At 50.9% G+C, this 57,671-nt stretch carries 39 protein-coding genes (1 of these 39 running past the window's edge); 19 read left to right on the forward strand and 20 right to left on the reverse strand.

Annotated features, from left to right (window positions below; all coding sequences use genetic code 11):
• Positions 1–230 precede the first annotated feature (230 nt).
• On the reverse strand, positions 231–1,997 hold the full coding sequence (locus AB1757_07000) for a S8 family serine peptidase (protein MEW6126769.1): 1,767 nt from the start codon (positions 1,995–1,997) through the stop codon (positions 231–233).
• 736 nt (positions 1,998–2,733) lie between these two features.
• On the opposite strand from AB1757_07000, the gene AB1757_07005 reads away from it, so the two are divergent.
• The 3 genes from AB1757_07005 (at position 2,734) to AB1757_07015 (ending at position 12,453) form a co-directional block, all read left to right on the forward strand.
• Positions 2,734–4,956: a hypothetical protein gene (locus AB1757_07005; protein MEW6126770.1), complete on the forward strand. Its 2,223-nt coding sequence runs from the start codon at positions 2,734–2,736 to the stop codon at positions 4,954–4,956.
• A gap of 517 nt (positions 4,957–5,473) precedes the next feature.
• A complete protein-coding gene (locus tag AB1757_07010) occupies positions 5,474–8,926 on the forward strand; it encodes a C25 family cysteine peptidase (protein ID MEW6126771.1) in 3,453 nt (1,150 codons plus the stop codon).
• 440 nt (positions 8,927–9,366) lie between these two features.
• Positions 9,367–12,453, forward strand: coding sequence for a C25 family cysteine peptidase (locus tag AB1757_07015; protein MEW6126772.1), 3,087 nt, complete (start codon positions 9,367–9,369; stop codon positions 12,451–12,453).
• Between the two features lie 660 nt (positions 12,454–13,113).
• Here AB1757_07015 and AB1757_07020 read toward each other — a convergent pair.
• Both AB1757_07020 and AB1757_07025 read right to left on the reverse strand, forming a co-directional pair.
• Positions 13,114–16,107: an ATP-binding protein gene (locus AB1757_07020; GenBank protein MEW6126773.1), complete on the reverse strand. Its 2,994-nt coding sequence runs from the start codon at positions 16,105–16,107 to the stop codon at positions 13,114–13,116.
• A 339-nt stretch (positions 16,108–16,446) separates the two neighbouring features.
• Positions 16,447–18,132 (reverse strand): carboxypeptidase-like regulatory domain-containing protein, encoded by a 1,686-nt coding sequence (locus AB1757_07025; GenBank protein MEW6126774.1) that lies wholly within the window; start codon positions 18,130–18,132, stop codon positions 16,447–16,449.
• Positions 18,133–18,222: 90 nt separating this feature from the next.
• On the opposite strand from AB1757_07025, the gene rsmI reads away from it, so the two are divergent.
• On the forward strand, positions 18,223–19,137 hold the full coding sequence (rsmI, locus tag AB1757_07030; protein MEW6126775.1) for a 16S rRNA (cytidine(1402)-2'-O)-methyltransferase: 915 nt from the start codon (positions 18,223–18,225) through the stop codon (positions 19,135–19,137).
• Between the two features lie 138 nt (positions 19,138–19,275).
• On the opposite strand, the gene AB1757_07035 is transcribed toward rsmI, so the two are convergent.
• Positions 19,276–20,097 carry a DUF3108 domain-containing protein gene (locus AB1757_07035; protein MEW6126776.1) on the reverse strand — a complete coding sequence of 274 codons (822 nt, stop codon included), beginning with the start codon at positions 20,095–20,097 and terminating at the stop codon, positions 19,276–19,278.
• A 242-nt stretch (positions 20,098–20,339) separates the two neighbouring features.
• Positions 20,340–21,287 (reverse strand): M23 family metallopeptidase, encoded by a 948-nt coding sequence (locus AB1757_07040; GenBank protein MEW6126777.1) that lies wholly within the window; start codon positions 21,285–21,287, stop codon positions 20,340–20,342.
• A 298-nt stretch (positions 21,288–21,585) separates the two neighbouring features.
• Between AB1757_07040 and AB1757_07045 the strand changes: the two genes are divergently transcribed.
• The gene (locus AB1757_07045; protein MEW6126778.1) at positions 21,586–21,972 is read left to right on the forward strand and encodes a rhodanese-like domain-containing protein; all 387 of its coding nucleotides are present in this window, start codon (positions 21,586–21,588) and stop codon (positions 21,970–21,972) included.
• Positions 21,973–22,079: 107 nt separating this feature from the next.
• Here AB1757_07045 and AB1757_07050 read toward each other — a convergent pair whose 3' ends face one another.
• The 14 genes from AB1757_07050 to AB1757_07115 all read right to left on the reverse strand — a co-directional run bounded on the left by AB1757_07050 (position 22,080) and on the right by AB1757_07115 (position 40,389).
• Positions 22,080–23,729 (reverse strand): amidohydrolase family protein, encoded by a 1,650-nt coding sequence (locus tag AB1757_07050; GenBank protein MEW6126779.1) that lies wholly within the window; start codon positions 23,727–23,729, stop codon positions 22,080–22,082.
• A 254-nt stretch (positions 23,730–23,983) separates the two neighbouring features.
• On the reverse strand, positions 23,984–24,514 hold the full coding sequence (locus tag AB1757_07055; protein ID MEW6126780.1) for a hypothetical protein: 531 nt from the start codon (positions 24,512–24,514) through the stop codon (positions 23,984–23,986).
• Complete coding sequence (locus AB1757_07060) at positions 24,507–24,992, reverse strand: heavy metal-responsive transcriptional regulator (protein ID MEW6126781.1); 486 nt, start codon at positions 24,990–24,992, stop codon at positions 24,507–24,509. Before AB1757_07060 ends, AB1757_07055 begins: the two co-directional genes overlap by 8 nt.
• Positions 24,993–25,105: 113 nt before the next feature.
• Entirely contained in the window at positions 25,106–25,819 is a 714-nt protein-coding gene (locus tag AB1757_07065; protein MEW6126782.1) for a polysaccharide deacetylase family protein, read from the reverse strand.
• 99 nt (positions 25,820–25,918) lie between these two features.
• Positions 25,919–26,362: a type II toxin-antitoxin system VapC family toxin gene (locus tag AB1757_07070; GenBank protein MEW6126783.1), complete on the reverse strand. Its 444-nt coding sequence runs from the start codon at positions 26,360–26,362 to the stop codon at positions 25,919–25,921.
• Positions 26,363–26,614, reverse strand: a complete 252-nt coding sequence (locus AB1757_07075; protein ID MEW6126784.1) for a ribbon-helix-helix protein, CopG family — start codon at positions 26,612–26,614, stop codon at positions 26,363–26,365.
• Between the two features lie 39 nt (positions 26,615–26,653).
• Positions 26,654–28,312 carry an amidohydrolase gene (locus AB1757_07080; protein ID MEW6126785.1) on the reverse strand — a complete coding sequence of 553 codons (1,659 nt, stop codon included), beginning with the start codon at positions 28,310–28,312 and terminating at the stop codon, positions 26,654–26,656.
• A gap of 124 nt (positions 28,313–28,436) precedes the next feature.
• Positions 28,437–28,895, reverse strand: coding sequence for a type II toxin-antitoxin system VapC family toxin (locus AB1757_07085; GenBank protein ID MEW6126786.1), 459 nt, complete (start codon positions 28,893–28,895; stop codon positions 28,437–28,439).
• Positions 28,895–29,215, reverse strand: a complete 321-nt coding sequence (locus AB1757_07090; protein MEW6126787.1) for a hypothetical protein — start codon at positions 29,213–29,215, stop codon at positions 28,895–28,897. Before AB1757_07090 ends, AB1757_07085 begins: the two co-directional genes overlap by 1 nt.
• A gap of 16 nt (positions 29,216–29,231) precedes the next feature.
• Complete coding sequence (locus tag AB1757_07095) at positions 29,232–30,557, reverse strand: hypothetical protein (GenBank protein MEW6126788.1); 1,326 nt, start codon at positions 30,555–30,557, stop codon at positions 29,232–29,234.
• 247 nt (positions 30,558–30,804) lie between these two features.
• Entirely contained in the window at positions 30,805–35,406 is a 4,602-nt protein-coding gene (locus AB1757_07100) for an SBBP repeat-containing protein (GenBank protein ID MEW6126789.1), read from the reverse strand.
• Positions 35,407–35,580: 174 nt separating this feature from the next.
• Complete coding sequence (locus tag AB1757_07105) at positions 35,581–36,546, reverse strand: hypothetical protein (protein MEW6126790.1); 966 nt, start codon at positions 36,544–36,546, stop codon at positions 35,581–35,583.
• 61 nt (positions 36,547–36,607) lie between these two features.
• Entirely contained in the window at positions 36,608–37,117 is a 510-nt protein-coding gene (locus AB1757_07110) for a hypothetical protein (GenBank protein ID MEW6126791.1), read from the reverse strand.
• 41 nt (positions 37,118–37,158) lie between these two features.
• Complete coding sequence (locus AB1757_07115) at positions 37,159–40,389, reverse strand: CHAT domain-containing tetratricopeptide repeat protein (GenBank protein MEW6126792.1); 3,231 nt, start codon at positions 40,387–40,389, stop codon at positions 37,159–37,161.
• Positions 40,390–40,752: 363 nt separating this feature from the next.
• Here AB1757_07115 and miaB point away from each other — a divergent pair, with 363 nt between their 5' ends.
• From miaB to AB1757_07150, 7 genes are all read left to right on the forward strand, one after another.
• Positions 40,753–42,135, forward strand: a complete 1,383-nt coding sequence (gene miaB, locus AB1757_07120) for a tRNA (N6-isopentenyl adenosine(37)-C2)-methylthiotransferase MiaB (protein ID MEW6126793.1) — start codon at positions 40,753–40,755, stop codon at positions 42,133–42,135.
• Positions 42,136–42,642: 507 nt separating this feature from the next.
• Positions 42,643–43,671 carry an ATP-binding protein gene (locus AB1757_07125; GenBank protein MEW6126794.1) on the forward strand — a complete coding sequence of 343 codons (1,029 nt, stop codon included), beginning with the start codon at positions 42,643–42,645 and terminating at the stop codon, positions 43,669–43,671.
• Between the two features lie 66 nt (positions 43,672–43,737).
• Positions 43,738–44,103 (forward strand): roadblock/LC7 domain-containing protein, encoded by a 366-nt coding sequence (locus AB1757_07130; protein ID MEW6126795.1) that lies wholly within the window; start codon positions 43,738–43,740, stop codon positions 44,101–44,103.
• Between the two features lie 25 nt (positions 44,104–44,128).
• Positions 44,129–44,881 carry an MBL fold metallo-hydrolase gene (locus AB1757_07135; protein ID MEW6126796.1) on the forward strand — a complete coding sequence of 251 codons (753 nt, stop codon included), beginning with the start codon at positions 44,129–44,131 and terminating at the stop codon, positions 44,879–44,881.
• 20 nt (positions 44,882–44,901) lie between these two features.
• Complete coding sequence (locus AB1757_07140) at positions 44,902–45,843, forward strand: response regulator (protein ID MEW6126797.1); 942 nt, start codon at positions 44,902–44,904, stop codon at positions 45,841–45,843.
• Between the two features lie 12 nt (positions 45,844–45,855).
• A complete protein-coding gene (locus AB1757_07145) occupies positions 45,856–46,668 on the forward strand; it encodes a ParA family protein (GenBank protein ID MEW6126798.1) in 813 nt (270 codons plus the stop codon).
• Positions 46,637–47,215, forward strand: coding sequence for a hypothetical protein (locus AB1757_07150; protein MEW6126799.1), 579 nt, complete (start codon positions 46,637–46,639; stop codon positions 47,213–47,215). The genes AB1757_07145 and AB1757_07150 overlap by 32 nt, the downstream gene beginning before the upstream one ends.
• 128 nt (positions 47,216–47,343) lie before the next feature.
• On the opposite strand, the gene AB1757_07155 is transcribed toward AB1757_07150, so the two are convergent.
• Complete coding sequence (locus AB1757_07155; GenBank protein MEW6126800.1) at positions 47,344–51,000, reverse strand: TonB-dependent receptor; 3,657 nt, start codon at positions 50,998–51,000, stop codon at positions 47,344–47,346.
• Positions 51,001–51,200: 200 nt separating this feature from the next.
• Between AB1757_07155 and AB1757_07160 the strand changes: the two genes are divergently transcribed.
• The 7 genes from AB1757_07160 to lgt form a co-directional block, all read left to right on the forward strand.
• Positions 51,201–51,668 carry a YtxH domain-containing protein gene (locus AB1757_07160; GenBank protein MEW6126801.1) on the forward strand — a complete coding sequence of 156 codons (468 nt, stop codon included), beginning with the start codon at positions 51,201–51,203 and terminating at the stop codon, positions 51,666–51,668.
• Between the two features lie 160 nt (positions 51,669–51,828).
• Complete coding sequence (locus AB1757_07165) at positions 51,829–52,422, forward strand: hypothetical protein (protein MEW6126802.1); 594 nt, start codon at positions 51,829–51,831, stop codon at positions 52,420–52,422.
• 190 nt (positions 52,423–52,612) lie between these two features.
• Complete coding sequence (gene ileS, locus AB1757_07170) at positions 52,613–55,627, forward strand: isoleucine--tRNA ligase (protein ID MEW6126803.1); 3,015 nt, start codon at positions 52,613–52,615, stop codon at positions 55,625–55,627.
• Positions 55,624–55,914: a hypothetical protein gene (locus AB1757_07175; GenBank protein ID MEW6126804.1), complete on the forward strand. Its 291-nt coding sequence runs from the start codon at positions 55,624–55,626 to the stop codon at positions 55,912–55,914. The genes ileS and AB1757_07175 overlap by 4 nt, the downstream gene beginning before the upstream one ends.
• A complete protein-coding gene (locus AB1757_07180; GenBank protein MEW6126805.1) occupies positions 55,915–56,379 on the forward strand; it encodes a type II toxin-antitoxin system VapC family toxin in 465 nt (154 codons plus the stop codon).
• A 19-nt stretch (positions 56,380–56,398) separates the two neighbouring features.
• A complete protein-coding gene (gene lspA / locus AB1757_07185) occupies positions 56,399–56,965 on the forward strand; it encodes a signal peptidase II (protein MEW6126806.1) in 567 nt (188 codons plus the stop codon).
• Positions 56,966–57,003: 38 nt separating this feature from the next.
• On the forward strand, positions 57,004–57,671 hold the 5' portion of the coding sequence (gene lgt / locus AB1757_07190; GenBank protein MEW6126807.1) for a prolipoprotein diacylglyceryl transferase. 154 nt of this gene lie beyond the right edge of the window; the window shows 668 of its 822 coding nt (coding positions 1–668); its start codon is at positions 57,004–57,006; its stop codon lies beyond the right edge, outside the window.

Consider the following 57,671-nt stretch of genomic DNA (forward strand, 5'->3'; position numbering starts at 1 on the left):
GCAAGCGAATTGGCAAAAGTGTTATGATGCATCGAGACCTTCCTCCGGTTCTGTGTGGTTTTGCAACTAACAGAGTAACCGAGGGAGGTCCTTTTTTTAATTGTCAACCGACTTTGTTACAGCCCTGAGCAGGGGTGCAAAACGTCTGCGTGATTCAACAATCCCCTGAAAAAACAGAAGCAGGAAGCCTTTTGCAAGACTTCCTGCCGGGTTTGGGGCTACTGGTGAAGCTACCGGTAAACGGTAACGACAGACGAAACTCCTACATTACCCGCCGCGTCATAGGCTTTGCATTGCAGCGTGTGCGCGCCTGAGCGGGCACGCTTGGCATTCCATTTCGTGGTAAACGGAGATGAGGTTGATGACGCTACAAAGCTGCCATCCACATACAGCTCAACCTTCTCGACCCGCACATCATCCGAGGCTCTTACCGCCACATAAACCGAGTTATTCACCCGCGAATTATTGGCTGGTGAGGTTATGGTGATGGTTGGGGGTGTCGTATCCGGCGGCACATTATTGACATTAACGGTTACGGTTGCGGTTGAAGAATTGCCAGCCACGTCGCTTGCCGTGGCGCTCAAGGTATGCGCGCCATTGGTCACGGTCGTCGAATCCCAAGTGAATGAATAAGGCGATGCGCTTGCCGTGCCTTGTTGTACACCATCAACGCTGAAACTCACCGAGGCGACGCCGACGTTATCGCTTGCGGCAACCTGAACATTAATGGTGGCGGAAATATTTGCCCCGGTCGCAGGCGAACTGAAGCTGACGCTCGGCGCTTCGGTATCGGGCGGAGCCCCTGCGCCAACGGCTCTTGCAGCGTTGACTCTGCCATAGCCATAATTGCTGTCCCAACCCGCATCGCCCAAATCATCGGCTGATTGTTTGACTTGATCCTGCGCTTGCGTAGCGGTGAGCGTCGGATTGGCAGAAAGTACCAATGCCGCAAGTCCCGCAACGATGGGAGCGGCAAACGAAGTGCCGTTGGCATAGGTATATCCACCGCCGCGCGCGGTCGTATAAACGCTGCCGGGCGCAGCAACGTCGATGTTGTTGCCACGCGAAGACCAGCTATACAAATTATCGAGAAAATCGGTTGCGCTGACGGTTAAAACATAAGGGTTGTCGGCGGTGGCGTCGAACAGTCCATCGTTGCCCGCAGCGATTGCCACAACGCCGCCTTTGGAATTCATGTAGCTGGAAGCCGAGGTAACCGACGAGCTATTGGAAGCTTTGTAGCTCACGTTGGCAACCCGCGCGCCGTGGTCGGCTGCCCAACGTATGCCGTTTGCGATGGTTGAGTAACTGGCGATTCCATAGATGTCGGAAATCCGCACGGGCATAAGTTGACATCCCCAAGCCACCGATGCCACGCCCTGTTGATTGTTGCTGGCGGCGGCGGCGGTTCCCGCGACCATCGTGCCGTGTCCATATACATCGCTGGTATCGGCATTGTTGTCATACATGTTCCAACCCGGCACGATTTTTGAAGCCAGGTCGGGATGGGTTGAATCAACGCCGGTGTCACAAATCGCCACCACAATATTCGTCAGTCCAGTTGTCGTGCCCCAAGCTTCGGGCGCAACGATTCTATCCAGATGCCATTCATTGGCATAGCCCGGGTCATTGGGAACCATGGCATCAGGCGCAAGTAATTCGTCTAATTCAGCAAACTCAACATCAGGTTGCGAACGCAATATATCAACCAGCGCGGGTTCATTAGCGCCCGCCTGCAACTGTAAAATGCGCACGCCGGTGTTGGGAATTTCCGATGATTCAAACGCGCCAATCGCGGTCATTAAACCTTCAGCGCGCGCGCTTAACATCTGAGATGGGGTTTCGCGAAACTTGACCAGAATACGTCCCGGAACATATTTCATTTCCGGTTTTGATTTTTCACGTTTCCCTGCCTGAGCATCTTTCGCCCCGACGACTGAGGTTAATAAACAGACAACTACAAGAAGAACACTAGCAATTTTCCGACGATTATTCATACCGACTCCAAATCAAGGGGGGTAAGGGTTGCAAACAGAGGGCAACGAGCAAATAGACCGACAAATAAGTTCGGGATTTTTTTAAAGCGGGGACGCTTTAAGTAAGGCACTTTCAGGGTCAGCCGTTTAAGGCTTCGGCTAAAGCTTGTGCAATTTGCGAACCTTTAATCCAAATTCAACGATTTTGTTAAAAAATATTTTTAACCGCAGGAAAGAAAATAAATTTCACTAACGATTTGCGGCTTCTCATTCCCTTTTCAGGTAGGTTTTTATCCGGGCGATAAGGTCGAGCAAAATTCAGGAAAATAGATTTAATCCGCAACCCCGCTAACAAGAAGTGCGCTTATGTTTCAAAACCTCACACATTATATCAAGCGGTTCCGCAGCCAAGTTCAGCTATCGCTCTTTGCAAAGGTGGTCTCGGCGATTGCAGCAAGGCTTCAATACCGCCGTTCCATTTCAGGGTCATCGAGTATTCATCAAGACAATGGCGGTTTCCTGCAAGGACAAATTTTATCCTCGGATTGAGCGGATGGCGGATTCATAACTGAATGACCCGGGTTCTATTTGATGATTTCGGGGGATAAAATATTTTTCGGCTTAGATGATGTCTCGGATTCATGTTAAATTTTTTGTTTGACGATTGCTGAAAAAAGCCCCCGGCATGGTAAAACCCATTTTTTATCACGCCTGCCGGAGCGTCAACACATTGATCGACTGTGAAAGGAATTTTTTGATGTTTAAAGTTCTGCGCCTTAGTTCGGTACTGCTCACCTGGCTTAGCCTCTCCCTCCTATCCACGGCGGTACTGGCAAGCGGTCCCATTTTTTGGGAAGTTTCAAAACAAGATGAGATTATAAAAGGTGATGCGCGTGGCGTCTCGATTGCCGAAAATGGCACCATGACCTTAGCCCCCGCCTATACTTTGGTTTATGACACCAAAGAGGCTTATATATGGTCGAGCGCGACCGATGCCGCCGGCAACATTTATTTAGGCACTGGTCATGATGGTAAGGTTTTTAAGGTTGAAACCAATGGCAACGGACGATTGCTCTACGATGCGGCAGAACTTGATGTCACGGCGCTTGCCACTGATACCAAAGGCAACCTCTACGCCGCAACCTCGCCCGAAGGGAAAATTTATAAAATCGGCGCGGAGGGCAATGCCACCGTCTTTTTTGACCCGCCTTATAAATATATCTGGTCGTTATATTTTGATAACGCCAGTTCGACGCTTTATGCAGGAACCGGAGATAAGGGCGTAATTTATAAACTGGACGCAAGCGGCAAAGAGATGGTGATTGCCGATACTAACGAAGCCAACATTGTCGCCCTGACGATGGATAAAAGCGGCAACCTGATTGCCGGAACTGACCCCTCCGGTTTGATTTTACGCATTTCGCCAGATGGCAAAACCTTCGCGCTTCTCGATACGCCTTCACAGGAAATCCATCAATTAACTCTTGCTTCAGATGGCTCCATCTACGCGCTTGGCATCAATCAGCAGGGTGCCGCACAAAAGACCACGAGCGTTGGTGTACCTTCAACAACATCGTTGACCGGTGATGGCGTCATCCGCCTTTCAACCGATGAGGAGGGCAATGTCTCGGTTCAGGCAAGCGATACGGCAGCAACCACAATTACGGGCGCAAAAGGCGGAGGCGGCAAAAGCAATGTCTATCGCGTGCTGCCGGATGGCGGCAGTGAAACCATCTGGAGCGGTGGTGATGCCATCGGCTTTTCCTTGAAGGTGCTTGCCAATGGCAATGTTTTGGTGGGCACCAATGCCAAAGGGCGCATCTATTCTATTGATAAAGAGCGTTCGCAAACGTTGTTGATTCAATCCGTCGAAGATCAGACTTCGGCAATCTTTTCAGTCGGCGATACGGTTTATGCAGCGTCGAGCAATCTCGGCAGACTCTATCGCATCGGCACACAAACCGTAAGCGAAGGCTCGTATCTTTCCACCGTGCGCGATACCAAATTTGCAGGGCAATGGGGAATGCTCAACTGGCGCGGGGCTGGCAATGTGCAGATTCAAACCCGCACAGGCAATACCGAAACGCCGGATTTAACCTGGAGCGAGTGGTCTCAACCTTATCAAAAAGCCAGCGGCGAACAGATCAACAGTCCGCGCGCGCGCTTCATTCAATGGAAAGCAACGCTGAAAAACAGCGGGTCGGGTAAAAACCCTTCATCAGGTAATTCGTCAGCTATTTTGGCGAAACTGGAATCAGTCACTATCGCTTATCTGCCGCGTAACCAAGCGCCGGAAATCACAGCGGTCAATGTTTTGCCGCCGGGCGTGGCTTTACAGGAATTGCCGACCGGGGTTGACCCTTCAATTCTCACATCGGGATTAGACCCGCAGGTTTTCGGTTTATCGACCAACATTCCGCCGCGTCGCTTCTTTCAAAAAGGAGCGCGAACCATCACCTGGCAAGTCTCTGACGCCAACGGCGATGATCTGACTTACAAAATCTTTTATCGCACGCTTGGCGACAACGACTGGCATCTGCTGGCGGACGATCTCACGCAAAATTACTACACCATAGATGGCAACCGCCTGCCCGACAGCACCTATTTATTCAAAATCTGGGCGAGCGATTCACCGGCAAACCCTGATGAAGCGGCATTGAAAAACGAATATGTCACCGACACCATTGAAATCGATAACACGCCGCCCGCCGTAAAAGCCGGAACCCCAGCGACAAGCGGTGCGACAACGGAAATCACTTTCGAGGTCACAGATAGCACCAGCCGGATTATTAAGGGCGAATACAGCATTAATGGCGGGGCATGGCGATTGATTTTTCCGGTCGATGGCATCGCCGATTCCGCAAACGAAAGCTTCAAGGTCAAAGTCAATTTAGATAAACCCGGCGAACACGTCATTGCCTTTCGCTGTACGGATTCCAGTTACAACATCGGAACCAGTAAAGTGACCGTTAATAAATAGCGTACGGTTCAAACATCGGACATAGGGGTTTAAAGTTCCCACCTTTTACCTCTATGTTCGATAAACATATTGCCGCAAAAATAATCTGCTTAAAACAATTCATCGTTGACTTTATTCAACCTCTTCGCATAGTATGTCGACCGCTTTTTCTAACCCGCACAGGTTAGGAAATCTGTAAATTTTTCTGGAAAGTTTGCAACAATCTTCTTTTATTTTTGCAGGGAGATTCCAAGCGCAGGATTTAGAGAATTAAACCAACAAAAAATACAAACCTGACACGCAGTAATAACTCATAGACAAGTCTCTCCCAAAGTTTCAGTTAACCAAATAAGCCGTTGTTGCAGGAAAAAAAACGGCAAAAATATGTTTTTTAGAGAATAGGAGAAAAATAATGTTTTGCCCCCGAGACCTCACCTCCCGGTCTGTTGGGTTACCTGTTTTAAACAATAGGTTCAACAGATATTCCATTCACCTGCTTCACACCATCTTTCCGATTTGCTTATTAATCGGAATTGTTTTGTTACTGTCACCTGTCGCTCAAGCGCAAGCGCCTACCACCTACACTTGCTCACCGACCTGCACAGTCGATAGCTCATGCACGACCGGAAACTTCACGCTCACTTATAAAGGCGTGACCAACGGCGCTAATGGACAGAAAACTTTTACCTACACAATCAGAAAAAATTGTAATAGCGGCTCCAGTTGTAAAGACCTCAGCCATTTTGTTATCGGAATGTGTAGCAGTTTTACAACCGCTAATTATGTCAGCTCAAGTTTACCGAATGCCAACTGGTCATACGACACCATTGGCACAGACCCTACTACCGGTCTCTATGGAATTAAATTTAATATTGGAAGTGGCGGACTGCCGGGACTAAACACCCTGACTTTCAGTTTCACCCTAAAGCCCTCAGCAACGGTTCCAGCCATCACCAATTCAATCCAAACCTGGAAAACCAAAGCCGGGTCAGGAACAGGCAGCATTAACTCAGGCTCTATCTGCGGGCCCGATTGTGACTTCAGCGGCGGCAATTGCACCCCCGGCAGCATCAGCACCACCAACCACTTCAAACTCAAATTTGTTGGGGCAACCCCAGGCGCGAATGGGCAGGTTACATTTGAGTATCAAGTGATGTGGGATGGAGCCGGACAAGCATTAAAGCTGCTTGTCATTGGCATGTGTGAAGACATCACTTCCGCAAATCTGGTTTCAACTTATACATCGACATCAGGATGGACTTGCAATGGCTCAGGCTCTCCCTGCATCGGTCTCGATAGCACCTATACAGGGCTTTACGGAATTCGGTTTTATCGCGGTAACACCAGCGGCAGTCTTCCGGCAAATACCTGGGTAACGCTGAAATTCACCTTAAAACCGACTGCGAATGTTCCGGGAATCGGCACCACAGTACAGACCTGGAAAAATCGTGACTGGAGTTTTACAGACCGCACCGGAACGATCTGTGGTCCCGAATGTTTGACCGCGCCGACGGCAGTGAAGTTGAAAAAGAGCAGCGCCACCGCCTACGCCGACGGCACCATCGGCATCGAGTGGAAAACCGCTCAGGAAGTCCGCAACCTCGGCTTCAACGTCTACCGCGAAGAACACGGGCAGATGGCGAAACTCAACCCCGAACTGATTGCCGGGTCGGCGCTGTTGACCGGCGAGGCGCGTTTGGGGGCGGGCGGCAGTTATGTCTTCTTTGACAAGGGAGCCAGCGCCGCAGCGCGTTACTGGATTGAGGACATCGACCTCGATAAAGGCTCGTCGTGGCGCGGGCCGATTTACCTGCAAAAGAGCGAGGAGGCGGTGCCCAATCGAGTGCAGACCGTGATGCTTTCGCAACTCACCCAATCCCAATCCCTCGTCGATTCTTCCGCTCCCCTCGATTTTAGTGCTAAAAATTTAGCACTGAATGAAGCACGCCTTGAGGCTAAAGGAGCAGAAAATTTACAACTCAGTGCGGCATCACAAAATGCCATCAAGATAGCGATTCGCAAAACCGGCTGGTATCGCATTCGTCTGCAAGACCTGGTTTTTGCGGGTTTGAGCGCGGGGGCTGACTGGTCAAAATTACAGCTCTTTACAAATAACCGAGAGCAGGCGATGGAGGTGAAGACCAATGCAGATGGCAGCCTCACCCCCGATTCCGCCATCGAATTCTTCGCCCTCGCTCCCGATTCTGTCGAAACCAATACCCGCACCTACTGGCTCGTCGTCGATAAAAAAGGCGCTCGCGTCAACCAACTCCGTTCCCCCGGTTCCTCAACCGCTGCCACCAACTTCACCGCAACCGTCGAACGCCGTGACCGCTTCGTCTACTTCTCGGCGCTCTTGAACGGCGATGCCGAAAACTTCTTCGGTTCGGTGGTCACCGCTGGCGGCACAAATCAATCCCTGTCGCTGCCCAACCTCGACGCCTCCTTCACTGGCAATGTCACTCTGGAAATCTCCCTGCAAGGCGTCACCCAGATGGCGCATCGCGTCGCCGTTCAACTCAACGGCAATGCCCTTGGCGAAGTCCAACTCATCGCCACCGAAAAAGGCATCGGGCGGTTCACCGTGCCTCACACCCTGCTGCTCAACGGCACCAACACCGTGCGCCTGACCTCGCTCAACGGCAGCGCCGACCTCAACCTCGTCGATTACCTGCGTCTCAGCTATCAACACACCTTCACCGCCGATAACGACCAACTGCGCCTCACCGCCCAAGCCGGGGAATCGCTCAATCTCGCGGGCTTCACCAATCGTAATATCCGCGTCTTTGACATCACCAATCCGGCTGAACCCCAGGAACTCTTGGGCACCATCTCTGCCAAAGATGGCGGTTTCAGCGTCAGCCTCGCCGTCCCCGCCAAAGGTGGGCAACGCAGCTTGTTGGCACTGACCGATAACCAAGCCCTGACGGCAGCCGCCTTGACTGCCAATCGCCCGTCGACCTGGAAGAGCAGCAACCACAGCGCCGACCTGGTCATTGTCACCCCCGGCGAGTTCGTCGCAGCGCTGGAACCCTTGAAACAGGCACGTCAGGCGCAAGGCTACCAAGTCGCGGTCGTCGACATTGAGGATGTCTACGATGAGTTCAACTATGGCAATAAATCGGTGGCTGCCCTCAAGGATTTTCTCGGCTATGCCAGAAGCAATTGGAAAGTGGCACCGCGTTATGTGCTGTTGGTGGGCGATGCCTCCTATGACCGCAAAAATTATCTGGGTTTTGGCAACTATGATTTGATTCCCAGCAAGAGCGTCAATGCGACATTTATCGAAGGAGCGTCGGATGGCTGGTTTGGCGATTTCAACGAGGATGGCGTTCCCGAACTCGCCATCGGTCGCCTCCCGGTTCGCTCCGCCACCGATACTTCTCAGATGGTCGGCAAGATTTTAGGCTACGCAAATAGCACCGCCAGTGACCGGGTGATGTTGATTAGCGGGAGAACCGATGGTTATAACTTTGAGAATGCCAGCGCGAGTTTGAAAACGGTTTTGCCAGCCGATGTCAAAGTCAATGAGGTTCGTCGCAACGAAGTTGATACGGCAACCGCAAAAGCTGAAATCAAAGCAGCGTTGGATAGCGGAGTGAAAGTAATGAATTACTGGGGACACGGCTCATTGAGCTTTGTGCAAGATAATGTCCTAACCAGTGACGACGCCACCACCTTGACCAACGAACATCTGCCGGTGATGGTGATGATGACCTGTTTAACCGGTTACTTCCACGATGCGCTTTTGGAAACCCTGGCAGAAAGCTGGATGAAAGCGCCGCGTGGAGCCATCGCGGTGTGGGCGTCATCGGGGATGACAGTGCCCACCGGACAGGTCGAAGCGGTGCAGGAATTCTATAAACAGTTGTTCACTTTCAAGGGCATCGCGCTGGGCGATGCCGCACTCAGAGCCAAAGCCGCCACCACCGATTCCGACATTCGCGCCACCTGGAATCTCTTCGGTGACCCCACTTTGAAATTGCGCTGATTTTTGAATTGCGCGTCACCTCAAACAAGGTGCAGATAAGTCACAAACTGCACCTTGTTTGATAACTCAAAAAATATGCATCCAGGCGAACCGGGTCTTTCAACTTAAAGAGCCGTAAGTAAACCTACCCCTGCAAAAAATCATTTTCCTTAAAGCAATTCACCGTTGACTTTACCAAACCTCTTCACATAGTATTTGACCGCTTTCTAACCTATGCAGGTTAGTAAATCTGCAAATTTTTCTGGAAAGTTTGCAGCATTCCTCGTTTATTTTTATCGGGAGATTCCAGATGAAGGTTTAAGCGGTTAAAAAAATAAAAACACGAATCTGACGCGCTCTATTTATATCAACCTCCCCAAAATTTGAGATACCCAACAAAGCCGTGGGTGCAGGAAAACGGCAAATATCAAGAATCGCTTCGTTGAAAAAGGAGAAAGATTATGTTCCCCCAAACATTTGCCCCAAACTCAGTTGAATTGCCTTCAAATCGTAAGCCGTTCAGCAAATTTATCGTAAGAGTATTTCAAATCGGTTTTGTAATCACTCTACTATTAGGCGTTTTTATTTCTGCGTCGCTAACCGTCCAAGCGCAGAGTTGTACGCCAGGCAGTTCAAGTACAGCCGGAAATTTTACCCTGACGTTTGTCAGCGTAACGAGCGGCACCGGCGGACAAAAAACTTTTACCTATACACTCACACAGAATTGTAGCGGAGGCCCGGATTGTAAGGCGTTGAGTCACATCGTTGTCGGAATGTGCGATGAACTGACAACCGCTAATAATTATGTCAGCTCATCCACACCTAATTCCGGTTGGCATTTCGACGGAATCGGATTGGATCCAACCACAAACCTGTATGGGATTAAATTCAACCTTGATAACGGTGCGCTTCCACCACAAACAACTTTAACTTTCAGTTTCACACTGAAGCCATCTCCACCAACAATTAATTCGATTTCGACCGCTTTGATGACCTGGAGTACAAAAGCCGGCAGCGACCCAATTAGCAGTGGGACGATTTGCGGGCCGGATTGCTCGACCGCGCCGACGGCAGTGAAGCTGAAAAAGAGCAGCGCCACCGCCTACGCCGACGGCACCATCGGCATCGAGTGGAAAACCGCTCAGGAAGTCCGCAACCTCGGCTTCAACGTCTACCGCGAAGAACACGGGCAGATGGCGAAACTCAACCCCGAACTGATTGCCGGGTCGGCGCTGTTGACCGGCGAGGCGCGTTTGGGGGCGGGCGGCAGTTATGTCTTCTTTGACAAGGGAGCCAGCGCCGCAGCGCGTTACTGGATTGAGGACATCGACCTCGATAAAGGCTCGTCGTGGCGCGGGCCGATTTACCTGCAAAAGAGCGAGGAGGCGGTGCCCAATCGAGTGCAGACCGTGATGCTTTCGCAACTCACCCAATCCCAATCCCTCGTCGATTCTTCCGCTCCCCTCGATTTTAGTGCTAAAAATTTAGCACTGAATGAAGCACGCCTTGAGGCTAAAGGAGCAGAAAATTTACAACTCAGTGCGGCATCACAAAATGCCATCAAGATAGCGATTCGCAAAACCGGCTGGTATCGCATTCGTCTGCAAGACCTGGTTTTTGCGGGTTTGAGCGCGGGGGCTGACTGGTCAAAATTACAGCTCTTTACAAATAACCGAGAGCAGGCGATGGAGGTGAAGACCAATGCAGATGGCAGCCTCACCCCCGATTCCGCCATCGAATTCTTCGCCCTCGCTCCCGATTCTGTCGAAACCAATACCCGCACCTACTGGCTCGTCGTCGATAAAAAAGGCGCTCGCGTCAACCAACTCCGTTCCCCCGGTTCCTCAACCGCTGCCACCAACTTCACCGCAACCGTCGAACGCCGTGACCGCTTCGTCTACTTCTCGGCGCTCTTGAACGGCGATGCCGAAAACTTCTTCGGTTCGGTGGTCACCGCTGGCGGCACAAATCAATCCCTGTCGCTGCCCAACCTCGACGCCTCCTTCACTGGCAATGTCACTCTGGAAATCTCCCTGCAAGGCGTCACCCAGATGGCGCATCGCGTCGCCGTTCAACTCAACGGCAATGCCCTTGGCGAAGTCCAACTCATCGCCACCGAAAAAGGCATCGGGCGGTTCACCGTGCCTCACACCCTGCTGCTCAACGGCACCAACACCGTGCGCCTGACCTCGCTCAACGGCAGCGCCGACCTCAACCTCGTCGATTACCTGCGTCTCAGCTATCAACACACCTTCACCGCCGATAACGACCAACTGCGCCTCACCGCCCAAGCCGGGGAATCGCTCAATCTCGCGGGCTTCACCAATCGTAATATCCGCGTCTTTGACATCACCAATCCGGCTGAACCCCAGGAACTCTTGGGCACCATCTCTGCCAAAGATGGCGGTTTCAGCGTCAGCCTCGCCGTCCCCGCCAAAGGTGGGCAACGCAGCTTGTTGGCACTGACCGATAACCAAGCCCTGACGGCAGCCGCCTTGACTGCCAATCGCCCGTCGACCTGGAAGAGCAGCAACCACAGCGCCGACCTGGTCATTGTCACCCCCGGCGAGTTCGTCGCAGCGCTGGAACCCTTGAAACAGGCACGTCAGGCGCAAGGCTACCAAGTCGCGGTCGTCGACATTGAGGATGTCTACGATGAGTTCAACTATGGCAATAAATCGGTGGCTGCCCTCAAGGATTTTCTCGGCTATGCCAGAAGCAATTGGAAAGTGGCACCGCGTTATGTGCTGTTGGTGGGCGATGCCTCCTATGACCGCAAAAATTATCTGGGTTTTGGCAACTATGATTTGATTCCCAGCAAGAGCGTCAATGCGACATTTATCGAAGGAGCGTCGGATGGCTGGTTTGGCGATTTCAACGAGGATGGCGTTCCCGAACTCGCCATCGGTCGCCTCCCGGTTCGCTCCGCCACCGATACTTCTCAGATGGTCGGCAAGATTTTAGGCTACGCAAATAGCACCGCCAGTGACCGGGTGATGTTGATTAGCGGGAGAACCGATGGTTATAACTTTGAGAATGCCAGCGCGAGTTTGAAAACGGTTTTGCCAGCCGATGTCAAAGTCAATGAGGTTCGTCGCAACGAAGTTGATACGGCAACCGCAAAAGCTGAAATCAAAGCAGCGTTGGATAGCGGAGTGAAAGTAATGAATTACTGGGGACACGGCTCATTGAGCTTTGTGCAAGATAATGTCCTAACCAGTGACGACGCCACCACCTTGACCAACGAACATCTGCCGGTGATGGTGATGATGACCTGTTTAACCGGTTACTTCCACGATGCGCTTTTGGAAACCCTGGCAGAAAGCTGGATGAAAGCGCCGCGTGGAGCCATCGCGGTGTGGGCGTCATCGGGGATGACAGTGCCCACCGGACAGGTCGAAGCGGTGCAGGAATTCTATAAACAGTTGTTCACTTTCAAGGGCATCGCGCTGGGCGATGCCGCACTCAGAGCCAAAGCCGCCACCACCGATTCCGACATTCGCGCCACCTGGAATCTCTTCGGTGACCCCACTTTGAAATTGCGCTAATCTCGATTAATCGAAAAACGATTAATTCAAAATGCTTCGGGCTGTGCCAATTGGCACAGCCTTTTTTATTGATCCCAACTTCACCACAAGGCGATCCAATCAACTGCCGTCTGATTAACCGCTGACAATTTGCAATTGAACGCGATGAATCGCAAGGAGCGCGGTTTGCAAAATAAGTTACTGAGGTTGAACAAGATTCCCATCGACGCCTCATAGACTGCTCCCTTAACAGGTTCCGAGTGAATCAATCGCAAACGGTTCCGGGCAATCGCTCACACTATAGCGGTTTGCAAAACGATTTACTGAGGTTGAACAAGCGGTCTTTGACCGCGTCGTTAAGCAGTCGCGGTCGTTAAGCAGTCGCGGTCAAAGACCGCTCTCTCAACAGATGCTGAGTAAACTCAATTGCAAATCGCTCTAATGTAAGGCTTCACATTCATCAGTATAAAACGAAAAAAGTTCAGCCAGCGATTAAATCACCTGATGAAGTCCCCATACCTTGAAACGGGCTACAGTAGCCAATTTCAGGTTCACTGACAACCAACCTTCAGCATCCGTAACCCGACATAATTAAGGTCGAGGGGCTTGCGTCCCTGCTTATAAACAGGATTCAGAAACGGTTCAGCAAGAGAGTTAAGTTATTGGTAAGCGGGCTTGATACTAATCGCTTGCAGCTTGCACCTGGCGAGAATAAATAGAGGGAAGTTTAATCGTGAAATGCGAACCTTCACCTAAACGACTTTCAACAAAAATGCGTCCGCTATGTTCCTGGATGATGCCGTAAGTAAGCGCCAGTCCCAGTCCGGTTCCCTGTCCCACATCTTTGGTGGTAAAGAACGGGTCGTAGATTCGCGCGATATTTTCGGGCGCAATGCCCATCCCCGTATCCCGAAAATCAATAACCAGCGACGTATCAACCATGCGCGTGTGAATCATCAATCGCCCACCATCGGGCATGGCATCGCGCGCATTGAGTATCAGGTTCATGAAAACCTGTTGTAATTTGGCGGCATTGCCATAAGCCGGAATCAGGTCGCTTCCGAAATTGCGCAGGATTTCAACCTGGCTGTTGCGCAATTGATGTTCCAGTAACTGCAAGGTGTCATCGAGAACTTTGTTGATTTCAACTTCGCGAAATTGCGTATCACCGGTGCGCGAAAAATTGAGCAGGTTATTGACAATGCCGGAGGCGCGTTGCGTTTGCCGGTGAATTTTTTCCAGTAATTTATATTTCGGGTCGCTTTCCGGAATTTGCTGCAACAGCATCTGTGCATAAGAAGAGATGCCGGTAAGCGGAGTGTTGACTTCGTGCGCGACGCCCGCGGCAAGCAAGCCGATTGAAGAGAGTTTATCGTTTTGCAACAGTTGTTGTTCAAGTTGTACGCGGTCAGTAATGTTTTCGAGGACGATGAGCGTACCGGTTACCACGCCGCGCGCCGCTTCAAATGGCGCAATCGAGATGTTCAAGGTCAACGGGCGACCGTCTTCGGTGGTGGCGTTGTATTTATAGATATAACGGGTTTCGCGCAAATCCCAGCCTGCGCGACCGACGGCATTATGAATCGTTTCAATTAAATCTTTATCCAGAACTTCATCAATGTTGCTTTGCAACGCGCGGTCACGCGAAACGCCGGTTATCTCTTCAAGACCGCTGTTCCAGGTAGTGACCCGACCATCCACATCGACCACCAGAATGCCGACATTCACACTTTCAACAATGTTTTCAGAAAATTCTTTGAGCCGCGCCAGTTGTTCGGCTTTTTCAATTTCCGAACGATAGAGCAAACTGTTATCAATCGCCACTGCAACATAACCCGACAAGGCGCGCAGTAAATCTGTGTCTTCGCTCGTCAGCAACGCGCCGGTCGTGGTTCTGCCGACGCCTAAAATGGCAACCATACGGTCGCGCACCACACACGGGACAAAGTAATAAAGCTCATCGGTCAATTTGCGCTGCGAATCGGCAATACTGATGTCGGCTTTCCCATTGAGACGCTTGTCAACAAGCGCACCGATGTTGGTGCTCAGCAAGTTATCGAATACCCAGTTCTCCTCTTTCACCAGGTCATTCGCTGAAATGAAACCGCGCCCAATTGAACGCAAACGAATGATATTCTTAATATCCGTAGGCAAGGCGACATTGGCATCTACTTCGGAAGCGTGGGCGAGGCGAAAACCTGACGGTGACGCTTCATCTTCGATAAAGATGGCGATTTTGCGAACCGATAACATCGAAGAGAGCCGTCGCACCAATGAATCGAGCAGTTGATGGAGCGCCGTCGTGCGGGCAAGGGTTCTGCCAAATTCCTGCAAACTGGCGCGCAAATTGTAACTTTCGCCGTAAAACCAACGGTCTGCCCAGTATTGCAATTTATTTTTAATCGGCGCAAACAGCGTGGTTACCAGAAGCATTCCGGCAACAATGATGGCGCGCGCCCGCCACGAATATAAATCTGCGGTCGGCCAGACGAATTTAACAAAATCGCTGACGCCCAAAAGCACCAGCATATAAAGCGCGCCGATAACTACAGTTGCCATCACGTGGACGAAACTGCGCCGCATAATCACATCCACGTCCATCAACCGATAGCGCACAATCGAGTAGCCGAATGACAGCGGAATCAAAATCAGCAACCCGCAGCCGAGCAAACTCATGAGCGGCGTAATTTCCCAATTCAGCAGGAAGGGTATTCCGAAGAAGCCGATGAACGGCACGATGGCAAGCCCCAGACTCCAGACAATCCATTTGAGTTGCTGTTTGAGTAAAACCTTTTCGGCGCGCATAAAAGTGCGAATCAGCAGCACGCTGCCAAGCAGGAAAAACAGCGGATAATGGAGAATCTCGACCCAGTTAATCGCTTCACGCGCCTGTACCAGGCGACCGCTCGGAAAAACATTCGGTTTATAAATGTAGAAGAGATTAAAGGCAACCAGGACAGCCGCCGGTAAATAGAGCACCATTTTTACCGGAAGTTTGCCAAGCATTCCCGATTTTTCCGAGGGAAATTTAATGCAGAAATGCAGGAACAATGGCGCAAGTAACGCCAGCGCGACGCCATCCAGGGTATAAACCAGATTGTCGAGTGCAGTGCCTTCTCTGGTTGATTGATAAAAATAGGCAACAAACGACGCTAAGAACCAGGCGAAGAAATGGTAGGTGAGCGCGGCACGGCTCTGTTTGAATAACACGAAAAGACCGACCGCCAAATAAACAATACCGATGAATGCGAGATAGAGACCAAGTTCGAGTTGCTGCGGCTCAGAGATGACGGTGAAATCAATATCGAAATAGGGTTGGTCAAGTTGAAAAATACCCTGTAGGGTTGGGTCGTTGCGTTCGATGACGTAACGCGCTTCGCTACCGACGCCCTGTTTATCAAGATAGAGCGCTATGGTTTCGGCACTATCAATCGATTCATATTTGCCTTGATAGAAAATGGCGCGGACATAATCGCCGGGCTTGACCGAGATGTGCGAATAAGACCGGACGGCTTTCGCCTTCACGCCGTTAGCGGTATCAACCCATTCGACCCCATCCGTAGGAATCGGCGGCGAAGAGAGGCGGTCACGCAGATTGAGAATCCCGATAACGACAAGCAGCCCGGTTACCACCAGCAAGGCTAACAGCTTCATCTTGTCTAAAAAGTTTCTCATCGGCATAACACCCCAAACGCTTCTAAGCGTCACAACCGAATCACCCGGGCTTACAGTTGCAACTTTTATTCCGACCAAACGGCAATTCAACAGGGCAGAAAGTCGCAGATTTTGCGCGAATTTCTTACCCTTCAGGCACCTTCCGCATCCGAAGTTTCGGATAGTTTCCGAGATTTCGGATGGTTTACCATTCCAACGGGTTCTGAACTACCGGCTCAATCAGACACAGGCGGGGAACCTATGAAGGCGAGCTTTTAAATTTACTGAAGCAACATTCCTAAAGAATCTTTTGACGCAGACTACTTTTATTTTTATTTCAGGCTCTCTACCAGAGCATTTTTAAAATCTCATCGACACCCCGACACGCACCAATCGTCCATAGCGACTGGCAATCAACTGTTGATTGTCATCAGTAATGGATGCCTGTTGATCAAGCAAGTTACGCAAGTCCGCCATCAGTTCCCAATGCCCCGGCAGAATCCCGAAATTGGGCAAAGCCTGCGAAAGCGAAATACTGATGTTCGGGTCAAAGGTGGCGATTTGCCCCTGAAACGGGTCGATACCGAAAATCGCCTGTTGCGGAGCGATGCGTAAAATCGTGGAAACGCGAGTCCCGGTCTTTAAGAAATTGGCATTGACGCGGGCTGAAAAAACTTGAAATGTCGCGTTTGAAAAAATCTGAGAAGGGGTAGTGATGCCACGCGCATCCATTTGCTGACCTTCACCAAATGCGTAACCGAATGAACTGTCTATTACCCGACTGAGTTTCCGGTTATAGACCACTCGAAGCCCACGCGCTCGACCTTTCTGTTCGGCGGTGGTAATCGTAGCGTCGGCATTTTCAATACCATCAACCGGAATCGCCAACAGTCCCACGCCATGACCGGAGACCGTATCGAAAAATGCCATCATCTCAACCGATGATTTATCATTCAGAATATGTTCGGCGCCAACCTGCAAACGATAACTGCTATCGGTGAGCGGGCGATTATGCTTGGAAAACGCTACAGTTTTGGGCTGAGAAAAGACAATTTCGCCCGATTCCAGATTGATACTTGATTGCTCATCAACCGATGCGCCGGGTTCGAGTCCCGCAAAAACCCTGGTGCGCGCCCCGGCATCAACCGCAACGCCCAGACGCGGCAACACGCTTGTGGCATTTGCGCCTTCGGTGAATCTGGCGAATTCCAACCCATAAACCACCAGCACCGGACCTGCGACTTGCCAGGTATCTCTTGCCGAAAGCGAAAATTGTCCGACTTTGGGAATGGCGTTTTGGCGCGAGAAGGTAAATCGCGCATAGCCGAGCGCCAGGCTGAGTCGATGTTTATCGCTGGCGTTGGTAGTCGTGAGCACCTCAAAGCGCTGCATCGCGCCGTCACCATGCGCGACCTGACCGTGCATCACCATATCTGTGCGCTCTGTGAGTTGTTGCGACAGAGCGAAGTTTGCGCCGACCATCGAACCGAAACTGGATTCTTCGCGAGTGGCGGTTTGATTGAAGGCATTCACGTAGCCATGCAATTCCGTCGAACGCGGCGTGAGAACGACCGAATCATCTTCAACAACTTTCGGTTTCACTTCTTCGAGGTGGAAAATCGAACCGCGAGCGCGCCGCGTAGCGGCTGTCGAGTTGGCATTTAAACTCGTCTGTTCGGCAAGCGTTCCGGTGCGGCGCATTAAAATCGAATCGAAGACGATGACTTTGCGTGGCAATACATCCGCCGCAAAAACGAAGGGTGCAAATCCTGCGGCAAGCGCCTTGATGCGATAGCGCCCGGGAAGGATATTTGCCGCCAGGAAAAGCCCTTCCTTATCCGTGCTCACCTGCTTCACGATTTTCGCTTTTGCCTGCTCAGTTTCGCTCATCACCATCACAGACGCACCGACAAGCGGTGAGCCTTGGGCGTCTTTGATTACGCCACGAATCGAGCCGACGGCAGCCGATGCCTGCGCATCAGACACGTTGGTATAGAAAAATATTCCTATAGCAACTAGCGTCCATACCTTCAAAGCTAATTTCATAAAACACCTCATTGAATAAAGAGGAAGCACGGGATAACTGTTTGGGCGAAAAAAATTGTACCATCCAACTTTGCAGCGCCGCAAACGCGAATGATACCATCGGCGCGTGCGGCAAGCTACATTTATTTCAGCGTGAGTTTATCAGGTTTTGCTATTAATTTTATGCTTTATGTGATCGCCACACCCATCGGCAATCTCGAAGACATTACCATGCGCGCCTTGCGCCTGCTCGGTGAAGTGGATTTGATTGCCTGCGAAGATACGCGCCATACGCGAAAGCTGCTCACCCACTATCACATTCAAACACCGTCTATCAGTTATCACGAGCATAATGAACGCGAACGCACAGCGGAAATTCTCCAAAAACTCAAAAGCGGAATGCGTGTGGCGCTGGTATCGGATGCCGGTACGCCGCTGGTTTCCGACCCGGGGTTTCGCTTGGTCAGCGAAGCCGCAGCCGCAGGCATCGAAATCGTCCCGATTCCCGGCGCCTGCGCTTTAATCACCGCGCTTTCAGCATCGGGAGTAGCAAGCAACGATTTCTTTTTCGCAGGCTTTTTGCCAGTGAAACGGACAGCGAGACGCGCGCGCCTCACGGAACTTGCCGGTCTTCACACCACTTTGATTTTTTATGAAGCGCCCCATCGCATTCAGGCGATGCTCGCGGATGCTTTTGAAATTTTAGGCAACCGGGCAAGCGTGCTGGCGCGCGAACTCACCAAGCTGCACGAAGAATTTTTGCGCGGCACGTTAGGCGAAATTCTGGCAACCGCAAAAGCCGCCGATTTAAAAGGTGAAATCGTCTTGCTGGTTGCGCCGCCTACAGTAAATGAAAAAAGCTCCCGACAGGGCGAGACGCTTTCTATTTTGCAGGAAGTGGAGCGCTTGATGGCAACTGAAAACCTCGACCAGAAAGCCGCGCTCAAACGTATTGCGCGTGAACGCGGTATCGGAAAAAGTGAAGCTTATCGCCTACTCATCGCAGAAAAACAAACCCGCCAATGACCTGTTCGATAACTGTTGAGAAACGGGCGTTGACCGCGCCATTCATCAAAAACACTTTTCATCTTATCGATAAAGTAGCTACACGCAAGACCATTATACGGACTCTTTCATGGTTAATGATAACGTTTCAATCGGTCTTTATTTCTCGCGCTTTTTGGTGCCCATTGCCGAAGTCAATTCAACCCGCACCTCACCCCAAGCGGGCGATGCCGTCATCAATACAGGAAGTCGCTGGGCGTCGTTGGTCAGATAAATTTTCAATTGATAAGGGTCTTTGCCGCTGCGGTTGGTGCTCGCGGCTTTAGTTGATACACGCACGGTGTTGAAGTCGCCCATCCGGGTGCCGATTTTTTCGCGCCCTTCAACCGTTATCGTCAGCTCATACAATTTGCCGTCTTCAATCAAGGTGAAATTCTGGGTCTTGCCCGGTGTCAAATCAATCATGCGAATGGCATAAAGCAATGAGGCGAGGTCATAAGTGCCTTGCGGAATCTTCACCTCTTTACCGTCTTCCAGTTTCGCTTTGCCGTTTTGCTGGTCGAGAATCATGGTGCCTTGCTCGCGTTTTTTGCCGCGGCGGGAATTCTTTTCGGCGCGAAACGGTTGCAACGTCCGGGCATTCAAAAAGGAATCGTAAACATCTTTCACCTTATACACCACGGCGCTCACAATGCCCACGGATTGCGCCTGCGCCGAAACATGAAACGCATCAACGCCATCAATGGTGCGCCGCGCTTTGGTTTCCAGCGTCAATTCACCGGCAACCACAAAACTCGACCATGAAACTTCGTAATTCAACTGCTCGCCAACGGCAAAGGGGACTTCTTTAATCGTATTTGTCGCGGTGGCTTTATTATCTTTGGTCGCTGCAACTGATTTATCGTTGCCCGGTTGAGCGATTCCCTGCAACGCCAACAGTACACCCAAAACCAATGTGAAAAGAATTTTTTTAGCAGTCAATTTTTTTAACTCCCATTTCTACTAAATGAGATAGGCCGAATAAATCCGTTTGCCTGAAGCAACCTCGTCTATTCAGCCTATCTCGGTTATTTAACGGGAATCATCTTCCGAGCCGGATGACCCCGTTAATTGAAACGCATAGGTGTGATGCCCGGAGCGCATTTTTGTGATGCCTTTTGCAGAAAAGAAAAAAGGCGAGACTTTAAAAGCCTCGCCCGAAAAGTAGTAAAGGAGTTGTAAGCTTATTGGTTCGACATTTTTGTTGAGGCACCCGGTGTGTCTTCAACGCGCAGTGTACGGTTTTGAAATTGCGAAGAGATGGTTTGCGTTTGAATAAAATATTGCGAATCTTCATCCAGGAAAATCGTTCTGAGTGGATGCACCGGTCGGTCATTGATGCGGACTTCGTAATGCAAATGCGGCGAAGTTGAACGCCCCGTGCTGCCCGCATAACCGATGATCGAACCGCGTGTGACTTTCAAACCGACGACCACATTGAAGCGCGAAAGATGCGCGTAATTGGTGGTGATGCCGCCGCCGTGATCGACGGTGACCATATAGCCGTAACCATTATGCCAACTGGCAAATTTCACGACGCCTGCTTGACTGGCGCATACAGGGTCGCCCCATTCGGCTTTAATGTCTAACCCGGAATGGAATTTCGCCCGCCCGGTAAACGGGTCGATGCGATAGCCAAAAGTGCTGCCGACGCGAACGCTGCTGGCGAGCACTGGCTGTTCGACATATTTGCCGGTGCTACTATTATCGCCTTTTACGGTTTCCGGTTTGATGACTTCGACTTTCGGCGTCGGAGCCGCGCCTTTTGCAGGTTTGCCTTCTTCATCTGAATGTTGCTCATCGGAAAAATTCTGCACCATGCTGAGCGAGGCAGGCGTATTGGCGGCGGTTGCCGGAATCGAAACCTGGTCGGCTTTTTGTTTGATGGCGATGGGCGCAGGCGGCAGCACGGCGTTTACCGGAAGCACCAGCGGAGCCGGTAAGCCTTGTGGTTGCGCCGGGTCTTTACTTGCGTCTGTTGCGTCTTTTTTGTCCGCGGCTTTTGGTTCGCTGCCGACTATCTGGGTGGCGCTTTGCTGCGGGTCCCATTCAACGTAAGCCATCATGGCTCCGGTTGAAAGAAAAAATACAGAGATGAGTCCAATTAAAAAGCGAATTCTGGCAAATGCCATTATAAAACCTTCTCCTTAGTGAATACTGCCTCTATTAACCAGTAAAATTGCAAACAAACCTAATGTTCCGAACATAAAAAGAGGCGGGGAATTGTTTACAGGAGCGTGATTTTACGGAGCAACCCTGAAGCTTGTCAATTAAAAGCTCGGAGAAAAATCTTGTAATTTTCTTGCGGCTGACATTGCCATTATCGGCGATTACTCAAGGCAATAGAATAGTTTTCTGGCACGCGCTTTTTCGCTTGGCTATAATCGCCTTTTAGTTTGCCATTGAAATATTCACCAAAGGAGAGTGTTCATGAAAGAAGTCAGTCCACAAGAAGCTTATGATTTAATGCGGGAAGACGTTGAGTATATTTATCTGGACGTGCGCTCAGTGCCCGAATTTGAAGACGGACACCCGGCAGGCGCAATCAATATTCCGATTATGAATTTCACGCCGGGATTTGGCATGACCCCGAATCGCGATTTTGTCCAGCTCGTAGATGAACAATTTGCCAAAGATGCCAAGTTGTTACTCGGTTGCAAATCGGGCGGGCGTTCGGCGCAAGCCTGTCAAATTATGGAAAAGATGGGCTACTCCAATGTCGCCAATGTGCGTGGCGGTTTTCATGGCGCGGTTGACCAGATGGGACGGTTGGTAGAAGCCGGTTGGCGCATGCTCGATTTGCCTGTCGAACAATAGAAAGCGTGCGCTTGAAGTTTCAAGCGCACACCTTTTCACCAAACCTCAAAGGTTAATTTGATCTACTTTTCAAGTAAACGATTTATACCCATTTAAAGCATCACATTTCATTCCAATTTCTTGAGCATCTCAACGGCGTTTTTATTATGCGGATTGAGTTCAAGCGACCGCTTGTAATTTTTAATCGCCAATTCGCGCTCGCCTTTTTGCATATAGGCTTCAGCAAGGCTGTCATAAGCATTATATCCCTGGGGATACATCTCGACGTTGAGTTTAAATAGTTCAAGCGCATCATCAAGGCGTCCCGATTTGAGCATCTGATATCCCAGCGCATTCAACTCTTTCTCGGAAAAATCATAATCCTGAGGGTGCTCGTTTTTGAGTTGACGATATTGCGCGATGGCTGCCGCCACGCCTTTTCCCATCAAGGTATGTGCAAGGGTATTGGCAATCGACGGCAGTTTCGGCGCTTCCGGTGCGACCTCTAGCACATGACCTTTCTTGACGCGCATTGCCACTTTTTTGATATTGGCAAAATCTTCCAAGGGATTGCCTTCAAGCGCCAGAAAATTGGCTTCGTATCCCTCCTTCAAATAGCCGATTTTGCGATTGGGATAAAGCGTTTGCGGTGTCGTCTCGGTCAGCAGTTTTAACAAACCGAGATTATCGAAAACTGCCAACCGCCGCAGGTTCTCGGCTTCGTTAATCACCGTGAGGTTATTATCATCCGTGCCAATCACCAGACGAACCCCGGCTTTTTTCAATAACCCGATGTTGTGACGATGAACACCATCAATATCCTGAACCTGTCCGATGGGTCTGTGACTGATAGTCGTTGTCACCACCGTCATGCCTCGACGAGCAGCCTCCCGTGCATCCGCTTCAGTCAATTTTTCCAAAGGTAAATGGGTGATTTCATCTACCCCGGCATTGACCGCAGCGCGAAAATCGGCGGCAGTATTGATATGCGCAATCACCGGCAGATTTTCCTTGTGCGCCTTTACGACAATCTTTGCAAGCATTGCCGGATTCAAACCACGTTTACCAAAAAACTCCGGGTTATTTTTTCGTTTTTCATATTCTTCGCAGTATTCAAGGTAGGTTTTCAGAAAATCCGGTTTACCGGCAAGAATCATCGGCCATTTGCTTTCCAAATCTTTTTCCGTATCGATAATGAAATACGCCTGATTTTCCATCGCTTTCCTCTCCCAACCGATTTGGTTGGCTATCAGGTCAAAGATTTGCACAGGATGCCCGCCGGTTGCCGTGAGTCCGCCATTGGCATACAACACATCGACGCTTTCAGGAAGGTTCACCAGCGGGCGCACGGATGCCGCGAGTTTCGTAATGCCGTTGGTATTTTTTGAATAAAAAATCCCTTGCTTGATGTAGGTATTGAGTTGCTGCTTGAAATTCACCTCCTCGCCAAAGTGATGATTGTGAGCTTCGGCAAATGGCGCAACGACATACTTGCCCTGCAAATCGGTTGTGGTATCGACCTTTCCGGCATAGTGCATTCGCAAGACGCCTTCAACCACATAAACGGTTTGCTCAACAAAGGATTGACCGTTAAACCATCGACCGTTGATATAGCATGTGGTTCCGTGAGCCAGCGCGCGAGGCGCAGGTATACATAGTGCCAATGCCAGTAAAACGGCAGCGAATTGATAGCCTTTTCGTTTATTCGTGTGATGCGGTGTCACTTGTCCCTGATAAATTTTTCCCAAGACCAACGCGCTAGTCTTTGCTTGATTCATGAATTTTTCTCCAGATTGATTGAGTTTGGCGGCTGGTTAACGTTTGAGCGTACGTCTGCCCAGGTCAGGCATCAGGGGTAAGTGGCAAATCCGTTTCCAGGGTTGCAAAAATTTTCGCACCTCAGTCAATAACCCTGGATTTATCCAAAGCCATCCGCTCGCTTGCCTACAAACAACAAAATGCAAACAAAGTCAGGTCGGCAATCAACCTGACTTCGTTTGCAATGAGAGTTTGATGGAGCGAAATTTGAAGGTTATTTATCGCTTATCTTCAGAGAATCGCCGGTTTGATGATCCTTGATTTGAAAGCGTAAAAAATCGTGAATGGCGGCAAGCGCCTGTTTATCACCGGTCGTGATGCGCACCCGCGCGCCCTGTTCAAACTTTTCGTACTGATAATGGATTGCCGCTTTGCGCGCTTTCATTACCTCGACGCCCGGCGGGGTCTGGTCGTGAATAAACATCGGCAGGTTGAAATCTCCTTCGGCAAAAGCTTTGGCAATGTGTGTGAGGTGCATCTGAATTTGCCCGAGGCTTTCACTGTCCTCAACACGGTTTGCCGAAACTTCAATGACGCCGCCATTTTTTAACAAAATGAAATGATGGGTGGATTTCTCGTGTGAAAAGCCCATCGCTTTATCGCCGCGTTCATTGACGCCTGCGTGATGATTCTGGTGTTGTTGCATCATCGGGCAGCTATGCCCTTGTGATGGCACACCTGCGCCGAAAGCGATGGCTGTCAATGTAAGGATAAAAATCAGGGGTCTGAATTTCATTTTAATCATGGTCAACTTTTCTTCCTTTCCTGGCTCTCAGCCAAGTTCTTGAAAGTTGCGAAGATTTCTCTTGAATCGGCAAAGCGGTTTTGGCAAGCGACTCAAGCAACGCCGCAGGCTCGCCCGCCCGCGTTTGCTTCAGCCGCGCGTCCCAATCCGTGAGCAACGATTGCAGGGCATCGCGTATGGCAAGCATCTCCTGTAAACGCGCTTCGATATCCGAGAGCTTTTCTGCGGCAAGGCGACGCACTCTGAGGCAAGGCGCTTTACCATTGTCGCGTTCTTTGAAAACCTGAGCCAGTTCGTCGAGCGTGAATCCGACTTTGATTGCCTGTTGAATGAGCCGCACCCGTTCAAGCGCCGCGGCAGGATATTCGCGGTAACCATTGCGCGCCCGACGCGGACGCGCCAGTACGCCCTTCTTTTCGTAGTGGCGCAACGTGTCGCGGCTGACGCCTGCCTGCTTTGCCAGTTCACCGGAATTCAAGAAACCTTCTCGTGTAGATTTGCTGGGCATAGGAGAGTATAAACGTTGGAACCTGTTCCACAGTCAAGCGGTTTTTCATTTTGTCGTAATTGCCAGAAAGTTCACCCGCAGGATCAATCCTTTAATGCCAGTAACTCCGACACGGTTTTAAAGGTGAAGCCCTGCGCTTTTAGACCTTGAATAATTCCCGGCACCGCTTTCATCGAGGCTTCGCGCCCCTCGTACATCACGTGCAGCAAAATAATCGAACCGGGCTTGGTATTGGCAATCGTATATTCGACGGTTTTTTCGGCATCTTTGTCGATTTCGGGAAAGGTGTTCGGCTCGACATCCCACATAATATTTTTCTTGTGACGCCTGGAAAGATAGTAAGGCAAAAGCAAAAATTTTTTGCCATATGGCGAGCGAAAATGAATGTCGCCGGCGTAACCGGATTCGCGAATCAGTTTATCGGTGTCATCGATTTCACGTTGAATAAACGACGGGGTTTTGAAAAACATGCGCTCGTGTGAATAGGAATGATTGCCGATTTCGTGTCCGGCAGCGACAATTTGTTTTGCCGATTCAGGATATTTTTCAATATCCGCGCCAATTAAAAAGAAGGTGGCTTTGACCTCATTTTCCTTGAGAATCTGCAAGATTTCATCGGTGTATTCCGGTGTCGGTCCATCATCAAAGGTGAGCGCCACAACTTTTTCATTCGTCTCGACTCGCGGCACGATTTCGCCCATCAATTGAAACGTCCGCGCTTTGCTCACCTGCCAGAAGGCATAAAAACCGATGATAAAAATGATTAAGACAATCCCCAGGCATTTAATTTTTCGCATATGCCAATAGATGCAGGAATCGCGATTCGGTTGGCTCGTTTTAACTCATGTGGTTGACTGATGCTTCGCGCATGATGCGACCGCCAACGATAGCAAATCTTATTTCACGTCTTTAGGATGAATCGCGTTGATACCTGAATACCGTGCAAAATCTTTCAGATTCAGGGTGATGATATTTTGTAATCCGTGTACCTGCATTGCCGCGACAAGCCGCGCATCATGCACTTGAACCCCGCTCACCCCATAAGCAGGTATGATCCGTCGCCATTCCTGATGAACTGCTACACTATCGGGAAGCAAACGAAAGTGCCTTTCAATGAGCCGCACTTTGCGTTCCGTCTGTTCTATAGAAAGTCCCAAACCACTTCGCGCAGAGGTCGGGCGCGTACAAACATTCCAGAATTCACCGAGAATCTGTGAGGTGTAGAAGAGACGGTCGCTTCGCAAAATCAATTTCTGTAAGGCGTCAAAAACGAGACTTCGATCAGGATCATTCCTTAATGCCAGCCTCAGAAAAATATTGGTATCGCAAAGATAGTCCATTTAATCGTGGTCGAAGTAGATGTCTTCACGCGAAAAGTTTTCCGGTAGCGGAGGCAGATGTTCTGTTCCCTCAGCCAGCGCATCCAAATCGGCTTCAAGTTCTTCCAGAGAAGAAAACCCCGCTGGCGTTGGCAAAGGCTCTACGGCGTCAAGCAACTCACGCAAAAGTTCATTCACCGTTTGTCCGTGCGCTTTGGCTTTCTCGGAAAGTTTTTCGATGAGTTCCGGCTCAATCTCTATGCTTGCGCCCATTCGTTATACCTCACGCATTTGAATTCGCCAATCATTATACTATGGCTTGCGCGCGATGCGACCGCCGACGATGGTGTAGACCACTTTGGTTTTTTCAATGTCACTGGGATTAATTTTAAAAAGGTCTTGCGAGAGCACCACGAGGTCAGCGAGTTTGCCGACTTCCAAAGTTCCCTTTTCGCGTTCGGCAAATTCTCCGTAAGCGCACGCCGTCGTATAAGCGCGAATCGCTTCTGCAACCGTAATCTTCTGTTCGGGAACCCAGCCATTGGGATTTTTGCCGTCGATGGTTTGTCGGGTGACCGCCGCGTGAATGCCTAAAATTGGCGCGAGCGGCGCAACAAACCAATCCGAACCGAAACTCAACACCGCTCCGGCATCAATGAGTGAACGAAAGGCGTAGGTCGTTTTAATGCGCTCGCGTCCGATGCGTTTTTCCGCCCAGCGTCCATCATCTGCCGCGTGATAGGGCTGCATCGAAGCGATGACCCCGAGTTTGGCAAAGCGCGGGATGTCGCTTGCCAGCAAGTGTTGCGCATGTTCAATGCGAAAGCGGCGGTCGCGTTTGCCGTTCTCTTTTTCAATCGCTTCAAAATAGTTCAAGAGCAGATTATTCGCTTTGTCGCCAATAGCATGAATCGAACATTGCAAACCCGCTTTATCGGCTTGCTTCATCGCCTCTTTCAACTTGCCTTCGGGAATATTGTCATCAACCGAAAGTCCCGCGGTATGCGGCGCATCATTGAACGGTTCAAAAAATAAAGCCGTCGTTGAACCGAGCGACCCGTCCATAAAAGCTTTGAGTCCGCCGAGCCGCAACCAGTGATCGCCCGCGCCCTGCGTTTTAATAATTTCAGCTTGTTTTTGCCAGGAACTCATCGGCGTTCGCGCATAGACGCGCACCGTCAAGCGATTGGCGGCTTTGAATTTTTTATAGATTTCATAATCGCGCCAGCCGGTGATGTCTTGAATCGAGGTGATGCCGACGCTTGCGGCGTAGTTGAGCGCCGCCTGCAAAGCCTCTTCGTATTCGGCATCGGTTTCATCGGGAATGATGCGAAAGACCAATGACATCGCATCATCTTTCAGCACACCTGTGGGTTCGCCGTTGGCGTCTTTAACGATGGTTCCGCCCGCCGGCGACCGGGTATCTTTGGTAATGCCCGCGAGTTTCAAGGCGGCGCTGTTCGCGAGTCCCATGTGCCCATCGAGGCGCGTGATGAACACCGGGTTATCAGCGGTGAATGCATCAATCCAATCTTTTTTCGGCAATTCGCCGCCCCAGCGTTCGTGATCCCAATCGCCGCCGCGAATCCAACGCCCTTTCGCCAGGTTTGCCACTTGTTTCTTAATGCGCTCGGCAAATTCCTGCGGCGTCGCGGCGTCGCGCAAATCCACTGAGAGCAGATGAAATCCGCCTTCGATAAAGTGGGTGTGGTCGTCTATAAATCCGGGAAGCGCGAGTTTGCCTTGCAGGTCAATGACGCGAGTTTGCGCCGATGCTAATTTTTTAGCATCCCGGCTGGAGCCGATAAATATGAGGCGTTCGCCGCGCGCGGCAACGGCTTCAGCCCAGACCTGTTTTTGATTGCCCGTCCAGATGCGCCCGTTGAGCAAAATCAAATCGGCGGCGACATTATGCGAAAAGGTTTCTTCGTTCATCTTGGTTTTGTCAGTTGCGCCCGTTTCGCTATTCAAAAAAAACTCTGCGCGGCGCATGGAGAAATGGTTTGCAGCAAGTAGAAGAGTTATCAAAAGGGTGATGAGCGATGCTTGAATTTTGTTCATCGTTTTTGTTTTGTGTTTAATTTTGCGCTACTTCTCAAGGTTCAGGATAGACTGTGAATCCGGCTTTCTCGGCGGCTTCTGCCAGACGAATATCAAAACAGATAAATGGTCGTTTGCGCGGTTTTTCTTTACACCAAACCAATGCAGCGGCAAGTTGAAAAGCATCCATCGCCCGCAACCCATATTTATCCGGCAAGGTTTCTGCAATCTCACGAAGCCTCTCGCCAGGGGCAATTTCCGCCCAAGATTGTCGCAAGGTTTTAAGTTGATTCAACGCATAGTGCAACTCCCGGTCAGTTAATTCTTTTTCTTGCCATAAACGGGCAAAGGCGCTGCGCGCTTCGACTGTGGCTCCCCACCAGGCGCGCATCTTCGGGTACATCCTCGCAAAGTGATGAGCCGCAAGCGTTGTGGGCTGATAGGCGCACAACGCAACTATCGCGCTGGTATCCCAAAAGGCTGCGAGATTCGTCTGCATTTTATCTTTACTCATCAGTAGCGATTTTCCTGACGGTCAGCGACGACGGCGGTAATCGCGCGTTCAAGAGAAATATTCGGAGCAGGCAAAGCAAAGAAGTCATCCCAAAATTTTTCATCCATCTCTCTTTCAGGCAATCTGATCAATCCTCCGGCTTCAAGCTCTCGCAACTCAGCTTCGCTCTCTCCCCCCATTTCTTCGGGTTGGATGATTTCTGGCGGCGCAAGTCTTGCGACTGCTTTTTTACGATGGCGAATGATGACCTCTTTGCCTTTTTGGACTTCGTTCAAGTAATGGTCTATGTTGCTTTTGAATTTTTGCAAAGTCACTTCCATTGGTTCACCTCCATACTCATCCCATCGTTTTTTTGCTCTTCAAAAGTTGTTGTGACAAAACTTTCAACTGGTCGCGGTTTTTTGCGCCTTCGATGATGATGACATCCTGGTCGCGCAATTCGATGCTCACCAGCCCTTCACGGGTTTCAAAAATGCGCAGTTGCGCAGCATCACCGGCAACCGGCTTGGCGTTATAACGGCGTTCGGTGCGTTCCAGGTAAGCCTGAAAAAATTCCTGCGCGTCGCCGACGCTGTCCCAGGCGGTGTAACCGGCAATCACGGTTTCGCCGGTCTGTTTGTTTTCATAGGTCGCATACTTGTCGCCGCCCCAGCCTTGCGCGGCGGTGCTGGCGGTGCGCTTGTTCAAATATTCAATCAGAATCAAGCGATAGCCGAATTCGCCGTTGACATCCGTATCCACCTGTTTCCAGTTTGCGCCAAGCGTCGCGGTCAAATCCGCGAGCGCAATCTTCACGGGCTTTTCATTCAAGACGAATTTATCGGGATGCATGATTTGCTCGGTCGAAGCGGGCAAGCTGCGATAGGCATCATTGAGTTTTTGCCATGAGCCGCGCTTGAGCATCGCCTGTACAAATCCCGCGCCGTAAAAGTAGGGAAACTGCAAACCCTCTTTCAAGACATTGGGCGCATTGCCAAGCACCGGGAATTTTTTATCGTCGTTGTCGCTGCCTTCCGTAAGCAGCAAATCGGTAAGCGGCGGCAGTTTCGTCACGTCAAACGGAATGCCTTTTTCGCCGAATTCATATTGATACATGACAATCGTCGCTTCGCCTTCGGCAAGCGCATGCGCCGCGGTTTCGGCATCGCTGTCGCCTTGTGGCCATTTTTCAAAACGGCGCAAATCGAAATGCTGGTCTTGCAAGGCGTGACAGAGTTCATGAGCGATGACGGTCTTTTGTTCGCCAAGCGGAATCCACGAAGCCAGATAAAAATATTGGGTTTTCGGGTCGTAATAACCAGCGACCTGTTCGGCAAGCAACGCCACCAGGTAATCGCGCAATTGGAAATCTTTGGGGATGAGTCCGAGTTTTTTCAAGGTTTTCGCGGAGCCTTCAATCTCTTCGGGGGTGTTGCTTTCATCCAAATCGCGAATCACCGATTCTTTAATCTGTTCGCGGGATTTCGCGCCGCTTTTAACGGGCTGTTTGACGGCGAGTTCGCGAAGACGGCTTACGGAATCGAGAATCTCTCTGGTAGCTTCGAGGTGATTTTCCGTCGGTTTTTTAATTGCCGCCGCGCCTTGCCACGCCGCGACCATCGAGCCTGCGGTTAACGCAAACGCGATAAGCACGGCAACGCTTGCAGTAAATAATCTTTTCATTAATGACCTTTCGGTTAAATAATCGCTGGCGATTGAATTGTCCCTTCACCCAATGGCTTTGTCAATTTTTCGGAAGTGGAAAGAAACCGCGCAGGGAAGTTTCATCGCAATGAGAACCTGGGTTGCACATTTGCAGACAGAACCGGCAGGTCAATAACCGAGGTCGCTATGAGATTCTGCGAAGCGCAGATATGCTTGTTTATCGCCAGCAATCTGATGCGAACAAGCATATCTGCGCTTCGCGAGTTCAGGGCATATAGACGAGTATAAGGCGAGGAGCCAGCGTTGAATTTCCGGTTAAAGCCGCGCCTTCGCGCGAGTAATATCGCACCTGACCATTCTGCGATTCGACCTGCTTTTTGATGAGCCATCCATTACCGGCTCCGGCGAGAATATCGGCAGTTACATTCCAAGTCACCTCGCCCGTCTGGTTATTTATATGGAGGTTGGCTGAGGCAGTTGCAGGCGCATAGGTTCCACCGTTCCAAGGCGAGGCACAGTCATCATTGTGATTATGAATGTCTGTATCTTCGGCGCAATTCCAGGTCACGCCTTCACCGCTTCCGCGAACGCTTGTGCCGCCGCCTGCCATCACATCGTTGCGCCCGTTGCCTTCCGCCCATTCGACCAGCAAGCGATGCGCATCTACCAACCGTCCATTCGCGCCCCAGTTGTCGGAATTCTCAGCGATGTTCAATACCAAAGTGGCAGACTGTAACCCAGTTGTTGGAATGTCGGACAGGTCAAATCGCACCACGGCGCGGTTATTGCCCGAACTTTGAATACGTAATCTTTCATTGGCTCCTTCATTGGTATTATCCGAACCGTTTCTTAAAAAGCTGTCGGCATCAGCGAGCAGCATTCCTGAAACCGCGACCGCAAAAGCGCAATTGGCTTGATTGCCTGTTCCATCAGTTGCAACACAGGCAACCGTTGTTACACCCAATGAAAAAGTAGCCCCGGAAGGCGGCGAACAAACAACTGATGCGACTGCACAATTGTCGGTTACATTCGGCAGGGCATAGTTCACAACCGTCGAACGCTGATTGATGGCGGCGCTGGCGGTGATGTTCGCCGGGCAGTTTATGGACGGTGGCTGGGTGTCTATTACGATCACGCTAAAGCTGCACATTGCGGTGTTGCCTGCTGAATCGGTTACGCTACAAGTGACCGTTGTCGTGCCTTTGGGAAATGCCGAACCGGAAGGGGGAATACATATCGGCGCGCCAAGGTCTGAACAATTATCCGAAACCGCAGGAAGCGCATAAGTCGTCACCGCCGAGCACTGTCCGACATCGGTTGTCTTCGTTATGTTCATCGGGCAAGTCATTATTGGCAGCGTTGTATCCAGCGACAGCGTCGCTATGTTGGAAGTCACCGGTGGCGAACATGCACCGGTGACTACAACATCATAAGCACCTGCGTTGCCATTTGAAATCGCGCTCAATGTGAGCGTAGCTGTCGTCACACCGGAGAGGTTGCTTCCATCGGTAAGATTCAAGCCATTTTTTCGCCACTGATAGGTCAAACCTGTTCCTGATGCAGTAACCGAGAAATTGACGGATGTGCCGGAACACACATTGGTTAATGAAACCGGTTGACCGCTTATCGAAGGCGCGCGATTTCTTGTGATAATGACTTCGTCGCTTGATGAGCCGCAATCGCCATTGGCAATCGTCCAGCGAAATACATTGTCGCCGTAACCGAGATTACTCATCACGGTTGTCGGATTGTGCGGTTCGTCAATGGTTCCCGAACCGCTCACCAGTGTCCACGTCCCAGTGCCAACGATTGCCGCATTAGCCGCCATGGTCGCTCCCGGCGCTTCACAAGCAATTTGGTCTGCGCCGGCATTTGCCGTTGTTGGCGTTTGATAGCGCGTGATTAACACATAATCAATCGAGACGCCGCACGAGCCGTTGCTGATGCGCCACTGGAAAAGATTTGCGCCATAGCCTAGCCCAGTCACGGTTGTCGCCGGACTGCTGGGGTCGGTTATGGTCGCCGAGCCACTGACCAATCCCCATTCACCCACACCTGCGGTTGGCGTATTGCCGGTCAGCGTTGCCGTCGAGGTTTCGCAAAAACTCTGGTCGAGACCAGCGTCTGCGGTTGTCGGCGTTTGATGGCGAATGATAGCGACGATGTCGCTGTTTGAACACAATCCATTAGTGACCGTCCAGCGAAACGCATTGCTGCTATAACTGAGATTAGTAACCAGGGTGTTGGGATTGAAGGGGTCGGCGATGATGCCTGGACCATCAACCACCGTCCACATCCCTGTGCCTACGGTTGGCGGTGTGGCAGCCAGCGTTGTTGAAGTCGCCTCGCAAAAGACCTGGTCGGGTCCGGCATTGGGAAGCGCGACCGCAGCTTGTACGGTAAAATTCTGCGACACCGAGGCTAGCGAACAACCCGATTTATTTACAGTTCCGGTGATGGTGTAATTACCGGCAGCCAGTCCCATAAGCGTTATGCTCAAATTGGCGTTTGTGCCTAAACTGGGACTCGGCGTTGTGCCACTGAGTGACCAGTTGAAAGTGGCATCGGACAGATTATCGCCGGTAACTGTCAAGTTGATGAATTGCGATTGATCTTCACAAAAATCGGGCACGCTACCGGCAATGGAAAGATTCGCCGGGCATAAGACCTCGGCAACTTTCGCAACGAAAGCATCAATCGATCCACCGCGCGCCGCTTGCACGGGATTAACCGTAGGGTAATTACCAGACAGCGTATAGCCGGTGAGGTAAACGCTGTTCGTATTATCAAGCGCAATGCCTTGCCCGACTTCGGTTGAACTGCCACCCAGAAAACTCGAATAGACCAGAGCCGACCCGGACGGATTCAATTTACTGATAAACGCATCAGGGGCACCGCCATTGGCTGCTTGAAACGGCAATACCGTCGGAAAATCAGACGAATGTGTAAAGCCAACGATATAGGCATTGTCGCTGGCGTCAAGCGCGATGTCCTCTCCTTCGTCCTGAGCGTTGCCGCCAAGATAGGTCGAATAGACGAGCGCGTTGCCGCTCGCGCTCATCATGGTGACGAAGCCATCATAAAAACCGCCGCCATAAACGGTTTGCAAGGCTCCCGCAGTGGTGACGAAATTGGCGGAAGCAGTTTGTCCGGTTACTAAGGCATTGCCGGATGCATTGACTGCGATGCCCGAACCTTGCTCTTCCAGATTGCCGCCAAGATAGGTCGAGTAGATGAGCGACGATGCGCCCGACAAATTCGTATCCAACTTCGTAACAAAAGCATCGAGAAAGGCGCTGCCAAGACTCGCTTGAAAAGCGTTGAGGGTTGGGAAGGTAGTCGATTGCGTCATCCCTGTGACATAAACTTTGCCGGATAGGTCAACGACCAAGTCCGTGCCCTGATCATAGCTGTTGCCTCCCAGATAAGTTGAGTAAGCGAGCGCCGAACCGTTTGGGTTGAGTTTGGTGACAAAACCATTGTTGTTGAAATCACCCGGATAGTTTTGCAATTGATTGACTAAAGGAAAATTGCTTGACCGCGTTTCGCCCGTCAAATAGGCATTGCCGGAGGAATCAAGCGCAACTGCCCAAGCCCGGTCATCATTGGCGCCGCCGAGATAGGTCGCATAAACGAGCGCATTACCTGTGGAATTGAGTTTCGCCACAAACCCGTCACCAAAATTTGCGCCGCCGTTGAAGACCGTTTGAAGAACCCCTGTGGTGGTCGGAAAATTGGTGGATTTGGTGTTGCCGGTGACGTAAGCTTGACCGGTTGCATCGACAGCGATATCCATGCCTTCATCGAAATTGTTGCCGCCGAGATAAGTGGAATAAATCAGTGTATCACCGGCGGGACTCAACTTAGTTACGAACGCATCAAAAGGAGCGCCGCCAGAACCTGTCTGTAACGCGCCGGATGTGATGGGGAAATTCAGCGACGCGGTTCTGCCGGTGACATAAGCGCTGCCGGATGCATCCACGGTGATGCCGTTACCAATCTCTTCTCCGTTGCCGCCTAAAAAAGTTGAATAGACCAGAGTGGGGTCGATAATCAAGGGTTGCGAATGGTCATAATCACCAACTTGAAAACCAACGCGGTTTTCAGCCATTAAAACAAACCCGCCGGCAATCTCGCGCTTCATTCCATCTACTTCCTGATAGATGAAGGGTTTGGGTTGTCGCAAGGCTCTACCGCTCACCTTCATGGTCAACTCGCCCTGCGCATTGATGCCGATTTCATTTGCGCCTTCAAAAGCCAGCATAATGGTCTGCGGATTCACGCCGGGAGCCACGATAAAATCGTATTCCAATTGTCGTTGATTGCCGTAATAAATCAGGTCTATGCCGGGATAGATGCTGGTGTAACGCACCTGCGCATAGTGAGGCACATCGGTAATCCAGGCTTGTCGGGTTTTGCCCAACAAATAATTCGATTTGCCTGGCTGTCGCGTTTCGCCGGATGCCGGAGGGTTGCGGCGCGCGCCGATGAGGGTCATTCGCAAAACTGCCGCGCCAGCGTCATTCGATTGGTCAACTGCTAATGGCGTGAGGGGGGAAGCGCGCTTGACATCTGCAAATTTCAACACTGCCGCTTGCGGACAAAGAAACAATCCGTAACCATTGCCGCGAGCCAGAAAATTTACCTGCTTATCGGTTTGACCGTGATTGGCTTCAAAGCTAAGCGGCAGGTTGCCGAAGTCTTGTACAGGCTTTGCGGTTGAAGGGTTCAGGTCGCCTGGTGGTTGAAGCGCATCAAGGCGAAGTGAATTTTTCATCCAGGCGCTTTGCCTGACCAAACCCAGGGTGACAATCAATGCCGCCGCCGCCAACGGCAATACTACAGAGCGAGTTGAAAATGATTTCATGAGACCTCCCGTCAATGGTGAATTCGATTGCTTATTTATTTAATGAAGGTTGTTGAAAAATGCTCCGCCCTTTGAAGATTTTTTGCGGATGGTCAGGCGATGAAAACCAATGTGGAGTCAGGGACTGAAGTTTGCGCGAGGCTGAAAGTAAACCTCGGTGCGAGCCGAATGGGTTTATCGTTTGCTCACGGTGAAATAATAATCCCGCGCCAGTTCCATTGAGGTTTTGTCCTTGCCAATGAGCGTTACTTTATAGGTGGTTGCGGTGAAATAGTCGGCGGCAAGTTTGAAGGCAATGGTTTTGCCCGCGCGTAACCCCGACAATTCTCGCCGTTGTTCACCTTCGGTGGTTTGAATGATGACGCGATAGTTTCCAATTGCTCCTTCACCCTCAATAGGCAGGGTGATTGAAACAAATTTCGCCTTACGTGGCAATTGTACCTGGTCTGGTGGATTTGAAGAGCGCAATGTCGGCGTCAGTACCCACGCCGCGACCACGGATGTTGCCAGTTGCAGGCGGGCAAACCGTTGCGCTTGTTCTTCGTTTATTTTTTGTTCGATGCCGAGTTGTTCTTCCAGTTGCTGGAGGCGCGCAAGCCTTTCAGAGCTTTGTAAATTCCGGTCTTGTTGCTCTGCCACTTCTTTTTCAAGGCGTGAAAGCGCGGTGCGCAACCTCTGATTATCGCTGCGCAACTCGCGGATTTGCATCAACAGAGATAGCAACCCGATGGTCAGCAAAACCGCACCGGCAAGCGCAAGATATGATATTGCCACTTGCGCTTGCCGCCCAGACTTAAAAAATAGTTGCCACCGCGAAGCCGATACCGGCGCATCTTCGGTTAAGGACTGTCGGGCAAGCGCGCGCTGCTGGTCAGTAAATTGCAGCAAGGCGCGGGCGACCGCCAGTTTGGGTTGGGCGTCGGGCAAATGGTTCAAATAATCCTCAAATGCCCGCCGGTCTGTTTCATCAAGAACACCGCGCACATATTTATCAAACAGTTCGTTTTCAACATCGAGCAGTTCGGTGAAAAAATCATCATCAGTAAAATAGCGTTCAGCTAACGTCGCGCGTTCCGCTTCCGACAATTTGTCGAGCAGATAGCTGATTAAGATATCCCGATCCGGCAATTGCTTTTTCAATCTCTTAGCCCTTCCAAAGGATTAATGATGATTTGAGAAATTTGCTCTGCCATCCGCCAGTTTATTCAAGACAACCGGCGATACAACTTTCCAGTTTTCGCCTGATACGCATCGCTGTTTTGGTCAATTTTTTTACCGGCATCCGCAAACTGTCTGCCATTATTTTTCGATTGCGCAAATCATCGCCCGGTTTCATCCCTGCATAGTATTGGATAATCAATGCGCGCTCAAACTGTGAGAGGTTTTGCAGGCAATGCTCTAAGCAAAGCTGGCGCGCTTCGGTTTGCGGGTCATCGGGAATGGGTGGGTCAGGGGTGGTTTCATCGAAAGGCGTTTCTTGGCGATTTCGGGATTCTCGTTTTTTCTCTTTGGCAACGCGAAAGGCAATGGCATAGACATAGGTTTCCGGTTTGACGTTGATGACCGTTCCTTTGGCAATCGCTTTGACCAGACGAAAGAGGGTTTCATCGACTGCATTTTCAACATCCGGACACCGTTCGGCAGCAAAAAACCGGATCAATTTCTGGCGAATGGCAATCAACCATTCTTGAGTGAGGAAGGGGATGTCCATAGCGAGATTTCAAATTGTCTGTTCACCGTTCAATCATCAGTTCACAGCCATTCGCCTTGCAGAATAAAGGCGCTCCAGAAGTAAGGGGCGCGATATTGCGAATTTTGCCTGATCGCCAGTTGCGCGCGTCGCAACGCCGCCGCCGGGCGCAAGCGTTCACTGCCCAATATGCCTTCATAAAATTTCTGCATCAATTCTGCGGTTGCGGCTTCTTCAACTTTCCATAAACTCGCCAGCACACGCGGCGCTCCGGCGTACATAAACCCGCGCGTCAGTCCAATCAACCCTTCACCTCTTACAAACTTTCCCAGAGCCGTTTCGCAGGCGCTCAGAGAAACCATTTCGATAGGCAATTTCAGATTGTAAATATCTCCGAGTCTCAGAATGCCGTTCGGAAGCGGGCGACCTTCGGGATCAACCAGCGACAGTAGAATGCCCGAAAGTTCGGGGTATTCGGTGTCTAAAAGTCCGTGCGTAGCGAAATGCACAAACCGATATTTTCCTAACTCGCCGCTCATGATCGTTTGATAATTAACCGCAAAATCAAGCGCGATTTTGCGCTCCGTTTCCGGCACCAGTTGCGCAATGGCGAGCGCCTCTTTGCGCGAAAACGGCAATCGCGCCAACGGTTCGCCGGCTTCAATCATTCTGGTGCGCGTCAGGTAATCTTTTATGACCTGATGTGCCTTTTCTTCATTGTCGGATTCCTCATCCTGACCGGGCGCAGCCTTGACCGTTGATTTTGCGGGTCGCGTGATGCGCACATCGGTCGCTTCAAACACCGGGTCGGCAAAAACCGCAATGGTTTTTACCGGGGCTTGGCGTTTTTCATTATCCTGCCTGAGCAAAGCGAGCGTTGAAGCCGATGGCAAATTGACAATTTCATGATCGATAATTAGCGGTCGGTAGCCGGTAGCCGGATGCTTAATTATCTGCAATTTATTGAGAGCCGGTTTGCTTTTGCTCTTTCGGGCACGGACTGCCGGCAGCCAGTCACCGCCTCCTGACAATTGGCTATCGCCTCGCGGAGCAGGCAAAGCCGCAAAAGGGATATATTGCAAAAAGCCATCGCTGACAATGACCAGGCGTTTATTGCCGATTAAAGAGGCGACCGGCGCAAGAATCAACCGGCTCAATTTCGCAGCCGCCAACATATAATCGCCATCGGCTCTGGTCAGGCGCTTCGCTTTTTGTACGGACGTTTCGCCGGCGACCTTTCGCGTCCGTTCAGTCAATAACCGATAAACCTGCCGCGCCGTATCTTCAATCACTGAGCGTTTCGGCAAGGCGAAAACCTTGACCGCATCCGGCGTCACCGTCCACACAAAACTTTGTTGGTCGCCCAACGCATACTCCAAAAGCAGGGTATCGGCATCAAGCAACTGCTGAATTTCCGCAGCTCCAAGCGTTTGTGCTTGGGTGATTGCCGCATAATGTGGACTCGTCGCGCGTATCTTCGCTTCGACTTCCTGATATTCCGAATTCAGCGTTTCAAGTTCGTCATTCAACTTCGCAAGTTGCTCTGGTGTGTGGTTGCCGTTGAGCAATCGCAACCGTTTATCGGTCTTGGCAGTAAGGGTCTGTTGCAAAAATCGCTCACGCTCAAGCAACCTCGCATCAACCCCTTGACGAATATCGGCGCGGGCTTCGCTGAGGAGTTCAAGCAGGCTGCGCGCCCGCGCCCGCTCGCTGACTTGCAAAGCCAACGCCTCATAACCTGCTGAGGGAGCTTGTTGGTACATCCGGATGAGCAGGTCAATATAAAACTCGAAATACTCGCGCATTGCACCAAAATAAGCGGCGCGTAGTTCAAGGATGCCAATCTTCACGCGCAGAGATTCCGTGCGCTCAAGCGCCGCTTCAATAAGCTCACGGGCTTCCATAAAATTACCGCTACCACGCTCAATATTGGCTAAACGCAGCAGCGTGTTTGCTTCTGATTTAGCGTCGCCAACTGCTTGATTGAGCGATAATGCTTGATTGCAAAAAGCCAATGCCTGCTCTTTGTCGCCGAGTAATTCATAGATATAACCGATGTTCGTAAGGATGTAGGCTTCGCCCCCGACATCTCCAGCAGTGTGCATTAATGCCAGCGCTTGTTTGTTGTAGGCTAAAGCCTCTTGCGATTTACCCTGATAGGTATAAACCCAGGCGATATTGTGAAGAACATAAGCAACGCCTTTGGAACTGCCCAACTCGCGATTGAGCGCTAACGCCTGCTCATAACAACTCAAAGCCTTTTGTGGTTCACGCAACGTCAGGTAAGGCACCCCCATGCTAATCAGCGTAAATGCCTCTCCAGCGCGATCACCGATGGCACGTGTAATTGGCAACGCCTGATTATAGTAGGTGAGCGCCTTTCGACTGTCTCCTAAAGAGTTGTATAAGACACCAATTTTAGTAAGGTAGGTGGCTTTTTCTCGGCGATCATTGGTGGTCTGAGAAAGCGCTAAGGCTTGGGCATAATAATCCAAAGCCTTCTGTTTTTCGCCCAACACATCATAAGCTGCCCCCAAACTCCCTAGAATCGCTCTTTGTACAAGGGGGTGTTTTAACCCTTTGCAAATTTGTAATGCTTGAAAATAATAATCCAGTGCCGTCTGCATTTTTCCTAAATCCGAATATAGCCATCCCACCTGCTGAAGCGCAGAGGCTTCTCCTATGAGGTCATTTGCTGCTTTGAAAAGTGTGGCTGCGATTTTAAATTTTTCTATGGCGCTTTGTAATGCTTCCGCATCGCCTTTACGGCGTAATTGATTGCCTTCCAACTCTGCCATCTGCGCTACAAGTTTCCAATGATCGCGTTCGGTTGCTTCGTGCAACTCCTCAATATTTGCCTGATACTTTCCACTCAAGGCATTTTGAGAACTTGGGCGAATCACCAACCGGCACTCACCGGAAACCTTGGTAATCATCGAAACCATTTCACGTCCCAGTGTCTGGTTGGAGGCATCGGTCTCAATTACTCTTTCCCCACTGGGAGTAAAGAGCGCGACCGTTACATCTATACCGCGTTGTTCAACGATAATTCGGACGTACTGACCAGTAAGTACAGGAATGGAATACGAATGGACTTGCGTAGCGGCAAGTTGGCGCTCGACGGGTTTGCCATACGTCAGCGCGTCAGAGCGGCTTTCATTGGGTTGTTGCCCGTAACCCGAAACGCAGAATAGACAAAGCAAAAAACCGATAAAGATCAAAACCCGTTGCCAAACCTGATGAGGGAATTGGTGATTTAGCCACTGAGCCGGTTGCCTTTGAAGATCGCGCATGAATCCTCCGTCATTTTCAGAGCCGGACGAGGCGCTGCAAAACGTGAGATTGATCAACTTGAACGCTGATGATTTGCATCAGCAAATAATTGCGTTATGAAATCCGGCAACTTTGTCCGTTGAGTTTGATTTATTGAATTCTGACGCCCAGTCTTAGGTTTTTCTAACCTGTCATCGTTTGGGTCAGCCAGATTTTGTGTTTGAATACGCCGCATATCTATCATACTTCCACCTGGCAACTCAACGGAATTCGTCTCGCCACACGCTGGCAAGTCGCCCTTGGGCGATGCTAAGATTCAAAATTCTTCAACTGTCTTTATTGAAGACTAATGAAGCAGAACATTCTGAGAGTAGGAAAAATTTATGCGCGCGCACATTGTTACCTTCGGTTGTCAGATGAATGAATACGATACCCACGCGATTCAATCGGAACTCGCCGGTATCGGTTATTCGTTTGTCGAAGACTTTCGCGATGCCGACTTAGTCCTGGTCAATACCTGCGCGGTGCGCGGCAAACCGGTTGAAAAAGCGCAAACCCTGCTTGGCGAACTGCGCAAACAAAAACATCTGCGCGGCGGAAATCTCACCATCGGACTGATGGGCTGTCTTGCGCAACTGCCGGAAGGTCAGCGCCTGGGCAAAAAGTTCAACGTTGACATTATGCTTGGACCCGGCGCGATTACCGAAATCGTTCCCGCCATCGAACGCGGCAAATTCCAATCCTTCGAGTTCAAAAGTGAATTGCAGTTTTATTCGCCGCCGCCGCCAACCGGCGCAGTCACCGCGAATCTTACGATTATGCGCGGCTGCAATCATCGTTGTACCTATTGCATCGTGCCGACGACACGCGGCGATGAAGTTTCGCGTCCGGTTGAAGACATTTTAAACGAAGCGCGTTCGCTCAAAGATGCGGGCGTCGCGGAAGTCACCTTGCTCGGGCAAAACGTCAATTCTTATGGTCTGGACATCGGCACGGGCATACGCCGCAAACGGCTTGCAGGCTTTCCGTCATTTGCCGAACTGCTGAGAATGGTCGGACACGTCGGCATTCCGCGCGTGCGCTTCGTCACGTCGCATCCGATTAATTTCGATGATGAAATTATCGAAGCCATCGCCGATACGCCTGCCGCTTGTCGTTATATTCACCTGCCCGTGCAATCGGGTTCCAATCGCGTTTTAAAACGCATGGCGCGCGAATACACGCGGGAGTTTTACCTTGAACGGGTTCACAAAATTCGTGAACTGTTGCCCGACGCGACGATTACCACAGACCTCATCGCAGGCTTTCCCGGTGAAACCGACGAAGATTTTGAAGACACGCTCGCGCTTTACCGAGAAGTCGAATACGATGCGGCTTATATGTTCATCTATTCGGAACGCGAAGGCACCCCCGCGCAAAAACATTTCGACGATATTCCCAAAGCGGTGAAGACCGCGCGCCTCGGCAAACTCGTCGAACTGCAAAAAGAGCTGTCATTCAAGCAGAATCAAAAATGGGTCGGGCGCGAAGTTGAAGTGCTGGTCAAAGGCGCTGCCGAAGAGGAAGGTTTCGTGCAAGGGCACACGCGCGGCAATCATGTGGCGATGATTGAAGGCATGCTTGACCCTGGCATTCATCAGGTGATGGTGATTCACGCCACGCCCAATCGTTTGTATTGCCGTCCAATGGGAGAAGCCGGTCAACTGCAATCCAAGGCGCGACGCCCCCTCAGTTTGCCGGTTCTGCAATCGCCGATGCTTTCTTAGTTAAAATTTCCGGGTCATCAAAATGTCGAGCAAGGTTCGCCCCCTCAATCTTGCTCGACAAAACCGCGTTACAACGCTTCCCTTCCCGTTATCTATGAAACTTTCCCCAATCACTCCTATCCGGCTTGGGAAAAATTCCCACCCATTGTCAAATTCAATCTGAAATCCTCCGCTGAGCAAGCCTGATGCATACCACGAATGGGGGACGGTATGTCACCACAGAACGCAAGATAAATATTTTGAAGCATTTTTGGTCGCCATTCCGGCATTTTTGACGGCATCATTTTTTTCAGGCACAAGGATTGCAATTATCAAGTCGCTTCACAGTATCACTATCATTTGAAATTGAGTGCCCCTACAGGCTCATTCCAAGGTCTCGAAATCATCATTAAATATCTGTCTGTTTTTTGAGGGGCGAAGGTCGTCGGGTGATTTATGTACCCGACCGGATAGAGATTCATTGTTGAGCCGCAAAGCGAACGAACCGGCTTTTATAGCCTATTGGTAATGGAACAATCATTCTTCAGGCAGCTTTTAGAAGCGCTTCCGGCAGCCGTTTTGGTGACTGATATGTATGGCAATGTGGTTTATGCCAATGACCCGTCACTTGCGGTTCTCGCCAGTTCAACCAAACTTGAGTTACCTTCCATCAAAGACGTATTGCCGGAGGTGATGCAACTCATTGCGGCTTCGGAAAATGACCCGACCGAATCACAAAGCTGTCGCTACACCCGACCCGACGGCACCTCCATCCTCATCGGATTTCGGGTAGCGCCAATCATTGATGGATTACCACTCAGCGAAGGGATGCATTATGCCGTCATTTTTCAAGATGTCACGGAGGTCGAAAAGTTACGCGATGAGCGCGACCGTTTACTGCAACTGGCTGCCGTCAGCGAAGTTCTGCCAGCGGTGCTGCACGAATTAAAAAACCCGCTGGCAGCCATTTCAACAGCGGTCGAAGTTTTAATTGAAGAGGTCAACGAGTTGAGCGTGCAGACCGAATTGCACGCGGTTTTAAGTGAAGTGCGACGCATCCGGCTGACCCTCGAAGGCATCGGCTTGGTCAGCCACAAGATGCGCAATCGCAAAAACAGCGCCATTGATTTTGCCATTAAAGAGGCGTTCAGAATTCTCGAAGCGCCGATGAAACAGAAACACCTGGTTTCGCAATGCGTGGTTCCGGCAATGCCGCTTTTGCGTTTGGACGCTTCGGCAATCCGCGCCATTGTTTTCAACCTGGTCGTCAATGCCATTTATGCTTGTAGCATCGGGGCGCAAATTACGCTTCATGCCCATTATCACGCGATGCGCTCAACGCTTGAGATTACCGTCAGCGACAGCGGCTGCGGGATGTCCGAAGCCGTCCTGCAACGTTGTCGCGAACTCTTTTTTACCACCAAACCAAACGGCAGCGGTCTGGGGCTGGCGCTTTGCGATGCGGTCATTCAAAGCGCCGGCGGTCAGTTGGAAATTCGTTCAACGAAAGGAGCAGGCACAACCGTTAAAGTTTTCTTGCCGGTTGCCAGAGGGTAAGCCGTCGTGATTTTAAATGCAAAATTATGACAGAAAAGTTTCAAAGCATCAGGAGGATGAATTGCTATGAGTAGAGTTGACGAACTCAACAGGGTGCTCAGGTCATTACAGGCGGGAACACCCGACATCGAAGCCGCTGCGGTGATTTCCGAAGACGGGCTGGTCATCGCCAGCGCCTTGCCGCAGCACATCGAAGAGGTGCGGGTCGCCGGAATGAGCGCAACCATTTTAAGTCTCGGCTCTCGCGCCGTACATGAACTGGGACGCGGCAATCTCGAACAGGTACTCGTAAGAGGCAAAGACGGTTATATCGTGCTGGGCAATGCATCGCCGGGAACCTTGCTGTTAATTCTCACCACCCGCGAAGCCAAACTGGGTCTCATCTTTCTCGATATGAACCGGGCGATTGAGAATATTAAGAAGATTCTCTAACAGGCGCTAACGGAGGATAACCAATATGCCAACGGTAAATTTATACAATGATGGAAAACATCAGAATGTTTTGCTCGAAGATTTTGGGCACGGCGAGATGGTGCAAGCCAATCAACATGTCATCATGCACGACGGCGCGGGAATGATTTTAGATCCCGGCGGGCATAAGGTTTATAACCAAGCCTTGTCGGAAACCACTGCGCTGCTTAAAGGCGGTCAACTGGAAATCATCTTTTTTTCGCATCAAGACCCGGACATTATCGCTGCCGCCAATGGCTGGTTGATGACCACAGACGCAACCGCTTATATCTCGCAGTTGTGGGTGCGTTTCGTGCCGCATTTCGGTTTAGACCGGCTGGTTATGGAAAGATTGAAACCGATTCCCGATGCCGGATTGCAATTGCATTTGAAAGGTTGCAGCTTACAGGCGATTCCGGCGCATTTTCTGCACTCGCCGGGCAATTTTCAAATCTATGACCCGATTTCCAAAATTCTATACAGCGGCGACCTCGGCGCGTCTCTGGGAATGGATTATCAAGAGGTTCCCGATTTCGATGCGCACTTGCAATACATGGAAGGATTCCATCGTCGCTATATGGCATCAAATCGCGCCATGAAAGCCTGGGCGGCGACGGTTAAAACCCTCGATATCGAACTCATCGCCCCGCAACACGGCGCTTTCTTCAAAGGAAAAGCGATGGTCAATCGCTTCATTAGCTGGTGCGAACAACTCGCTTGCGGCGTTGATTTGCTGCCTGACCATTACGCGCTTGAGTAAACGTCGGGAGGTGCGCCGGTATGTCTCTGGTCATGATTGTTGAAGATGAAGCGGTGTTGCGTTCGTCGATGGCGCGCGGCATCAGGAAGCTTGCGGGCATCGAAACTGCCGAAGCCGGGACGCTCGCTGAAGCCAGACGTCAGCTTGCCGCCTGCCCGCCGCAGTTGATTCTCTCGGATATCGATTTGCCGGATGGTTCGGGCATCGAAATTCTCAGTGAACTCGAACGCCAGGGGTCGCGCATTCCTGTGGTCTTCATCAGCGCCTATCTTGATGCCTGGATCGAGCGGATTCCCACAATTCCCGAAATTGAGGTTCACGGCAAACCGGTTGGGCTTGAAGAACTCCGCGATATTGTTACCAGACGATTGAACGCCACGGCTGAAGAAACCGGCGCCTTGCCATTTTCAGTTGCAGACTATCTGCAACTCGCCTGCCTGGGACAACACTCGGTTTTAATCGAAGTGCGGGCGACAGATGGCAGTCTGGCAACGCTTGAAATCGTCAAAGGCAATATCTGGAGCGCCAGCGATGCGCAAGGCAGCGGCATTGACGCCTTTCGCCGCATCCTGTTTGCGCCGAATCATTCTGCACATTGCCGCAGTCTGCAAAGCCATTCGCTGGAGCGAACGATTTTTGACGATTGGCAGCGGCTTTTGATGGACGCGGCAAGGCTTCATGACGAAACGGCGCATGAGCAGGAATTGCTCAAAGAAGCAACCGCTCAAGTCGATGATGTTGCTGAGGCGCTCGCTTCGGCAACTGAAAATGCATTTAATACGATTTGGGAAGAAGCCATCAGCGCCATGATTGAACGCGATTACCAACGCGCCTTAAAAGCATTTTTGCAAGCTGATGCCATCGCTCCGGGCGACCGCAAAGTGGCTGCCAATCTGGCGCGCTTGAAAGATATGGGCGTCACGCTTTCTGAGATGGAACCAACCGCAGAAGTCCATAAATAACGGAGGTCGAATATGGCAAAACGGATTTGTATCGCCAGCCCTAAAGGCGGGGTTGGCAAAACCACCATTGCGCTAAACCTGGCGGTCGCTTTAGCCGACCGCGGACGCCGCGTGCTGCTCGTCGATTTAGACCCGCAGGGCGGCATCGGACTTTCGTTAGCGCGTCAGGATGATGCGATGGCAGGGCTGGCGGATTTGATGGTTGGGCAGATTGCGCCCGCTGACGCCATTATCAAAACCCAACTTCCCACCCTTGAACTGCTCACCCGCGGGCGCTTGAACCCGGTTGATGCCTGTGAATTTGAAATGGCAATCTTCCGCTCAGGCGTGCTCGAAGGTGCTCTGCAAAAAGTTGAGCAGAACGCCGACCTGGTTTTGCTTGATACGCCTTCGGGGCTTGGATTGGTGACGCGCGCCGCGCTCACGGTTTCGGATTTTGTATTGATTCCTTTTCAAACCGAAATGCTTGCCCTGAGAGCGATTGCTCAGGCTTTGCGGGTCATTGATTATGTTCGCGAAAATGAAAATAACAAATTACAGTTTTTAGGCATCGTGCTGTCGATGGTGGAAAAGACCAAAGAGAATTCACTCGATATTCTCAGCGAAGTCTGGCGCGAATTTAACGGCGTTTTCGATACCATTGTGCCGAGGCTTGACAGCTTTGCCGTTGCCAGTCGTAAAGGACTGCCGGTCAGTTTCCTGGGCGGCAATGTGCAAAGCGAAAAGCATCGCTTCGAGATGTTCGCAGATGAAGTGGAACAGATGATACGACGACTGGTTCCCGAAGGAGTGTATGATGAACAACCGGAACGCGCCTTACTCTGATATTGAACTGGCAGGCAAGTTAAGTCAAAAACTGCTGCCCGACTCGGAGTCTACGAAATCAACAACCGCGGGGTCGATAAAATCCGCGCAATATATTCGCTTTCGCGCAAGTGATGTCAAAGACCATCAGAATGCGGTCAGTTCAACCGTTCAACCGAAAGAGCAGTTACCCTTGCGCCTGCCGCCGGATGATTTTGGCGCAAGCCGCTGGGAAACCTTTTTGTCCTGGTGCATGGAAATCACCAGTGCCGATGCCGCTTTTATTGTTGATGAACAGGGGTTCATCGTGGCAAACGAGGGAGAGTTAAGCGATGAAGAATTGACCCGAATCGCTGCGTGGTTGCCGATTGCCGCAACCTACATTCAGGAAATCAACCAAACTCCGAATCAAGCAGCAGCGCTTTGTTTTGAATACGACAACCGCTGGTTGACCAATTTGCAATTGAATATTAATGAGCAACTCGCTCTGGAACTTGCAATGATTAGCCCGGCGGTTATCCCGACAGAAATCTGTCGCGCCATTCAGTCAGCACTGGTTCAAGAATAACTGATAGCACACGAAAAAATTCGTCATTGCAACTCGCCATCCAACCTTCGCAATAAACCATCGGCGCATCCTGTATCAGACGCGCCGATGGTTCAACAACCCCAGGGATTTTACGACCGACTCAAATTTCAGAAAGAGTATTTGAGCGCCATCTGCATCCGACGCGCTGTGCTGACGGTATTGCCTCTGGCGCGACCGAACACACTGCTGGTGATGACCGCGCTGTTCGGTAAACCGAATGACGGGGTATTGGTCGCATTCTGCATTTCCAGCCGGTATTCCAGCTTGTGATTTTCGGTAATGCGGAATTTTTTGCCCAGCGCCAGATTCAAATTAAAGAAGCCCGGCGTGGTGAAATAATTTCTCCCGGTATTGCCGAATTCGCCCGCTGCCGGTATCGAAAACTGCGCCCGTTGCGCGGCGGTGAAATAGAATTCGGTTCCGACTGTCGAATCAAATAACCGCTTCGCCATATCCGGCGAACAACCGTTGCAGTTGGCAGGCGTCTGCACCACACTGCTGAAAGTATTTGAACCCGAATAAACCGTAAACGGTCTGCCGGATGTCAACACCACAGAACCGGTCATCGACCAGCCACCGATAATCTGGTCAACCACCGGATAGCTGTCGCTTGCAAAACGTCTGCCTTTGCCAAACGGCAAATCATACACGGCGCTGCCTTGAAAGGCGTGTTTGCGGTCAAAATCCGAACGCGCATAATTCAACTCGCGATTGCGAATGTCAAACGGCGTACTCGAAGCCGATTGCGCACTGCCGGTTGCGACCCGTGTGAACGCCGGGTCGAATGAGCGCGTGTCGAGCGATTTTGCCCAGGTGTAACTGAACTGGAAACTGAAGCCATTTGAGAATCGGCGCTGCGTGATAACCTCGAATGCGTGATAGGTCGAACGGTCGCCGCTATCGAGTACATTCAAGGCACCGGCAAATTGCGGAAAGGGGAAGAAGAAGTTTGCGCCAAGCCCGCTTGCCACCGGCAGCGGCACGCCGCTCGCCGTTCTTCTTGCAAGGGTTGCCGCAAGCGCCGCAACCGAATTCAAACTGAGTTCGGTCGGAAACAGGCGGCGCACAAAATCCGAACCGGTTTCATTGGCGCGACGGCTGGGGTCGGGTTGCAACAGTTGATTCATCAAACTGCTTTGCCCTCCGGCTTTGACAATTTTGAACGCCTCGACAAAACCGTTGCTGAATATCTCCGCCTGATTGATATTGTATCCGCCGAACAGATTGTCGCCTTTGCGTCCAAGATAATTTAATTCCAGAACGGTTTTCCAACCGATGTCGCGTTGAATGCTGAGTCCCCATTGCTGAGTTTTCGGAGCTTGCCAGTTCGGGTCAATGACGTGAATGCTGGCAGAAGAAAACGACGACGGTTGACGCAGTTGCACAGGGGTTATGCCCGCAGGCGGCGCAAGCGTTGGGATGCCATCAGCCAGTCGCCCGCCCGCTTGACCGAACGTGGTGTTGGTAATGCCAAGCGTCAGTCCCGGTTCACTCTGAAAAATCGTCGCTGATACGACCTGGGTATTCATGCGGTCATAGGCAATGCGATAGTTGGCGCGGATGGAGGTTTTGCCATCGCTGAAGGGGTCCCAGGCAATGCCAATCGAAGGTCCAAAATTGTTGTTGTCGTCATCGAATAAGTTGCCTTCGACCCACTTGACCGTGGTACTCGGTTGCGCGCCGACGAAAACGCCAGGGTCGGGGCGCAAAATAATGCTGCCGTTCACCGAACGCGGCGAGCGTTTAATTTCCCAACGCAAACCCAAATCAAGCGTCAGATTCGGGCGCAATTTCCACGAATCCTGCCCGTAAAAATCCCACTCATTGTAACGCGAAGCAAAAATGAACGGCGTATCGGGTGCCCCGTATGCATTATCGCTTTCGGCGACGAAGGCTTGCGAGATGCTGCCGACGCGACCGAGCAATTCGTTGATTGCCGATTGCAATCGCGGGCGGTCATTAGCGGTGTTGATGTCTGTCGGCAGGTGGAAGGTGGTCGGGTCAACGATGTTAATCGTGCGACTGAAATTGGCGGTCGCGCGAATGTTGCTTCCGGCAACCGACCCGCGCCGGTCTTCGTGTTTTTGAAACCGCAGATTGGTTCCCGCTTTGTAGGTATGCGAACCGCGCACCCACGAAAGATTGTCAACGATTTGATAGGTGGTGAGTTCGCGCAGATTGCCGAGGGTGCGATCCAACGGATGGGTTACGAGTCCGAGTACGAATATGGGATTCTGTTCGGAGTTCGGGTCGGGATTGGCAAAATCGAAAGTGAAATTATTGATGCCGAAAACCGCTTCATTGGTGATGCGGTCGGTCGGCGTCCAGCGCCAGTTGAGCGCCAGGTTTCGCGGACGGCGAACCGTATCAACAATGCGCGGCGTATCAGGGAAGCGCGCCCAGCCATCATTGACGAAATCGCCGATGGTGTCCTGGCTGCCGCGCGCCCAACGTCCAAAAACAGTGTTGTTCTGGTTAATGATATGGTCGACTTTAATCACGAAATCCTGCTGTTTTTCGCGTTGAATCGGGGTAAAGGTATAACCTGCGGTATTCAAGCCGTCGCCAACCGTGAAGTTATTTGGCAAAGGCGTGAGCGCGATGACTTTCTGAACGCTTGGGTCAAGCCCGCGTCCCGCAGGGTCATTGGCGACGATGTTGTAACTCTTCACATTGATACCGGGTAAGACATTGCCGTTGGCATCAACCGAAGCGCCGGCAACCCCCGCAGGATTGTTGACGCCACCCGCGACATAACGAAAGATGCCGTTGCGCGCCGCCTGGGTATAAACGGTGCTCGTGACATTGCGGGTTTCGCGGGTTCGCACCCATTGCATGTTGGTAAAGAAGAATGTCCGGTTATGCCCGTCATAAACTCCCGGAATCCACACGGGTCCGCCAAAACTGAACCCTGGAATGTGTTGCACGAATTGCGGCTTCACGACTTTGTCGAGATTGTTTTCATATTCGTTGGCGCGAAAACGCGGGGTTTGATAGTAGTCAAAAGCGTTGCCGTGAAATTCATTGGTGCCCGATTTCGTAACCATCGCCACCTGTGCGCCGCTGTTGCGTCCATATTCGGCGGTCGGATTGCTGGTGATGACTTTGAATTCGGTGATTGAATCGGGATTGGTTCTGAGCGGTGAAAAATTTGAGCCACCGGCGCTGGTTTCGTTGGTGTCGATGCCGTCGAGGGTGAAGTTCCAGGCGCGGTCGCGCGCCCCATGAACGTGAACTCCGCCGCCGGTGTTGGCGCCGCTCACCACCCCCGGTTGCAGGACGACGAGGTCAAGCGGATTGCGCCCGCGAACTCCGATAATCGGCAAACTGTCAACCAATCGCTGTTCGACCACGGTGCCGAAGTTACCGGATGAACTGGTCTGCACGATGTCTTGTCCGCCGCGCACTTCAACGGTTTCGGCGACTTGTCCGATTTCCAAAGCGACATTGATGGTCGTCGGTTGTCCGATGTTGACGGTATTGCCAACCGCGACGAATTTCTTGAAGCCATCTTTTTCAACCGTCAGCGTATAGTTGCCGATTTGCACGGAATCGAACAGGTAGGTGCCGGTTGAAGAACTTTCGGTGGTGAATGAAAGTTGCGTCCCTTCGTTCGTCAAGGTGACTTTAGCGCCGGCAATCGCCGCGTTGTTCTGGTCGGTAACGATACCGGTAACGCGGGATGTGGTGCCTTGCGCAAAGGCGCTAACGAAAGGGTTCAACAAGAGAACGATCAGCAGCACGGAATGTAAAATTCTCTTCATAAGTTTTGATCCTTTTTTCCATTTTAATCAGTTTAAATTTTAAAAATGCCGGTACGAGTTGTGAGGTGATGAATCATAACGAGTAGTTAAAGAGCCGGTCAATTGAAAGGATGAATCTTTTATTGAACCGATTGAAGAGCTAATGCTATAGTGATTTGTCTTTGGTAACAGACAATTTTTAACAAGGAGATAATAAAAGGATGTCCAGAGAAGAATCAGCAACCGATAAATTAACTTTCTTATTAATTGGTGCAGGAATTGGCGCGACATTGGCCTTATTATTTGCTCCGAAAAAAGGCAGCGAACTGCGAAGCGATATTGCCGATTACACGAAAAAAGGTATTGATGCCGCCGGCGAAGGCGCGCGTAAAATTGGTGAACGCGCCGGTGAGTATTATGAAACCGGTCGCTCCCGCGCGGTTGAAGCGTATGGCACCGCCCGCGAAAAAGTCGAGGAAGCTTATGAAACGACCCGCGGTAAAGTCGGCGAAGTGGTGGGCAGCGCCCGCGAAAAAATCGCTCACGGTACAGAAGCCGTATCCGAAGTTGCCACGCGCCAAAAGGATCAGCTTGCCGCAGCTATCGAAGCCGGCAAGCAGGCTTATAACGAAGAGAAGCGCAAATTCGGCGAGTCAGCCCGCGCCGCTGTGGAAAGCGACGAAGCCTAGTTTTGCATTTGCCGGTTTTTCCAATCAGAAATCCGGCAAATTGACCATCACTAACTGTCGCAACTAACGAAACCGGCGCGGTCGTCTTCAAAAGCCGCGCCTTTCATTTCCCCCGATGATTTTTTTCAGCATTGCCCTTGTCATTTAACAGGGAGAGATTGTGGAACAGCAGACCTTAAACATCTTTGTTGCAAGCGCCGCGGTGATCATCACCCTCAGTTTCATCGTGCAAACGTTTGTCTTCATCAAACTCTATGGCGTTGCCAAAAAAATTCGCGAGATGAGCGAAACCTTGCAAAAGAAGGTCGAACCGGTCATCAGCAAAGTGACGCCTGTGGTTGAACAGGTGCAAGCGACGGTCGCGGGCGTAAAAACGACGATTGATAAAATCAACCTTCAAGCCAAAGAAACCTTTGATAAAGTCGCCGTCGAAACCCGCGCCATTGCCGCAGCGGTTTCGACTTCGTCACAGGAGATTTCCAACCTGGCGCGGCGGCAAGCCGAGCAGATTTCTTCGACGCTCGATTTGACCACCTCGACGTTGCAAAAACAAGTGACCGAACTCGACGGACTGCTCACCCGCACCCAGGAGCGCGTCGATAACACCAGCATTCAGGTGCAAACGTCGGTGATTGAGCCGGTGCGTGAACTGGCGGCTTTGCTTGCGGGACTCAAACGCTCGATTGAAACGCTCTTCGGTCGTCGCCATAAACCCATCGACCAGGTCTATCAGGATGACGAGATGTTTATTTGAAGCATAGCCGAACGCCCGGTCAGCATTCTTGAAACCGGCTCCCACAGCCATTTTTAAGAATGATGACCGGGCACAGTCGGCATCAGCCTTTCAAAAGCACTTGGCTTTTTTCAAAAGAGCCAGGTGCTTTTTGCAATTAAGAATAACAACTTAAAATTGAAAATTTGAGACTCACGATAGGAAAAAAAGAATGTCAACGGAAAACACTTTTGATTTAAAAGCGACCATCAATTTACCGAAAACCAATTTCGCGCAAAAAGCCAACCTCACCGAGCGTGAACCTGCGCGCCTGGAAAAATGGCAAGCCATGAATCTTTATGAAGAGATTTGCCGCGCCCGCGCCGGTCGCCAGATGTTCATCCTCCACGACGGGCCGCCGTATGCTAACTCAGACATCCATCTGGGCACCGCGATGAACAAAATCATTAAAGACCTCATCGTCAAATCGCACGCCATGCTCGGCTTCGATGCGCCCTATGTGCCGGGGTACGATTGTCACGGATTGCCGATTGAAAAGCACGTCGAAAAAGCGCTTGATGAAAAGAAGATTAAAAAGCATGAACTGTCGCCGCTGGAGTTTCGCAAAATCTGTCGCGAACACGCCGCCGAAGCCCTGAAACGCCAGACCCGCGATTTTAAACGCTTAGGGATTCTCGGCGAATGGGACAATCCCTATATGACCATGTCGAACGCTTATGAAGCGGAGACCGCGCGACTGTTTGGCGATTTCGTGCGTCACGGCTATGTCTATAATGCCTTTCGTCCCGTGCAGTGGTGCATCACTGACCAGACGGCGCTTGCCGAAGCCGAAGTCGAATACAAGGAACATACGAGTCCGTCAATCTATGTAAAATTCCCGTTGCCCGCTGACCAGGTGGCGATACTTGAGAGACGAATAGCAGACAGCCGACAGCCGACAGCCGGCAGTGAAGAAGGCGAATCCGCAATCCGCAGCAGGCTTGAGCCTCTCCCGCAATCCGCATTTGCTAAGCCGGTGTTTGTTCTCATCTGGACAACGACGCCGTGGACATTGCCTGCGAACCTCGGCATCTGTTTTCATCCGCGTTTCGAGTATTCGGCAATCGATGTCGGCGAAGAAATCTATATTCTCGCAAGCGACCTTGTGGAATCGGTGAAAGAGAAATGCGGGCTTGGCGATTATTCGATTGTCGCGAAATTTCCCGGTGAAGTGATTGACGGACTCTACGCGCGGCACGCCTGGATTGATCGCCCGTCGCTTTTGATGCTTGGCGAACACGTCACGCTCGGCGGCAATGAATTTGGCGAAGATGAAGCCGAGGTGCAAAAAAGCGGCGGCAAAGCCGGAACCGGTTGCGTTCACACAGCGCCCGGTCACGGTATGGAAGACTATTTGATTGGTCAGGAATATCGCGAACAACTCGAACCGATTTACGCGGGACTCAGCAAACTCGGGGCGCTCGAAGGTCAACCCGCAGGCAAAGAGGTTTACTGTCCTGTAGATTTCGCCGGGCGTTTTACCAAAGAGGTCGAACATTTCGCCGGACAAAAAGTTTTCGCCGCCAATAAAGAGATTGTCGAGTTTATGCGCAATCAAGGCGCATTGCTTTACGCGGAAGATTACAACCATCGCTATGCGCATTGCTGGCGTTGCAAAAGACCGCTGATTTTCCGCGCCACGCCGCAATGGTTCATCTCGATGGATAAAGCCAAAGCCGGCGATGTTTCTTTGCGAGAAAGCGCCTTGAGAGAAATCGAAAAGGTCAACTGGATTCCCGCCTGGGGGCGCGGACGTATGCACAATATGTTTACCAATCGCCCCGACTGGTGTGTGTCGCGGCAACGCTTGTGGGGCGTGCCGATTCCGGCGTTTTATTGTGAAGGCTGCAATGAAGCAGTGCTCGATGCAGAGGTGATTGACCATGTGTCGGCGATATTCGAGCAAGAGACCGCTGATGCGTGGTATGCGCGCGAAGCCGAATACTTGTTGCCCGATGGCTTCAAATGTCCGAAATGCGCAAGCACCCGCTTTAAAAAAGACATGGATATTCTGGATGTCTGGTTCGATTCGGGTTCGTCTTCGCTTGCGGTGTTGGAGCGCGAACGCCATCTGCCGTGGCCTGCCGATGTCTATATGGAAGGGCCTGACCAGTATCGCGGCTGGTTCAATTCGTCTTTGATGGTGGCGCTCGCGGCGCACGGACAAGCGCCGTATAAAACCGTCATCACCCACGGTTGGACGGTTGATGGGCAAGGCAAAGCCATGCACAAATCCGCTGGCAATGCGATTTCGCCAAACGAAGTCGCTGATTCACAGGGCGCGGAGATTCTGCGTTTGTGGGTGGCATCAGCGGATTTCACAGAAGACGTGCGACTCTCGAAAGAGATTTTGACGCGCCTGGTTGAAACCTATCGCAAGATTCGCAACACGGCGCGCTATGCGCTCGGCAATATCTATGATTTCAATCCCGAAACTGACCTTGTCGGTTATGAAGAGTTGTTTGAGATTGATCGCTGGGCGCTTGCCGCAACCAACGAAGTCGCGCGTAAAGTGGTTGACGCCTATAAACGATTCGATTACACGGCGGTCTATCATGCAATTTATAACTACACGACGGTGACGCTGTCGGCGGTTTATTTCGATATTTTGAAAGACCGCCTGTACACCTACGCGCCGAAATCTCCAGGCAGACGAAGCGCACAGACGGCGCTCTATAAAATCATCGAGGCGTATGCCAAACTCTTAGCGCCGGTACTGGTCTTCACTGCCGATGAAATCTGGGAAAATATTCCCGGCGCGCGCGAAGCCTCTGTGCATATCGCAGAGTTTCCAAAGGCTGAATCTCGCGCTGATGAAAAAGCGCTGTTTGAAACCTGGGACAAGATATTCGAGGTGCGCTCCTCGGTGCAGAAAGCTCTGGAAGAAAAACGCAACGATAAGGTTATCGGCAGTTCGCTTGAGGCAAAAGTAAAAGTAAAAGCTGCGGGCGCAACGTTGGAGTTGCTCAAACGCTATGAACAGGAACTGGCGGCGATATTCATTGTTTCGGAGGTTGTTTTGGAAGCCGTAGCGGGCGATACTGTAGAGGTCGAAGTTGCACATGCAGACGGCGCGAAGTGCGAACGTTGCTGGAACTGGTCTGTGACGGTCGGCGAAAACCGCAAATACCCGATGCTTGACGCGCGTTGCGTTCGCCAAGTCGAAGAAGGTTGGGGAAGTTTATGAGTTCATCGACACTTGAATTAGTTTTGGAAAAGGTGAAGGAGTTGACCCCCGAAGAGCAACAGAAAGTTCGGGCGTTGCTGGATTCTTTAAATACAGAGAAAACTCCTGAGCATAATCAGCAACAAACCGCGCCTGTAACCCGAGAAGAAGTTCAAAAAATTCTTCTGGCTAAAGGGTTGATCAGGCAAATTCCAGCCAAAAAGCCGAACCCTCGTTTTAAGGATTTCAAACGGCTTGATATTACCGGCAAGCCATTATCTGAAATTATTATCGAGGAGCGCCGTTAAGTGCAGGACTATTTTTTCGACAGCAGCGCGTTAGTTAAAAACTATGCGAACGAAACCGGTTCAAGCTGGATAAGTAATATCGTTGATGCTAACGCGGGAAATTTTATTTACGTTGCCAGTATTACTGAAGTGGAAGTAAGCACAGCGCTTTGTCGAAAACAGCGCGATGCCGTAATTACCCAATCGGACTTAAAGATGAGTATTGCAAAATTGCACGATGATTTTATCAACACATACAATGTCATCGATGTTGATGATGTACAGATTACATATGCCATACGTCTTGTTCAATCTCATCCACTCAGGGCTTATGATGCAATACAACTGGCTACTGCCTTGCAGATTAATGAACAGATTACTAATTTAGGTCTGCCTACGATTACTTTTGTTTCCGCAGATGTCGCATTGAACAATGCTGCTGTTGCCGAAGGTTTAAATGTCGATGACCCGAATCTGCATCCTTAATTTTTAATCAGGAAGTTTGATGAGTTCAGAATCAATCACAATGGAAAAAACCAACAACAAGAGTTGGTATCTGTTAATTACCGCGGTGGCGCTGGCGATTGACCAACTCACGAAATATTGGGTGGCGCAAACGCTCGGCGTTGGACCGCAGGGTGAAATCGTCGTCATCAAAGGTTTTTTCAGCCTCACCTATACCGAAAATCGCGGCATTGCATTCGGGATGCTTGGCGAATCGGATGTGCGCTGGCTGTTGGTCGCCATTTCCGTGACCGCGATTTTTATTGTGGTTTATTACCTGATGCGCGCCCCGGCTTCCAGCCGTCTGCTGATGTGGTCGCTGGCGCTCTTAGCCGCAGGGATTTCCGGAAATCTGGTTGACCGCATCAGGCTTGGCAAAGTGATTGATTTTCTCGAATTCTATTATCGCGACCATTATTTTCCGGTCTTCAATATCGCCGACACGGTGATTACCATCGGCGCAGGGTTAATGGCTATTGAGTTGTTTTCGACGCCGCAAGCAGAAAAACCCAAAGCCACACCGGAGGAGATACTCGAACCCCGCTCAGAAGCCGAAGTCGAAAATTAGATTGAAATACCTAGCCTGCAATTGAGATTCTATAAAAGATGTTTCCAGAACTTTTTAAAATCCCCGGCACCAGCATCCCGATTTCAACCTACGGATTGTTGTATGCCATCGCCATCGTCCTGGGTTTATGGATCACCGCCAAACTCGCAGCGCAAAACGGCGAAGAGAAAGCCAAAATTTATGACCTCGGTTTATACATCGTTGCTTCGGCATTGATCGGCTCGAAACTGTTGATGGCAGTCACCGAATGGCACGATTATCACGGCGATCTGTCGCGACTGTTTTCAATTGATTTCTGGCGTTCGGGCGGCGTCTATTTCGGCGGCTTCATTGCGGCGGTGTTAACCAGTGTGTTTTTGATGCGGCGCTGGAAAATGAACTGGCGACGAACCGCGGATGCCTTTGCGCCCGGCATTGCCATCGGTCATGCGATTGGCAGGCTCGGTTGTTTTTCGGCAGGCTGTTGCTGGGGCAAAGCGACCACTTCCTGGATTGGCGTCCGCTTTCCCGAAAAAGCCAACGAAGTTACGGGCGTGCCAACCGATGTTGCGCTGATTCCGACGCAACTCATCGAAGCCGGAACCAATTTGATCATTTTCGTTTTGTTGTTAGTGCTTTGGAAACGGCGCAAATTCGACGGACAAATTATTTTCACTTATTTCATTTTGTATTCGATTGCGCGATTCACCATTGAATTCTGGCGCGA

The sequence above is a fragment of the Acidobacteriota bacterium genome, from assembly GCA_040754075.1.
GTDB lineage: Bacteria > Acidobacteriota > Blastocatellia > UBA7656 > UBA7656 > JBFMDH01.

Excerpts from the sequence above, each read along its gene's own strand:
- AB1757_07115 (MEW6126792.1), bottom strand. The coding sequence starts at position 40,389 with ATGCGCGATCTTCAAAGGCAACCGGCTCAGTGGCTAAATCACCAATTC.
- AB1757_07090 (MEW6126787.1), bottom strand. The coding sequence starts at position 29,215 with ATGGAAGTGACTTTGCAAAAATTCAAAAGCAACATAGACCATTACTTG.
- miaB (MEW6126793.1), top strand. The coding sequence starts at position 40,753 with ATGCGCGCGCACATTGTTACCTTCGGTTGTCAGATGAATGAATACGAT.
- AB1757_07015 (MEW6126772.1), top strand. The coding sequence starts at position 9,367 with ATGTTCCCCCAAACATTTGCCCCAAACTCAGTTGAATTGCCTTCAAAT.
- AB1757_07135 (MEW6126796.1), top strand. The coding sequence starts at position 44,129 with ATGCCAACGGTAAATTTATACAATGATGGAAAACATCAGAATGTTTTG.
- ileS (MEW6126803.1), top strand. The coding sequence starts at position 52,613 with ATGTCAACGGAAAACACTTTTGATTTAAAAGCGACCATCAATTTACCG.
- AB1757_07055 (MEW6126780.1), bottom strand. The coding sequence starts at position 24,514 with ATGATTAAAATGAAATTCAGACCCCTGATTTTTATCCTTACATTGACA.
- AB1757_07065 (MEW6126782.1), bottom strand. The coding sequence starts at position 25,819 with ATGCGAAAAATTAAATGCCTGGGGATTGTCTTAATCATTTTTATCATC.
- rsmI (MEW6126775.1), top strand. The coding sequence starts at position 18,223 with ATGATACCATCGGCGCGTGCGGCAAGCTACATTTATTTCAGCGTGAGT.
- AB1757_07070 (MEW6126783.1), bottom strand. The coding sequence starts at position 26,362 with ATGGACTATCTTTGCGATACCAATATTTTTCTGAGGCTGGCATTAAGG.
- AB1757_07125 (MEW6126794.1), top strand. The coding sequence starts at position 42,643 with ATGGAACAATCATTCTTCAGGCAGCTTTTAGAAGCGCTTCCGGCAGCC.
- AB1757_07150 (MEW6126799.1), top strand. The coding sequence starts at position 46,637 with ATGATGAACAACCGGAACGCGCCTTACTCTGATATTGAACTGGCAGGC.
- AB1757_07175 (MEW6126804.1), top strand. The coding sequence starts at position 55,624 with ATGAGTTCATCGACACTTGAATTAGTTTTGGAAAAGGTGAAGGAGTTG.
- AB1757_07000 (MEW6126769.1), bottom strand. The coding sequence starts at position 1,997 with ATGAATAATCGTCGGAAAATTGCTAGTGTTCTTCTTGTAGTTGTCTGT.
- AB1757_07160 (MEW6126801.1), top strand. The coding sequence starts at position 51,201 with ATGTCCAGAGAAGAATCAGCAACCGATAAATTAACTTTCTTATTAATT.
- AB1757_07145 (MEW6126798.1), top strand. The coding sequence starts at position 45,856 with ATGGCAAAACGGATTTGTATCGCCAGCCCTAAAGGCGGGGTTGGCAAA.
- AB1757_07140 (MEW6126797.1), top strand. The coding sequence starts at position 44,902 with ATGTCTCTGGTCATGATTGTTGAAGATGAAGCGGTGTTGCGTTCGTCG.
- AB1757_07095 (MEW6126788.1), bottom strand. The coding sequence starts at position 30,557 with ATGAAAAGATTATTTACTGCAAGCGTTGCCGTGCTTATCGCGTTTGCG.
- AB1757_07040 (MEW6126777.1), bottom strand. The coding sequence starts at position 21,287 with ATGGCATTTGCCAGAATTCGCTTTTTAATTGGACTCATCTCTGTATTT.
- lspA (MEW6126806.1), top strand. The coding sequence starts at position 56,399 with ATGAGTTCAGAATCAATCACAATGGAAAAAACCAACAACAAGAGTTGG.
- AB1757_07025 (MEW6126774.1), bottom strand. The coding sequence starts at position 18,132 with ATGAAATTAGCTTTGAAGGTATGGACGCTAGTTGCTATAGGAATATTT.
- AB1757_07085 (MEW6126786.1), bottom strand. The coding sequence starts at position 28,895 with ATGAGTAAAGATAAAATGCAGACGAATCTCGCAGCCTTTTGGGATACC.
- AB1757_07075 (MEW6126784.1), bottom strand. The coding sequence starts at position 26,614 with ATGGGCGCAAGCATAGAGATTGAGCCGGAACTCATCGAAAAACTTTCC.
- AB1757_07050 (MEW6126779.1), bottom strand. The coding sequence starts at position 23,729 with ATGAATCAAGCAAAGACTAGCGCGTTGGTCTTGGGAAAAATTTATCAG.
- AB1757_07045 (MEW6126778.1), top strand. The coding sequence starts at position 21,586 with ATGAAAGAAGTCAGTCCACAAGAAGCTTATGATTTAATGCGGGAAGAC.
- AB1757_07005 (MEW6126770.1), top strand. The coding sequence starts at position 2,734 with ATGTTTAAAGTTCTGCGCCTTAGTTCGGTACTGCTCACCTGGCTTAGC.
- AB1757_07020 (MEW6126773.1), bottom strand. The coding sequence starts at position 16,107 with ATGAGAAACTTTTTAGACAAGATGAAGCTGTTAGCCTTGCTGGTGGTA.
- AB1757_07130 (MEW6126795.1), top strand. The coding sequence starts at position 43,738 with ATGAGTAGAGTTGACGAACTCAACAGGGTGCTCAGGTCATTACAGGCG.
- AB1757_07155 (MEW6126800.1), bottom strand. The coding sequence starts at position 51,000 with ATGAAGAGAATTTTACATTCCGTGCTGCTGATCGTTCTCTTGTTGAAC.
- AB1757_07110 (MEW6126791.1), bottom strand. The coding sequence starts at position 37,117 with ATGGACATCCCCTTCCTCACTCAAGAATGGTTGATTGCCATTCGCCAG.
- AB1757_07100 (MEW6126789.1), bottom strand. The coding sequence starts at position 35,406 with ATGAAATCATTTTCAACTCGCTCTGTAGTATTGCCGTTGGCGGCGGCG.